This window comes from Cytobacillus depressus (genome assembly GCF_008923245.1).
GTDB lineage: Bacteria > Bacillota > Bacilli > Bacillales > Cytobacillaceae > Cytobacillus > Cytobacillus depressus.
This window is the reverse complement of sequence record NZ_WBOS01000003.1, coordinates 288,358-346,028: the sequence shown is the minus strand read 5'-3', so window position 1 is coordinate 346,028 and position 57,671 is coordinate 288,358. Positions and strand designations below refer to the sequence as shown.

The 57,671-nt window shown below is 40.5% G+C and carries 39 protein-coding genes, 2 pseudogenes and 1 riboswitch (2 of these 42 only partly in view); of the genes and pseudogenes, 9 read left to right on the top strand and 32 right to left on the bottom strand.

The genetic code is table 11. The annotated features are described in order from the left end of the window. Positions 1–3,358: the 5' portion of a S8 family peptidase gene (locus F7731_RS10375; protein WP_170289678.1), read on the bottom strand. The gene continues 65 nt to the left of window position 1, outside the view; 3,358 of the gene's 3,423 nt are visible here — the first part of the coding sequence; its start codon is at positions 3,356–3,358; the stop codon falls past the left edge of the window. 444 nt (positions 3,359–3,802) lie between these two features. On the opposite strand from F7731_RS10375, the gene F7731_RS10370 reads away from it, so the two are divergent. Then, a complete protein-coding gene (locus F7731_RS10370) occupies positions 3,803–4,807 on the top strand; it encodes an LCP family protein (RefSeq protein ID WP_151534705.1) in 1,005 nt (334 codons plus the stop codon). Positions 4,808–4,903: 96 nt separating this feature from the next. Here F7731_RS10370 and F7731_RS10365 read toward each other — a convergent pair. From F7731_RS10365 to F7731_RS10335, 8 genes and pseudogenes are all read right to left on the bottom strand, one after another. Then, positions 4,904–6,462 (bottom strand): IS3 family transposase gene (locus F7731_RS10365; RefSeq protein ID WP_151534704.1). Its coding sequence is split into 2 segments (ribosomal slippage): positions 4,904–5,820 and positions 5,820–6,462, totalling 1,560 coding nucleotides; the frame shifts between segments, so codons are not numbered across the junction. Between the two features lie 246 nt (positions 6,463–6,708). Further along, a complete protein-coding gene (csaB, locus tag F7731_RS10360; protein ID WP_151534703.1) occupies positions 6,709–7,782 on the bottom strand; it encodes a polysaccharide pyruvyl transferase CsaB in 1,074 nt (357 codons plus the stop codon). Further along, positions 7,779–9,548 (bottom strand): annotated as a pseudogene (locus F7731_RS27275) (DUF5693 family protein); the annotation flags it as partial. The gene csaB and the pseudogene F7731_RS27275, both read right to left, overlap by 4 nt. A gap of 165 nt (positions 9,549–9,713) precedes the next feature. Beyond that, positions 9,714–11,270, bottom strand: a pseudogene (locus F7731_RS27270) (putative polysaccharide biosynthesis protein); the annotation flags it as partial. Next, complete coding sequence (locus F7731_RS10350) at positions 11,267–12,001, bottom strand: WecB/TagA/CpsF family glycosyltransferase (RefSeq protein ID WP_151534701.1); 735 nt, start codon at positions 11,999–12,001, stop codon at positions 11,267–11,269. The gene F7731_RS10350 and the pseudogene F7731_RS27270, both read right to left, overlap by 4 nt. 243 nt (positions 12,002–12,244) lie before the next feature. Beyond that, a complete protein-coding gene (locus F7731_RS10345; protein WP_151534700.1) occupies positions 12,245–14,161 on the bottom strand; it encodes an S-layer homology domain-containing protein in 1,917 nt (638 codons plus the stop codon). A gap of 893 nt (positions 14,162–15,054) precedes the next feature. Then, the gene (locus F7731_RS10340) at positions 15,055–16,962 is read right to left on the bottom strand and encodes a copper amine oxidase N-terminal domain-containing protein (RefSeq protein ID WP_151534699.1); all 1,908 of its coding nucleotides are present in this window, start codon (positions 16,960–16,962) and stop codon (positions 15,055–15,057) included. 325 nt (positions 16,963–17,287) lie between these two features. Then, complete coding sequence (locus tag F7731_RS10335) at positions 17,288–19,243, bottom strand: S-layer homology domain-containing protein (RefSeq protein WP_151534698.1); 1,956 nt, start codon at positions 19,241–19,243, stop codon at positions 17,288–17,290. Positions 19,244–19,515: 272 nt separating this feature from the next. On the opposite strand from F7731_RS10335, the gene F7731_RS10330 reads away from it, so the two are divergent. Further along, the gene (locus tag F7731_RS10330) at positions 19,516–20,220 is read left to right on the top strand and encodes a hypothetical protein (RefSeq protein ID WP_151534697.1); all 705 of its coding nucleotides are present in this window, start codon (positions 19,516–19,518) and stop codon (positions 20,218–20,220) included. A gap of 144 nt (positions 20,221–20,364) precedes the next feature. On the opposite strand, the gene F7731_RS10325 is transcribed toward F7731_RS10330, so the two are convergent. Together F7731_RS10325 and F7731_RS26445 are read right to left on the bottom strand one after the other, a co-directional pair. Next, positions 20,365–20,844 (bottom strand): VanZ family protein, encoded by a 480-nt coding sequence (locus F7731_RS10325; RefSeq protein ID WP_246197187.1) that lies wholly within the window; start codon positions 20,842–20,844, stop codon positions 20,365–20,367. After that, on the bottom strand, positions 20,837–20,998 hold the full coding sequence (locus tag F7731_RS26445; RefSeq protein ID WP_170289677.1) for a hypothetical protein: 162 nt from the start codon (positions 20,996–20,998) through the stop codon (positions 20,837–20,839). The genes F7731_RS10325 and F7731_RS26445 overlap by 8 nt, the downstream gene beginning before the upstream one ends. A 204-nt stretch (positions 20,999–21,202) precedes the next feature. Here F7731_RS26445 and F7731_RS10320 point away from each other — a divergent pair, with 204 nt between their 5' ends. Further along, positions 21,203–22,228 (top strand): C40 family peptidase, encoded by a 1,026-nt coding sequence (locus F7731_RS10320; RefSeq protein ID WP_151534695.1) that lies wholly within the window; start codon positions 21,203–21,205, stop codon positions 22,226–22,228. 155 nt (positions 22,229–22,383) lie between these two features. On the opposite strand, the gene F7731_RS10315 is transcribed toward F7731_RS10320, so the two are convergent. The 15 genes from F7731_RS10315 to F7731_RS10245 all read right to left on the bottom strand — a co-directional run bounded on the left by F7731_RS10315 (position 22,384) and on the right by F7731_RS10245 (position 41,212). Next, positions 22,384–23,655 carry a M20/M25/M40 family metallo-hydrolase gene (locus F7731_RS10315; RefSeq protein ID WP_151534694.1) on the bottom strand — a complete coding sequence of 424 codons (1,272 nt, stop codon included), beginning with the start codon at positions 23,653–23,655 and terminating at the stop codon, positions 22,384–22,386. A 26-nt stretch (positions 23,656–23,681) separates the two neighbouring features. Next, positions 23,682–24,980 carry a hypothetical protein gene (locus F7731_RS10310; RefSeq protein ID WP_151534693.1) on the bottom strand — a complete coding sequence of 433 codons (1,299 nt, stop codon included), beginning with the start codon at positions 24,978–24,980 and terminating at the stop codon, positions 23,682–23,684. Beyond that, entirely contained in the window at positions 24,977–26,032 is a 1,056-nt protein-coding gene (locus F7731_RS10305; RefSeq protein WP_151534692.1) for an ABC transporter ATP-binding protein, read from the bottom strand. The genes F7731_RS10310 and F7731_RS10305 overlap by 4 nt, the downstream gene beginning before the upstream one ends. A 12-nt stretch (positions 26,033–26,044) precedes the next feature. Continuing rightward, entirely contained in the window at positions 26,045–27,007 is a 963-nt protein-coding gene (locus tag F7731_RS10300) for an ABC transporter ATP-binding protein (RefSeq protein WP_151534691.1), read from the bottom strand. A 15-nt stretch (positions 27,008–27,022) separates the two neighbouring features. After that, positions 27,023–27,928, bottom strand: a complete 906-nt coding sequence (locus F7731_RS10295) for an ABC transporter permease (protein ID WP_151534690.1) — start codon at positions 27,926–27,928, stop codon at positions 27,023–27,025. A gap of 12 nt (positions 27,929–27,940) precedes the next feature. After that, positions 27,941–28,855 (bottom strand): ABC transporter permease, encoded by a 915-nt coding sequence (locus F7731_RS10290; protein ID WP_151534689.1) that lies wholly within the window; start codon positions 28,853–28,855, stop codon positions 27,941–27,943. Between the two features lie 48 nt (positions 28,856–28,903). Continuing rightward, positions 28,904–30,451, bottom strand: coding sequence for an ABC transporter substrate-binding protein (locus tag F7731_RS10285; RefSeq protein ID WP_151534688.1), 1,548 nt, complete (start codon positions 30,449–30,451; stop codon positions 28,904–28,906). A 4-nt stretch (positions 30,452–30,455) separates the two neighbouring features. Further along, a complete protein-coding gene (locus F7731_RS10280) occupies positions 30,456–31,688 on the bottom strand; it encodes a M20 metallopeptidase family protein (protein WP_151534687.1) in 1,233 nt (410 codons plus the stop codon). Beyond that, positions 31,666–33,063, bottom strand: a complete 1,398-nt coding sequence (locus tag F7731_RS10275) for a M20/M25/M40 family metallo-hydrolase (RefSeq protein WP_151534686.1) — start codon at positions 33,061–33,063, stop codon at positions 31,666–31,668. The genes F7731_RS10280 and F7731_RS10275 overlap by 23 nt, the downstream gene beginning before the upstream one ends. A 228-nt stretch (positions 33,064–33,291) precedes the next feature. Beyond that, on the bottom strand, positions 33,292–34,830 hold the full coding sequence (locus F7731_RS10270; protein WP_151534685.1) for an ABC transporter substrate-binding protein: 1,539 nt from the start codon (positions 34,828–34,830) through the stop codon (positions 33,292–33,294). Positions 34,831–35,076: 246 nt separating this feature from the next. Next, positions 35,077–36,987, bottom strand: a complete 1,911-nt coding sequence (locus F7731_RS10265; protein WP_246197178.1) for an N-acetylmuramoyl-L-alanine amidase — start codon at positions 36,985–36,987, stop codon at positions 35,077–35,079. Between the two features lie 376 nt (positions 36,988–37,363). Beyond that, positions 37,364–37,666, bottom strand: a complete 303-nt coding sequence (locus F7731_RS10260; RefSeq protein ID WP_151534684.1) for a hypothetical protein — start codon at positions 37,664–37,666, stop codon at positions 37,364–37,366. Positions 37,667–37,950: 284 nt separating this feature from the next. Then, positions 37,951–38,868: a polysaccharide deacetylase family protein gene (locus F7731_RS10255; RefSeq protein WP_151534683.1), complete on the bottom strand. Its 918-nt coding sequence runs from the start codon at positions 38,866–38,868 to the stop codon at positions 37,951–37,953. A 4-nt stretch (positions 38,869–38,872) separates the two neighbouring features. Then, complete coding sequence (locus F7731_RS10250) at positions 38,873–40,237, bottom strand: glycosyltransferase family 2 protein (protein WP_151534682.1); 1,365 nt, start codon at positions 40,235–40,237, stop codon at positions 38,873–38,875. Between the two features lie 123 nt (positions 40,238–40,360). Then, positions 40,361–41,212, bottom strand: coding sequence for a glycoside hydrolase family 16 protein (locus F7731_RS10245; protein ID WP_151534681.1), 852 nt, complete (start codon positions 41,210–41,212; stop codon positions 40,361–40,363). A gap of 252 nt (positions 41,213–41,464) precedes the next feature. On the opposite strand from F7731_RS10245, the gene F7731_RS10240 reads away from it, so the two are divergent. Beyond that, positions 41,465–42,721, top strand: coding sequence for an erythromycin esterase family protein (locus F7731_RS10240; protein ID WP_151534680.1), 1,257 nt, complete (start codon positions 41,465–41,467; stop codon positions 42,719–42,721). A 99-nt stretch (positions 42,722–42,820) separates the two neighbouring features. Here F7731_RS10240 and F7731_RS10235 read toward each other — a convergent pair whose 3' ends face one another. Both F7731_RS10235 and F7731_RS26440 read right to left on the bottom strand, forming a co-directional pair. After that, positions 42,821–44,521, bottom strand: coding sequence for a stalk domain-containing protein (locus F7731_RS10235; protein ID WP_170289676.1), 1,701 nt, complete (start codon positions 44,519–44,521; stop codon positions 42,821–42,823). A gap of 287 nt (positions 44,522–44,808) precedes the next feature. Further along, the gene (locus F7731_RS26440; protein ID WP_170289675.1) at positions 44,809–44,952 is read right to left on the bottom strand and encodes a hypothetical protein; all 144 of its coding nucleotides are present in this window, start codon (positions 44,950–44,952) and stop codon (positions 44,809–44,811) included. Positions 44,953–45,185: 233 nt separating this feature from the next. Beyond that, positions 45,186–45,292: riboswitch (SAM riboswitch) on the top strand. Between the two features lie 135 nt (positions 45,293–45,427). Between F7731_RS26440 and F7731_RS10230 the strand changes: the two genes are divergently transcribed. Further along, entirely contained in the window at positions 45,428–46,633 is a 1,206-nt protein-coding gene (locus F7731_RS10230) for a homoserine dehydrogenase (protein WP_151534678.1), read from the top strand. 78 nt (positions 46,634–46,711) lie between these two features. Here the strand turns inward: F7731_RS10230 and F7731_RS10225 are convergent, their stop codons facing one another. Continuing rightward, positions 46,712–47,857, bottom strand: a complete 1,146-nt coding sequence (locus F7731_RS10225; RefSeq protein ID WP_151534677.1) for a M20 family metallopeptidase — start codon at positions 47,855–47,857, stop codon at positions 46,712–46,714. 357 nt (positions 47,858–48,214) lie between these two features. Between F7731_RS10225 and F7731_RS10220 the strand changes: the two genes are divergently transcribed. Further along, positions 48,215–49,669, top strand: a complete 1,455-nt coding sequence (locus F7731_RS10220) for a M14 family zinc carboxypeptidase (RefSeq protein ID WP_151534676.1) — start codon at positions 48,215–48,217, stop codon at positions 49,667–49,669. 261 nt (positions 49,670–49,930) lie between these two features. On the opposite strand, the gene F7731_RS10215 is transcribed toward F7731_RS10220, so the two are convergent. Beyond that, positions 49,931–51,763, bottom strand: coding sequence for a helix-turn-helix domain-containing protein (locus F7731_RS10215; RefSeq protein WP_151534675.1), 1,833 nt, complete (start codon positions 51,761–51,763; stop codon positions 49,931–49,933). Positions 51,764–52,024: 261 nt separating this feature from the next. Between F7731_RS10215 and F7731_RS10210 the strand changes: the two genes are divergently transcribed. The 3 genes from F7731_RS10210 (at position 52,025) to F7731_RS10200 (ending at position 55,063) form a co-directional block, all read left to right on the top strand. Continuing rightward, entirely contained in the window at positions 52,025–53,203 is a 1,179-nt protein-coding gene (locus F7731_RS10210) for a M20 family metallopeptidase (RefSeq protein ID WP_151534674.1), read from the top strand. A gap of 181 nt (positions 53,204–53,384) precedes the next feature. Then, a complete protein-coding gene (locus F7731_RS10205) occupies positions 53,385–53,585 on the top strand; it encodes a DUF3311 domain-containing protein (protein ID WP_151534673.1) in 201 nt (66 codons plus the stop codon). Further along, positions 53,582–55,063 (top strand): sodium:solute symporter family protein, encoded by a 1,482-nt coding sequence (locus F7731_RS10200; protein ID WP_151534672.1) that lies wholly within the window; start codon positions 53,582–53,584, stop codon positions 55,061–55,063. Before F7731_RS10205 ends, F7731_RS10200 begins: the two co-directional genes overlap by 4 nt. Positions 55,064–55,282: 219 nt before the next feature. Here F7731_RS10200 and F7731_RS10195 read toward each other — a convergent pair whose 3' ends face one another. Continuing rightward, entirely contained in the window at positions 55,283–56,719 is a 1,437-nt protein-coding gene (locus F7731_RS10195) for an NAD-dependent succinate-semialdehyde dehydrogenase (protein ID WP_151534671.1), read from the bottom strand. After that, positions 56,716–57,671, bottom strand: partial view of a hypothetical protein gene (locus F7731_RS10190; RefSeq protein ID WP_151534670.1) — the 3' portion only. Its footprint extends 442 nt past the window's final position; only the last 956 of its 1,398 coding nucleotides appear in the window; its start codon lies beyond the right edge, outside the window; it ends in the stop codon at positions 56,716–56,718. The genes F7731_RS10195 and F7731_RS10190 overlap by 4 nt, the downstream gene beginning before the upstream one ends.

Below are 57,671 nucleotides of genomic sequence, written 5' to 3'. Positions count from 1 at the left end.
TAATCCAATATTCGCCTTTGTTGAGGTTCATATGAAGGACTTCGGCATCTCCTTCCGGATAGTAATCTGCTTTCTTTAGGAGCTTGCCATTTTGATAGATTTCAATTTGCCCGTCAATTTCTTTCGGAACTTCTAGTGTAATTGAAGCCTTGCCGTTCTTCGGCATCGTGAATGCATACCAATCTTCATCTCCGTAGTCGACAGGATTGAAATATCCTTTTACTGCAAATTTCGTATTCGACTCCTTGGTCATTTTCATCGGCTTAATCTTATTCAGACTGACACCTGTATTATACGGATCTTCATCCTTAGATACGATCGGCTGAACTGTGAGTTCATATGGTCGTAGTGAAAAATTCGTATTACTTTGGAAGAAGCCTGAGACAGCTATGAAGTAATGCGCATCTTTCTTCGCTTTAAAGGAACCAAATGTTTTGCCTAAATAAATCCCTTTTTGAAAGTATTGAGCAGTTTCCATTTCTTCCTCATCTAGTTTGCGGTTTTTATTTTTATCCTCGTAGATGACAGCGAAACTATTAAATGGCTGCAGCACACTTTCAGGGTATTGGTCTTTTAGCTGTTTTGTCACTTCAAGCGGATTCACCGACAATCCGTAGACAGCTGATTCCTTCGCTTTAAAATAATAAATATCTGTATCATTGGCCTTGCCGAAATTAGCAGTGATTCTCGTAGTATTAATATCCTTCGCTTCTTCATAAGTATCATTTGGCTCATAGGAGTCTTTCTTAATATCAGCTATTTTCTTTAGCTCAAATTGATATGGGTCCACGCTAATTCCGCTATTATTCCAATAATCTGCTTCTATTCTAATATAATAGGTCTTTCCCTTTTCCAGTGATAAATAGATTTCATCCTTTACCTTCCAAGTCCACCAGTCATGATTATTACCGATATAGGAGAAATATTCATATTCCTCATCCTTCACTTTTTCGGTCATGATTTGCGAAACTTCAACAGCAGGCTTTAAAGCGCCTTTCGATAGATCAAGCTTATATAGTCCATCTGCTTCCGCCACTACTTGATACCAATCCTGATCTCCCTCTACTTGCAAGTAACCGCTAGTAATTCCAGAAGAAACCGGAATGGCGATGGATTTAATCATCTCTGTATAGTTTCGTTCCATTTCCAAATAAGATTGGACCGGATCCATCATTTTTTGCTCGATCGCAAGGCCTGATTGCTCCCCGCCAAGGAAAGCTCCCATCGAGAATTGGTCCTCATCCTCTGGTAAAACAAAGCCCTCTACTCGTAATTCATATGGATCTAGCGATGACTTTGGTTTTTGCTGATTATCTATTAAGCTCGGATCCATAAAAAATTCATAGTAGCCGAAAACAAAGTCTGGCTGATTGGAGATCTGTACGACGTATTCAACATTTGGCTCGGCTGCAAATAATAATGTTTCCCCTTCACTTTTTCCTTTCCGATTCTCATATTTGATCGGAACTAAAGAGTCGGATGGTTGCATGTCAGCCGGGAGCTCGGTAGCGCTCATTTTTTGGTACACCTTGATAGAAGAATCCACACCAGGTAAACCGCCAATGGAAATCTTTACTGTTTGGGGTTCTGTTACCTTCAATGAGTAATAATCTTCATCCTTTTCACCATTTGGAGCAAATAACGTATGGTCTGTTATTTTTGCCGGCAGGGTCGAGATAACGGTCGGATTTGTTATACTTGATTCCTCTTGCGGCACTTTATCTGTTAAAGTGATGCTTAATCCGTAAGTAGATTTCTTGTTTCCAGTGTCATCGTATTGGCCATGAACATCCATCACTCCCAGCGCTAAAACACCGTCTTCCTCAATATGAAGTACCGATCCTTCTGGCAGGCCGTGCCTAACTTCATTTAACTCAAAGCCTTCCTTTTTACTATTCAGCCATTTTCCGACGAGCTTATAATCAAATTGGTCCCCGCCAGATAATTGCAGCTGCAATGTTTGGCCAGCCTTCACTTGAATCTTCACCCAATTTTCCTGCTGTGGCTTCGTCAATTCAGAAGTGATAGTTTTTTTACTCTGAACATCAATGAGCTCTGCTTTCTCGATTGCTTTATCACGGGCAAAATTCCCATTTCTAATGTAATCGGGGATTTTTTTCGGATCAAATTGCAGTGCCTTCACTGGATTCACCAATCCGTAGCCGTACTCGATATCGTATCCCTTCGGACCTAGATCATCTGCCGAATGCTTTAATATATATTCTATCTCCGCCGGCTTTAAAGAAGGATTTTTGGATAATAGTAAGGAAGCAGTTCCTGCGACAATTGGAGAGGCCATCGATGTGCCGCTCATCTTCCTAAAGCTCGATTTCTTTTCAAACTCATAGATTGCGTTATAAATATTTTCACCCGGCGCCACTAAATCAATGGCTGGTCCGTAAGATGAATCGAACGCTCTCTTTTTCTTCTCATCAATATTTCCGACACTTATAACGCCTTCAAAGGAAGCTGGGTAGCTTAGCGTTTCGTCACCGGTATTTCCCGCCGCAGCGACAACGACAATTCCTTGATCGACCGCTTTTTTCACAGCGTCCTTAATTAATTGCGACGGATAAGGGCCGCCTAAGCTTAAATTAATAACCTTCGCTTTCTTTTCAATCGCATGAAGAATTCCTTGGGCGAGGGCATAATCGGATGCCCAGTAGCTGCGATCAAATACATCGATTGGCAAAATTTCCGCATTCGGATTGATCCCGTAACCGCCAATTCCGTTCCCTTTTTCTGAGGCGATGATTCCGGCTACGTGTGTCCCATGAAAGTCTGCCATTCCCGCACTCATCGGGTTCACTGCATTATAGCTCGGCAAAAGCTTCCCCTTTAATTCTGGATGATCCATATCAATTCCTTGGTCGATGACAGCAATTCTCACCTTGTTTTTACCAGCTAAAGAGTGAGCCTTGTCCATATTAAGCATTTGCAAGTAATATTGCTCCGCTGCCTTCGGATCTCCGGAGCCAAGCGTCTTGTAGCGAGCACTTGGATGAATGCTCACAACATGGTCCTGCTTACTTAACGAACGAATAACCGTATCCATTTTCTTCTTGTCCTTCAGCTTCACAACAGCGGTTTTCAAAGAAGGAAAATGATTCATGAGCACAAGGCCCGATCTTTGCAATTCTGACTGACTTAATGGTGTTTTGTACTTGACGACTAAAACCTCATCACTTAATAAAGGCACCTGCTCTTTTTCAGTTTGCCGTTCTAACTGCTTGTTCACAGGGGCAACGACGCTGCCGCTTTTCGTAAATGCTTGTCCCATTGCGGGCTGAGACACACCCATTCCTAAAATAAATGCTGAGCTCAATACGGAAACGACTTTGAAAAATGGTTTTTTCATAGGATATACCTCGTCTTCCATTTTTATCTAACTATCTTATATAAAGATTAAGACTTCCTTTTCTATTAATCAAACAATTTCGAAATACATTTTGTATGGAGTTTTGACAATTTAATGAAGATATTTTGACAAATTAATATGATCCTTAGTCGAATTCATTCGTTTGTATTCATTCTAGCGATTTTGATGTATCGTTCCACTTTCCTTCAAATTAAAAAAATAGTAGAATAGGAATGATCAAATTTTGAGGCAAATTGTCGAAACTGATAGAATGATATAAAGTGAAACTTCAATCAGTATGGTTTTCACTGATTGTTAGTTGAACCGATCGGGCTTTTACGGGCTGTTGACCCACTATTTTTGATTTTTTATTGCTAAATATTCCTGCAGTTAGGGTCTTATAGCCCGTTAATCTGCGAGAAATTATATTTGAGGAGCTAAAATATGCATAATAGACTGCAGAAGATAAAGGTTGAAAGAAAGAAAAAGCGCCGGAAACGCATTGCCCTGTTTATCGTTTTGCCGATTATTGTGCTCGGCTTTGCGACAGCAGCATTTGGCACACATTTATATAGCCAATTCAAAAAATCCGTTGCCGGTTCCTATGAAGAAATTGAAGGAAGAGAAAAATCACCGATAAGAAATGACGCTGTCAAAATTGAAAAGGATCACTTCTCTATGCTCGTGATCGGGGTGGATGACAGCGAAAAAAGAGGATTCGGGGATACGTCACGCTCTGATGCTCTTTTGCTCGTCACGGTGAATCAAAATGATCATACCGCAAAGCTCCTTAGTATTCCGAGGGATTCTTACGTTTATATCCCTGAGGTTGGGTACAATACGAGAATTAATCACGCCCATGCGTTTGGCGGTCCGAAAGCGACAATTGAAACGGTGGAGGAATTATTAGATATTCCGGTTGACTATTATGTACGCGTCAACTTCCATGCTTTCTTAGAAGTGATTGATGCATTAGGCGGCATTGAAGTGGATGTTCCTTTTACCATTACTGAGCAGGATTCCCAAGACCGGGCCGGAGCGATTACTCTTCAACCAGGACTTCAAACATTAAATGGTGAAGAGGCACTAGCCTTTGCCCGAACACGACATATTGACAATGATATTGAACGCGGCAAACGCCAACAGCAAGTCATAAAAGCAGTAATCCAAAAAGCTGCCTCTTTGAAATCCCTATCAAAATTGGATGATCTATTCGAAGCGGTCGGCTCCAATATGAAAACAAATTTAACCTTTAACGAAATCAAGTATTTAGCTGAATTCGGGATTAAAAATCGGATTTCCATTGATAGTTTAACATTAGAAGGAAGCGATTCTTATATGAATGGCGGCGCTTATTATTATCAGTTGGATCAAAAAGCGCTTGAAGAATTAAAAACGGAAATGCAAAATCATTTGGAAGTGAATGATAGTAGGCAGGAAATTGAATAGTACTAATAATTAGCCGTGATGTTAGGATATTGAAAAATGCTCAGAGCTTTTGAACTGCACCCTGTCAAGTAGACAGCGGAAATAATAAAAAAGAATCTAAGCGGCCTTTGTTCTATATTCAATAGGACTAAGGCCGTTTAGTCGTTTTTGATATCTATTATGGTTATAAAAATGTATATATTCATCTATCGCAAAAGATAGTTCCTCGAATGTTTCATACTTACTCAAATAATATTTCTCACATTTGAGCGTACTCCAGAACGATTCCATGGGACTATTGTCTATACATCTACCTACCCGCGACATACTCTGTGTCATCTTTGCGGCATCAATCCTTCGTTTAAATCCATGTGAAGTGTACTGGAAGCCACGGTCACTATGAATAATTGGACGTTCCACAGTCAAAATTGATATCGCTTGTTCAAGTGTTTTGAAGACGAGCTGATTATTATTTGAATGCCCAAGAACATAACTAACAATCGATCCATCATATAAATCCCGAATAGCACTTAAATATGCCTTTTTTGACCGACCATATTTAAATTCTGTAACATCTGTAACCCATTTATTATTCGGCTTTTCAGCTGTGAATTGGCGATTTAACACATTTTCTGCTACATGTTGAGGGGGTGAATGTTTATATTGTTTCTTCTTTACTCGAATGACGGACCGTAGTTTTGAGATTTTCATTAATCGGTATATCCTCTTATGATTGATTTTCTCCTTAAACTTTCGATTCATATGTAATGTCATTTGACGGTAACCAAAGGAACTATCTACTTTTTCATGGAGTGCCTTCATTTCTTTTATAATTTCTTCATTCTGAAGTTCCTTAGTAGATGGTGCACGATTAAGCCACTTATAGTAAGCAGCTCGAGAAATACCAGCGATTTCACAAAGTAAGATAATACTTAGATTTTCTCCCTTATGAAGCTCCTGGATCGCTATATACTTATCTTCGAAACGAATTTGGCTTACTTTCGCCTCCTTTCGATTTCCTCTAACTTTTTTAAGAATAGATTCTCTGCACGTAACCGTTCGTTCTCCCGTTCAAGTCGTTTCATTTTAAGATTGAACTTTTCTTCTGGTGTTAACTCTTGTTCTTCTTTGGTTCTGCCACGTTGATCCTTTAAAGCTCCTTCTCCACCAACTTCATATTTTTTAACCCATTGATAAACCTGATGATAAGAAACCTCATAAGTTTCTGCAGCCAATTGATAGTTTTTATTTTGTTCTAGGCAGTACAATACAATTTCAATTCGTTCGTTTAATGTTGTGTTTCTTCCCTTAGTCATAGAGCCACTTTTACCTTTCCCCGTATCCTTTAATTCTCTATGACTATTATACTCTTTTATCCACTTTCTCAAGGAAGAATCACTAGCTATATCGTATTTTCTTATAATCTCTCTTAATGAGTACTCCCCAGATATGTAGTCATGTACAGCCGCTATTTTTAATTCTTTAGAATAAGATTTCCATTTTTCGGATTCCCTCAGACCATCTACACCAAAAGTTTCATACTTATGTTGCCAGGACCTAATAGTTGACCAATCAACGTTATACATTGAGGCTAGATGATTGACTGAATAATTATCTTCATTAAGAAGTTTTAAAATAGCTATTTTTTCATCTTTGGAAAATGAACTCCTAGACACAAAAAATCCCCCTAAGATAAACATGTTATATTTTTTAACCTGTCTACCTTAAGGGGAGCATATCATTTTGTGCTCTGAGCATTTTTTTGGCTTGATTTACTTTTAAGGAATAGAATTGGGGTACATACCGCGGGCAGCTTCCTTTTTTAACCTTAGTAAGACTTTTACTCCAAAAAAAGTGTCCGTCATTACAACAATGACGGACACTTCGACTACTAATTTTCAGATTTTAGACCTTACGCATTTTCACGAGCGAAAATACTCAATAGACCGCTCCGCCGTTTCCATTGCGCTTCTTTGCAGTGGTTCGACTTTTTCCTTCAGCTTCTCAACAGCTAATGGCTCATCACGGAGGACTTGCTGAATGCAGTCATAAAGAAAGGCGGCATTCCAAGTATCCTCGTTGACATGCCCAGCCACCTGCTGGCTGCAAATATCCGCAAATGCGTCGATTTTCGGATCATAAGAGAGCGCCACAAAAGGTGTGTGCATAATCGATGAGAAGATTAGAGCATGAAGCCTCATGCCAACGAGCAAATTCGATTGGCCGATGATCGCAATTTTCTCCTCGATTGAATGGTCAAAAGGTGAGATATAGGCTTTACCCGACATGAGGGAAGCGACTTCTCCTGATGTCTTGTCATCATGCTCCCCATGCATCGGTACAAAGACAACATCCATCCCGTCTTCTATTGCCCTATCTAGAGTTTCTGCGATTTTCTTTTTAAAATCAACAGAGCTTGGCCAATCACGAACTGAAACCGTCAGAACTCGTCCTTGAAAATTTTGCTCTTCCCACCATTTGTTCGCACGACTAGAAATGCGCAAACCAAGAACAGGATCAGGAACGATATCCATCGAATTCTTCAAACCTATCTCTTCAAGAAGCTTTTTTGATGCTTCATCCCGAATTGTTATCTGTGTTTTTTTCAAAACATGCTTCACAATTTTTTTATTATAAGATTTGTGAATTGGGCCCATTCCTTGCGCATAGATGAACACTTTTTTTCCAACCATTTGGGCCAGCTTCATGATCCCCGTATAGTATGGGATTGACTTAAATCCAGTCTCATCCTGCAAAAGGCTTCCGCCGCCGCTAATGAGGCCGTCGGAATTTTTCAGAGCGGCAAGCACTTCTCCCAACTTCCAGCGATTCACCGCTTGAACTCCGTATGTGGCTTTTGTCTGTTCCGGGTTATTCGAAAGAACAGTGATTTCGACCCCCGGTTCAGCAGCCTTCAATGCTTGGATGATCGAAAACAATATCGCTTCATCGCCGACATTATCAAAACCGTAATAGCCTGACATGACAATTCTCACGCGAACCACCTCGGCTTAATTTTATTCATAAAGAGCGCGTGGCCTTTTTTGTATACAAGAATGAATATCCAGCCAATGATTAGACCAAGGATTAAACTATACACCGTTCGCAAAATCGAAACATATAACGGAATATGCAAATGTGTAAACGTATTGACGATCGATAAATAGCCGATAACTCCAGGAATTAGTAAATAGAAGCCAAGCTTTTTATAGTATGGGATGACATACAGGGCAAGGACGAAAAATGGCAAGCCAATGAGAAATTCCTTCGTTCTTGGTCGTACGTACATAGCTTCCTCGAGCTTTTGTCTTAGAACTAATTCAATATCTGAGACAGAACCTGCATTGCCTGTTCGGCTAATATAATAGAGGCCAATGACCCCAATGACAGCAATAAAGGCTAAATGCCAATACTCAACTCTTGTTGTTAACAGCCCCTTTATTTGCGTACGAATCGCATATAGGAACATGAACAGAATCGGGAATACGTAAATGAGCTTCACACCTCTGAATGCTTCTACTTTCACGAGGTATTCATTGCCATTTAATAGCGCCACGACAATGGCTATGCCCATCGCACTTATGAGCGCTGCCCTTATATAAGCGACAATAATATGCTTCATGCCCTTATTTTCCGAAACTGGTAAAATCGCAAAAACAGGGGCAATAATCGCTACTAAAAGAGCCGTTCCTTGAACGAGCAGCGTTTTATGCAATACGGCATATCCGAGAGCAAGTGCGAGCATGCCGACAAAGGCCAGCAGGAATAGTATGCGGTTGCCAAAAACACTTAGTGCTGCTAATGAAACGAAGAAAATCGCGGCAGCGAATGCTGCGACATAACTCCATGCTGGAATCGTAATTTTATTAAACATTTCAGCTTTCCCAGGATGGAAGATGGATGGCATGTCATGATGAACATCCGTGATAAAGCCCTCCATATTAATAAGCGAATTTTCTCCGCCAATATTATGTTCCATTCTTAGGAAGATTGCGCGAATATTTCTTTCCTTCACAGCGCGGATGGCACGATCAATTCCCTCTTGAGGGCTGTCCACCCGATTCAAATCTAAGCTATGCAAACGGATCACATTCATGTCCATTTGATTAGCCAATGTGAAAAAGCCTTTTTGATCGGCAAACTCAATGCCATAAACAGCAATATTTTTCTCTTTAAACTGGTTAGCATAAGCCTTGATTTCCTGAGGATTTGGGGATCCCGCCACCTCTTGTCCAAGGAATAAAACGCGGTTACTCTCCTCATCCGTCAATTCAGCTAATTGTTTAAAAATAAGATCATCTTTTAGTTCACCCATGTTCGGCATTCTAAAGATTACGGAAAGACCGGCTTGTTTAATTTGGCTAACGGTTTCAGGCAAATAGCCTAAAGGATTTTCCTCAGTTTTCTTCGCGATTCCTGGAATAAAGAGGAACTCCTTGTTTTGAATGTGAACCGCCTTCACATCCGTATCAGGAAAATGATCGGCAAGCTCCTTTGTCAATTCATTTTCTTTATTAATAAAGACATAAAGTCCCTCTGTTGCATCAAAATGATCAAGGTTATTATCAAATACAGCAATTTCCTTCATTCTTTCGGATGTGATGGCTGTCACATAGCCGCTTTTCTCTAAGCTGTTTAAAGTTTCAGGTTCAATACTTACGGCCTGCAAACCTGCTTGCTTTAGACGCTTGAGAATCTTCTCAACAGGAAGATCTGTGCCGTGTAAAGACGTGTCTTCAATATCTCCGTATGGGATAATCATTTCATAGGCATTATTTTTCCATTCCGCCTGATAGCGCTGGGCGATCCCCGGAATAGCCAATAATAGCGAGGCAATTAAAAGTCCCCATAAAAACTTTTTCAACTTTTTTCCCCCTTTCCCGAGGTTGTTCTTATTTACTGCATCTGCAGGTTGATTAGTGGATGATCTAAATAACTTTGACACGACCGGCAGCCCTTTAAGCTCCGCTATGCTGAAGCCTTTTGTCAAAATTAACATGATGAAATAAATGGCTGCTCCGATGGCGATGGCCGCCACTGTGTAAAGCAATGCTGTTTTTCTGCCCCATTGGTCGATATGAAAATACATCGTCGGCAAACCGATGGCCAGTCCCATAACAGCCGAGGACAGAACGATGGAAGTGACCTTTCTTCCCCAAAAAGCGAAAGGAATGGTTTTCCAAATAAAATAAGTATTCACGATAAAAATAAGGATATACACAAATAATGTCGAATAAGCTGCGCCAACTAATCCGAAAAATTTAACAAGGACAATATTGGTCACAATTTTGACGAGCACGCCGCCAACGATAATGTAGGCGCCCTGCTTCGCTAAATTCATCCCTTGCAGAACTCCAGTCCCTAAAATGGATAAGGAGGTAAATACGGAGCTAAGTCCAATAATGCCAAGGACATCACTGCCTTTAAGGTCGGTAAAAAGAGCCAAATTAATAGGAAGTGTCAAGGCAAACAGGCCAAACGCAGCCGGCCACGAAACAAGATGTGTCAGAAAATGTGTGCGCTCAACAATATCTCTTGCTTTCTTCTGTTTTTGCTCAGCAAGAGTCTTTGTAATTAACGGAATTAATGGCAAAACAATCGATGAAGAAAACACCGTCGCAATTTGGACGAGCGATAATCCTCTTCCATAAATCCCATATAAATAAGTAATTTCATTCGCCTTTTCCCCGGCATTTTTTAAACTCGATGGGATCGTGACGGAGTCAACGAAATTTAACAGAGCCATCGTAATAGCTCCGATGCAGATCGGTAAAGAAATATATAAAATATCTTTGCTCATCCCTTTGAAGTCGCGGAACGTGTAACGTTCTTTTATCCGTTTTGGCTTCAAAGGTGAGCGGTGAAATAGCCACTGCAAGTAAACAGCTGAAAGGAAAGCCCCAACAAAGGAACCAATCATGATCCCCCCTGCGATGACTTCATTGGAACGATTTTGCTGCACGAGAATATAGGCCGATAGCAAAATGATCCCTACTCTGATCAGCTGTTCAAGCACCTGCGAAACCGCAGTCGGACTCATATTTTGAAATCCTTGGAAATATCCTCTGTAAACAGCCATATAAGGTGCAATCAGCAAGGTGGCTGCCACGACAATTAGAGCTAGCCTCGTACTCTGCCCGCCGAGAACTTCTGCTATTTGGTGAGAGAATCCAAATATTAATGAAAAACTCGTAATCCCAAATAAGATCGCAAGAATCGTAGCAGTACGGTAAATTTTCCAAATCCGATTGTCATCCTTATGAGCGGCAGCCTCAGAAATCAGCTGGGAAATCGCAATCGGAATCCCTGCAACCGATAGAATTAACGCCACCATGTATACAGGATAAACGAGCGTGAAAATTCCAAGGACCTCGTCCCCCGCTATATTTTGAAGCGGAATCCGGAAGATGCTCCCAAGAATTTTCGACGCTAATGTGGCAATGGATAAAATAAGGGTGCTTTTGACAAATGTATTATTCATTATTTTTTCATTGCTTTCTCTTTAAGTATTCTGATCGCAAATCTTGGCAATGCAAGCATGCGTCCGAAACGACTCGGCTGCTTAAGGAGACGGTAGAACCACTCTAAGTTCGCCTTCTGCCAAATTTCTGGTGCTCTTTGAACCGTTCCCGCAATAACATCAAAGCTTCCACCGACACCGATAAAAATCCCTTTATCGAATTGAGGGAGATTTTCCGCAACCCATTTTTCCTGTCGAGGTACACCTAATGCAACGAAAATCAGATCTGGTTTAGTTTCTTGGATTTCCTTTTGGATGTCATTACTTTCCCAATCGAAAAAGCCATTATGTGAGCCGACAATTTGTACCCGTGGATAGGTTTTATGTATGTTGGCCACCGCTTTTTCAAGCGTTTCCTGCTGGGCACCAAGCAAATAGATTTTGAGCTCCTGTTCATTGCCCATCTTAAGCAATTCAATCATTGTATCATAGCCAGTTACTCGCCCAGGCAACGGCTGTCCCAATAGGCCTGCCGCTTTCACAACGCCAATGCCATCAGCAGTAATATAGGTAGCTTTGCGGATTAGCTCCATATAATCTGGCTCCTCCACCGCTTTCATCACAATCTCCGGATTAGCCGTCACGACGAACGTCTTTTCATTCTTTTGGATATGGCTATTCAGCTGCTGTACAAACTGAGATTGATTCATATTTATAAAAGGAACACCTAAAATGTCCACAAACTTTAAAGTCATAATTTTACTCCTATTCACGAAAAAGTTTCTTTTCTAATATACCATAAACCGACATAAAGTTTCACTCTTCAACAAGGGAATAGAGAGGCTTTTTGCTTTGGACGAGAAATGGAAGTAGAGTGCTTTTACCGTGGACTACCTTTTTCACTTTTACGGGTAATGAAACTCTAAAAAACACCTACACAACAAAAAAGAAGTAACACTTTTATATGTGCTACTTCTTTTTTTACAAGGAATCGTTATTTATTTTGCTAGAGGCATTTCCTTCACATACTCGCCAAGGGAGCCGTTTCCGTACACATGGCCCACTCGATTATTGATATCGTCTGAAATGATCTGATACCACATCGCTCCATCCTTTTGGGCCTTTTCTGTGTAGATAAATGGAATGCCGACAGTTTTTAATTCGTAAACCACCGGATTGCTTGTGCCATAGCCAGAGCGAACTTTCAATGATTCAACAGCGTTATTCGCTAACGGATATAGATTATTCTCTTTGCCGCCTAGGAAGCGATCCGCACGGTACATATGCCCAGCAATTCTTTCACCCCAATATGGATCAGAAGCATATTTCACGTTCATGCCGAAACTTTTATTCCCAACAACTGCTCCATTATAATACGCACCCTTTGGTGATTGGTAAGAACTTGAGACATACTTCGCGGCGGCCTCAATGGATTCAGCGAAGGAAGGGTAAGTTGCAGCACTATTATATGGATCAGAATCATAAGCCTTCATACCATATAGATTTTTCTTATCTTGAGCAATCGCGCTCGTTCCCCACGCACTTTCATGAATCGCGTGCGCCATTAAATAAAGTGCGTTCACTTCATATTTGGCTTCCATCTCTTTAAAGACTACGCCCGTTCCAGCTAATGGACTGTCAGGGAAATTCTTTTTGTAAGCGTCTGGATATTGCTCCGTTAAAAAGCGGTCAAGATCCTCTGCTGTATAAGGTGTTTTCGTGTGAAGCGGGAGGTTTATGAAATACGTATAGGCTTCTCCTGCCTTCGTCCCGCTTTCATTGTAATAATTCACGCCATCCCAGCTATAATATTTTGCACCAGCTGTCATGAATGAAGGAGCTTTGCCAATTAATGTTTCTGTAGATGCCTTTGTAAGTGGATTATATACAACATGGACTAATTCTCCACCTACCTGCTTATAATAGGAGCGTCCAGTAACGAGCGAGCTCGGGATTAAATTCACTTCATCAGGGGCAACATAACCTTCCGTATTCGCGATTAATACCTTTACAGACTTCTCAGTTGCATCATAGTACTTTAACTCCGTACCAGTTGCCACATACGTTCTGCTCACTCCTGATAAATCCGGTTTATCATAGATAACTGCCATCTTATTGGCTACTGCCAGTCCACTTTTAATATAAGCAATTGCATTTCCTCTTAAAACAACCTGGTTATCTACTACACTACTTTTCGCTTGGTTAAAATCACTAAATTCTCTAAGAACAACTGGTGTGCCATCAGCGCCGATAACTGCCACCTTATATTCAAGGTTTTTCGGCGGATTCAGCACATTGACCATTCGATTTAAAACAGCTGCCGTCTGGCCACGTGTAGTTTTCGTTTGCGGACCAAAGGTTTGATCAGCGTTCCCTGACATAATATTTAAAAATACTAATCTCTGAATCGCATCTTTGAAAATAGGATTTATTTTATCAACATCTTTGAAATCTAAAGTCGCTGGCATTGAATAGACAGATCTTGTCGAAAGGGCACGCATAATCATTGCAGCCATTTCTTGACGAGTAATTTCCTTATTCGGTAAAAATGTTTGATCAGGATATCCGCCAACAATCCCTGCCTTCACAGCGGCATCAACAGCAGCAAAATACCATTCGCCTGGTTTCACATCTTTAAACAAAGGCTCTGCCGCAGAAGCAATGGAAAATTCAGCTGCTTCGACAGGCTGCAATTCTAGTGTTCTTACGACAAGAGCAGCAAACTCCGCACGAGTCACTGTCTGATTCGGCTTATAAACGCCTGGGCCATACCCGCCTAAAATATTTTTGGCAATCAGAACTCTCATATCTTTCTCAAAATAATGGCCAGTAATGTCATCCGAAGCCGCATATGTACTTGGAACATGGATGAGGAGTAAAAAAACAGAAACAACCGCTAATAATAATCGTTTCATGACGACGCTCCTTTTATAGTTTTCTACTTACTAATCTAGCAAAATTCGACCATTTTAACTAGTTATTTATTGTAATACCTAATATTTCCATCAAAAACACTACTATTTTACTAGATTTAGGCTCGTGTGGAAGGTTGTTTGCGGAGACTGGAAAATGCGTGCTATGAAGTGTTCATGGCGATCGTTTTGAGTAGCGGGCGTGGAAAATGCGTGCTATGAAGCGGTCATGGCGTTCGTTTTGAGTGGCGGGCTCGAAAAATGCACACTATGAAGCTTTCATGGCGACCGTTTTGAGTGATGGCCTCGGAAAACACGTACTATGAAGCGTTCATGGCGTTCGTTTTGAGTGGCGGGCGCGGAAATTGCGTACTATGAAGCGTTCATAGCGATTGTTTTGTGTGGCGGGCTCAGAAAATGCGTACTATGAAGCGTTCATGATGATCATTTTGAGTGGCGGTCTTGGAAAATGCGTACTATGAAGCGTTCATGGCGATTGTTTTAAGTGGTAGGTGCGGAAAATGCGTACTATGAAGCATTCATGGCGATCGTTTTGAGTGATGGCCTCGGAAAACACGTACTATGAAGCGTTCATGGTGTTCGTTTTGAGTGGTGTGCTTGGAAAATGCGTGCTATGAAGCGTTCATGGCGATCGTTTTGAGTGGCGTGCTCGGAAAATGCGTGCTATGAAGCGTTCATGGCGATCGTTTTGAGTGAAGGTCTTAGAAAACACGTGCCATGAATAGGACATGGCGACAATTTTGGCTAACAGCTTCTGAAAACGCGCTCCATGAATCCGTTCATATCCATAACGTACATTCTTTAAGGTAAGAAAATAAAAAAAGCTGTCCAGTAGCCAGATCAACCTGACTAGGACAGCCCACTTAAATTTTTTCTTAATTTAGCGTCAATATATCAATCGCAACAGGAAGTGCCGAACCGCCGCTATGCATCAATTCAAGCTCGATTGTTTCGCTTGTACCATTGATTGTGAAGTCGCCGACATTCGCTACTTCTGATCCTGGATTGATCATCGGAATCATATACACTTTATCGTTATTTACTTTAACCGCACCGTTGTACATTCCGCCGCGTGCACCTAAGCGAACTCTCACTGTTTTCGCTTCTCCTGTATAGTTGGCAATTGGAATTTTCACTTTATAAGTCGCGCCATAATGACCAGGGTTTTTGACAACATCATATTTTCCTTGGCCGAGGGATTGTTCTACAGATAATAAATTATCTGTTGCCCCATTTGAAATGCTATAGGCCACTTCCGCAGATCCAGCCTGATACACAGGAAGCTCTGTCACAATCTGCGAGCTTTTCCAAACGCCGCGCGGATGTGAGTTAATTTTGTCAGTCGGTACTGGAGGAAGCTTAATATCGGTTACATCTTCCCCATACTGTGAAACTACGACTCTCACTTTATAAGAAAGGTTGCCTGAACCAGAGCTTTTCTTGACTGTAAAATCGGTTAAGAAACCGAGTAAGAAATCGTTTTCAACCCACATATCTTTAATAACCACGGTTTCATTTGCTTTTACAATCGGGGATGTCATATTGATTGATGGCAGCTTATTGCTTAGCAACGCTTCCGCAAGTGGTAAACCAACATCAGTATGAGACCAACTGCTCGATCCGGAACGTGCCATCCCTTTTGCATTCAACACTTCTAAATTATTTGTCTGTGATAAATTCTCAATCGTAATGCCTACCTTCACTCTTTTCCCTAGCTGATTCACATGCCAGCCATACACGCGATGATCCATTTGGTTTTCCCATGTATCAACATGATCCTCCCAAATCGTCGCATTTTCAAAGCCGATCGTATTTGAATTTAAATTCTCGGGATTATCGCTCACCATCAGCCTTCTATTGCCGCTAAAGGAAGCAATCGCGACATTCGTCGGTCTGACAATGTCAACGGCTTCTTTTTCAAGAAACGAGCTTCTAAGCTTTGATCGATTGATTGTAATTCGGACTTCCGATGTACCGGGAGTAATATTCACCGAGCCACCGAAGAGGTCTGTAATATAACGAACAGGTGCGTAAATCGTCCCGTTGTGGAAAATTGGATAGTCGTTTGTCGTTACATATTTCCCATTAACCTCAGCATGATTTTGATTGACAAACATGGTGATGCTTGCTCCATCCATCGTGATATAGATTTCGTCATCATATCTAGCCCTCTCAATATCGTTGCCCATCTCGTCTAAGAAAGACTCGAGCGGAACATAGATCCGATTATTTAAGTTAATTGGCGGAGTATCAAGGGATAGCTCCACATTGTTTAAAAAGACAGGAATTACTTTTTCCGGCTTCGAAGGTGGTTCAGGCTTAGGCTGACTGCTGCTATTCGTGCGAATAGTTACTTGCTTAGTTGAGCTATTCCAATCTACTTGACCATTGAAATTCTCCCCAATAAATCTTAATGGCACGAGTGTTCTTCCATTAAGAATAAGTGGCGGAACATCTAGCTTTTGCTCTGTTTCATTTACATAAGCTAATTTTGAGTTGACCTTCAATTCAATCATTTGATCATCTTTTGTAGAGCTGACTACTTTTGTCGATTGATCAAATTGCACATAAGCACCGAATGCTTCGAATATGGCTCGAAACGGAACAAGCACACGGCCATCCTTAATTTCTGGCGGAACATCAAAATTGATTTTCTTTCCGTCTAACGTAACCGTAATCGCCGACTTCTTTTCCGCGGCTTCCGCCTGGTTAAAAGGAATACACAAACTAAACACGAGAACAAGGGCGAGCAAGCTGCTAATGGAACTTCTAGTTTTCTTCAACAGTTAAACCTCCATATTTCTATTAAGATATTCTTGAAGTAAGGGTAAAAAAAATATAAATCTACCAATCATCTGAACTTCTTTATATTACCATTTTTACAGGGAGTTTAACAAACTATTACATTATTGGGATTTGGTAGTTTTTGTTATAGTGAATAACTGCATTCAACCTTGCAGTAAAATGTTATCGGGTTTATTCCACTTCGCTAGTGATTACTTCGTACATGAAGGCTTGTTCAATAAATCCGATGACCAATTAGTTTTACATAGAAAAAAGCTGCCTCTTAGCCGAATAGACGACTTAAGAAACAGCCCTTTTAAAAAATTAGTTCATTAATTTAGCAGATTTTAAGAAATTAGCAAGGATTTTTGCCATTTCATCACGTTGTGTATAGCCTTTAGGATCAAATTCTTTCGTATCGCGGCCAGATACGATATCTGCTTGGTAAACTGCTTCAATTGCTTTTTTGTTCCAATCTTGAAGCTTGCTAGCATCTTTGAAGTCAGCTACAGTTTTCTTGCTATCTAACTGAGAATTATCATAGTTTACAAATGAAAGGTTCATCGCACGCTCAATCATTACAGCTGCTTCAGCTCTTGTAATTTTGTTCTGCGGAGCAAATTGATTGCTGCTCACACCTTTGATGATACCATGCTTCACAGCGGCCATAATTTCGCCATTTTCATTGAACCATTCTGTACCTTTTACATCTTTAAATGTGCCGTCATACTTTTCAGCAGGTAAGCCTAGAGCACGAACAAGTAATACTGTAAATTCAGCACGAGTCATATGATCAGCAGGAGCATATTTGTCAGCCGCTTTACCTTTAACGATTAATTTATTTGCTAGTGTTTCGATATAACCTTTTGCCCAGCTCTTATCTGTAACATCTTTAAAAGATATATTGTTTTCAACAACTGTATATTTAGAGTTTGTAAGAGATTTAACTGTTGCATTTTTGCCATTAAAGATAGTAGGAATAGAAGTAAGCGACCCATCATTATTAATACGAACAGCAACTGAGTTTCCTTTGCTGAAATCTTTAGAGCCCATGATCACACGGTCAACATATGTGCTAAATGCTGTGATTGCTTCTTTCTTATCACCAGCAACAGCGAAAATTTGGAATTCTACTACTTCTGAAACTTTGTTTTTCACGTCTGCAGAAACAACATTAACAGAAATGTCAATTTTCACATCACCAGCAGCAACACCTAATTTTTGAGCTAGAGCTGAAACATTGATCTCTGAAACTGGCAGCTTGTACACTGCTGCATCTGTTTCAATGGAAACAACAGCTTTGCTGTTTTTCTTAGCTGCTTCTGTAAATAGAGATGCAGGAATCTCAGCAACTGCTTTTTTATCACCTGATACTTTTTCAAGCTTAACAGGAATTACGTTGTTTGTTGCTGTAATTAAGTTCACGATTGCTTGAACTTTATCAGCAAGGATTTGTGTTACTACATCGTTTCCACGGTTTTCAATAGTTGTTGAGCCAGGTGGTAGTTCGATTGGTGATTCAACGATAGCGCCACCACCACCGCCACCGCCAGTACCAGAATCCTTACTAGCTTCTTTAATTCCAGCAATAAATGCTTCACGTGCAGTCTTATCTTTATCAACTGCATTAACGATTTGTTGTACTACTGACTTTGCATTGTCTTCATTTATTATTTTAAAAAGGGCTATAGCAACATCAAGACTTTTAATCGCTTCACTTTCCAATGAATTATAAAATTCATCATAATATTTTTCATTAGTTGCGTTGCTTGGTAACTTTTTTACTCTTTTAATATAATCTGATTCTACTTTTACGATGAAATCCGCTAATTGGTTAACAGTAATTTTCTGATTAAATACAGTGGCTACATTGTCACGTTGTGCATCTTTAAAATTAGAAAGAGTAGTTTGGAAGTCTCCTAAACCACCTAGACTAGCATCTGCAAATAGCTTTGCTAATGCAACTAGAAGATCTCTTTCATCACCAGTTGCCTTACCTGACCGCGAAAGTTCGTCGGCAAGTTTGTTCCATGTATCTGTATTAATAGCACTTCCATCATTTAATTTTTGGCTTGCAGTTCTTAACGCACTTTTTTGTTCAGGCTTAAGTTTCTGATAAATAGCATTTAATTCGTTAATTAAATCTGTTTCTGCATCTGTAAGATCAGAAGCCTCAACCTTCACCGGCGCCGAAATCGCGCTTGCTGCAAATGGAGATAGGGCAATAGAAGCAGCTAGCATTGCTTTCATTGCTTTGTTACTAAATGGATACTTTTTCATTGTGTCACCTCATGATTTTATGTACTCTAATTTTGTATGTAAATTACTACCAAGTTTACATTTACCAAAATTTTCTCCGATTCTTCCATCAGAATACCAAATATCTAAAACTTATTCAATATAAACCAGGTTTTTTTACCTATTACTCTTTATCTATAAAGTTCTCAATTATTTCCCACTTTAGTTTATCTTATCTATTACAATTACTATTTGTATGATATATTTTTATAGACAAAATATGCTAACTAGGTAGAAAGGAGCACTTTCTCTCAATGAAAAAGAAATGGAAAATATTTCTATCGATAGTCGTTCTCTTGTTATTAGTTGCGGGAGGGACGATTTATTACTTTTTTGAAATGAAGGAGTATGATGTGGCCGATGAAAATGTAGAAGAAATCATCGACTCGGAATACGATATTGTTTTGCCTGGTGATCAGGAAACAGTAGAAAACGCTGTTGATTCCGAAGGACAGTCTGTTGAAACGAGCACCGGAACGGAAACGGGTGCGGAAACAGGAACGGACTCATCTGGTGAAAACGGATTAAGTTCAGAAAATCCATCAAACTCTCCTGAAAAAGGTAGTGAAAACAAAGGTCCAGCAACGAATAACACGGAAAACTCCGTTACAGTTGCATCCATAAAAAATAAATATAGGCCTTCGTTTGAAAGTCTGCAAAACCAGGCGAACGCAAAGATTGATTCCCTTGTGGACACGGCCTATGGCGAATATAAATCAAAAAAGAATAATGGCGAAAGTATTTCATTTGCTTATTTCTATCAGAAATATACCGGTGCGGGTAAAGCTTTAGAGGAAAAAACGGACGGTGCATTCAAAATTATTTATCAAGCACTGCAGGATGACTTAAAAAAGCATGATTTCAGCACTTCTCATGCTAAAGATTTCTTGCAAGAATACGAGGCAGCTAAATCTGCACGAGAGTCGGCTCTTTTAAATAAAGCGAAAGAAGCGTTATAAAATCATTCATGTTTTTGCGATTTTAACTTAGATGTGAATGTCGTCGGTTTCATTTCATTGCGGCTAGTGATTACTTCGTACATCAAGGACAAGTTCTGCCGAATCCGACGACGATTTAGTTTTACACAGGAAAGGCACCGTTCTCTACTTTTTAATATAGTAAAGAATGGTGCCTATTATTATACCAAACATTCCACCTAAAGAATCGAGCATGACATCCTCAACTAATGGAGTTCTTCCTCCCGTCAAGCTTTGGTGGTACTCATCAAAAGAAGCATAGATTCCTACTAATATAAGTGTAATGATAATCGCGCTCCTCCCTTTCATTATTTTACTAAATGCTCTTAGCGTAAAAAAGCCCAGCAAACAGAAAACAATAAAGTGAGCGCCTTTTCTAATAAAAAATTCAATTAAATGATAGGTTCCTAAAGTCCCGATGCTAATTTCCTTCCCGCTATACCGAAAAGAAATATCCGCAAGGAATGCATTCACTCTATCCTTTTCAATATATTTCTCCAATAATGGTATTAAGCTTTGATTCGAATAAGGCTGGGACGAGAAATAAAAAATAAGGCCCCCTACGGCCAGCATCGGAAACCATATTCGCAGAAATGATTTAAGCATATTCAAAGATAAGACTCTCTAATTTCTCTGTAATTTCTTCTAAATATTGATGAATGGAAATATCGTTATTTGTAATGCCAGATATGTAAAACTCATGTAGCAGCTCCGCAAATTTTTCCATAAGAAGCGCATCAGATCCATTTTTCCCTAACATTTTTCAACACCTACTTATATTCCTTTTCGACGTATTATAGCATGCTTTTTCACTAACAGCCTATAAAATACTTTTTTTGACATCAGTCTGCGATTTTCGACATAGGATAATCATACCATTTTAATATCTTTATGCTACAAAATCTTCCTATATATGATAGAATAGATACAATTATTAGCCATTTAATGGAGGGAGGGACGAGAAATGAAGATAAAAGTCGCTGCTTCTATTGCAACAGCTGTCATTCTATCAACCTCTTTTACGACAAATGCGTTAGCATCTACATACATAGTTAAAAAGGGTGACACGCTTGAAGCGATAGCAAAAAAGCAGAATGTAGCAGTTAAAGAGATTAAAACTTTGAATAACTTAAAGTCTAATGCGTTATTTGTCAATCAAACACTTAATTTAAAGCCGACAACTTCGGCAGCCTCGCAAAATAACGTATCAAATCCAGCGGCCGCACAAAATACATATACAGTCATTAAAGGTGACAACCTGACGAAAATTGCCAACATCTACAAGCTTACGGTGTCTGAACTAAAACAATGGAACAGCCTGCCGAATGATAGTCTGTTTGTTGGTCAGAAATTACTCGTTTCAAAGCCAACTGCCATTGCACCAACCAAGCCGGTAACTGTAACACCAGCTACACCTAAAGAAACAGCCTCCTCAACTAGCCAAGACGAATATATCGTCCAAAGCGGGGACAGCTTGTCAAAAATAGCGTCAATGTTCAATACGACGATTGACCAAGTAAAAGCAAAGAATGGCTTAACTTCAGATTTAATTTTTGTCGGTCAAAAATTAACGATTACTGGCGGTAATGCCGGCCCAAGCGAAAACAAAGCTCAGGATGCACAAACATCTAATAATCTTTTAATAAAAGAGGGAATGGCGCTGCTAGGAACTCCTTATTTATATGCGGGCTCCACTCCAGCTGCCTTTGATTGCAGCGGATTTATTTACTATGTGTTTAATAAAGCGGGGATTTCCGTTAATAGACTTTCATCTGAAGGGTACTATAGCCGTGCTTTTTATGTTGACACGCCTCAGGTTGGGGATTTAGTTTTCTTTGCGGATACATATAAACCAGGGATTTCCCATATGGGGATCTATATCGGGGATCAGCAATTTATTCATGCCGGCCCTACAAATGGCGTTGAAATCGCGAATCTCAATGAAGCATATTATAAGAAGCATTTTGATGGATTTAAGCGGTTTTACTAAGAAAAAGGCGCAAACACCTGCATTATTTTGGTGTTTGCGCCTCTTTTGTTCTATTAAGTGTCCACCCTGGGCGGAGGAAAATGCCATTTGTCTACGAGCGGTGTCTGACACCGTTTTTTGCCATTTGTCCACGAGCGGTGTCTGACACCTTTTCTTTAATAAGATCTTCTCTTTAAAAGAGGCTCTGAAACATTCTCTAATCCGACAAGACCTAATACGGTTAAAAGTATTTTCTGTACTCCTTGATAGGCATCTTTCGGGTCAAAATATTCATTTAATGTGTGGTATCCCCCTGAGGCTCCCCCTCCGCCAAGAGTTACTGCTGGAATTCCTAAATGAATCGGAATATTGGAATCCGTACTAGAAGCTTCTGCTAAAACCGGCTCAAATCCAATAGCTGATGTTGCTGCAGCGGCTGCTTGTACAATTATTGAATTAGGCATTTGAGAGCCTGCTGGTCGATCCCCGACCTGTTCAATATTTACAGTTATGTCATTCGATTTTTCCCAACGGAGATTTTCTTCATCTGCAGCAAGTTTAATAATATTTAATACTTTTTCTTCTAATTTTAATAACTCTTCTTGAGAATTTGAACGGATATCAACAAGCATTTCACTCTTTTCAGCAATAGTGTTAATAGATGTTCCACCACTAATAACGCCAACATTAAATGTTGTTTTAGGATTTGAAGGAGTCTCGATATTTGCTAGTTTACTAATGGCTCTTCCCATTGCATGAATGGGACTTGGCGTTCCGAAGTTTCCAAAACTATGACCACCAGGGCCATGATAAATGACCTTATACCTTTTACTGCCTGTACCAAGGTAAGTAATTCGATCTGGCTCTCCAGGCTCTATCGAAATAAACCCATCAATATCGTCTCTATTTTTGAATAAAGCCTTTACACCTCGTAAGTCCCCCAGACCTTCTTCCCCAACAGTTGCACCAATAATCAAATCTCCTACTGTTTGAATATTTGCCTCATTTAATGCTCTAGTTAGGGAAAGAACAACCGCTAATCCTCTACCGTCATCCGCAATTCCGGGAGCATGTACTTTCCCATCAATGATCTTTGCTTTTGTATCTGTTCCTTCAGGGAATACAGTATCAAGGTGGGCACATACGACTAATCTTGGACCAGCTCCGCTTCCGGGACGAATCCCAAATACATTTCCAACCTCATCTACTTCGATATCGCGAATTCCAAGGGCCTTCAGCTTCTCTTTATAATAATTCCCTCTTTTTTCTTCCAAAAAGGTAGGTGCTTCAATAGCAGTAAGTTCAATTTGCTCTTCAGTTGTATGATCATTATCAGCCTTCAAAAAAGAAAGGCATTTCTCCACTTGTGAATTGGAAATCAGCATTTTATATACATGTTCAACACTTTCAGTAATGATTGGTTTTTTCACAACTGTTTCATTAAACATTAGTATCCTCCTCTTCATAAATAACTCTATAACATGAGTGTATAAACCTTTTTCGGTCTGCCCGGTTTTCCCGTAGATTCTTCTTTACATACTTGAAGCAAGCCCATCTGCTCTAGTTCGTTTAAAATTCTCCGTGAGTTTCTATCAGTATTTTTTAAAAGACTTGTAATCAAATCACTATCGAAATGCTCAATACGTTTCAATTTAATAAAATGATAGATTTTTGCCGGGATGGTCGGGGTATAATTGTTTTCTTTCATTACTTTTTTCCATGAATCAGGCAGATTTTCCACTGTAAAATAGGTTGTATTTTCTTTAGATAAATCGATAACCTTTTTCTCCTGATTGACGAAGGGAATGCTATGATTACTTAAACTGTCAAGGCTTTCAAACGCAAGCCCTACATGTTCCATCGCACTGTCAATCGTATAGCCGGAACCGATACCCACCTTCAAGTTTAACGATGTCTTCAATTCGAATTCCTTCACTAAATCATTTAACGACTGACTCGAATTAAATAACTCGACATCCCCATATGTAGTGTAAATATGAAAGCGGTCATCCTTGGCTTCGGATAAAACACCATTCAGTTTTTCAGCAACGCTCACTAACTCTAGTTCCGCTATCAATTTATTTTTACGAGATTCATATACATTTCGAGAGTCTAACGCGGTAGGATCCGCAAGTTCAAATCCCATAATAGCAACCTTGGATTTTTGATAAATTTGGCTTTTCGCTCTCGAGACAAGCAAGTTAAATACATTTTGAATAGCCAAATGGGATGGAACAATCCGGTAGCAAGGAATTCCCCTTTTTTTCAACTCGTCATAAACAGTTAATAAACAAGTTACCGCAACTTCTGTTTTCTTCTTAATATAGCTCTGCATATGGAAATCAATTATTTCCTCATAAGTTCTAAATTGGTTATAAGGCAATAGCTCAAAGTGGAGTGAATTCAGATTATATTCCCTTGATACGAGCTGGACTGTATGTTCATTAACACTATCTAAGCTCAACGCTGTTGTTACTTCTCCGCGTTCCAAGAAAATTTTCAAGATCGTGCCTAGAAGCCCCATGCCATGTAACTGAGGGTAATATCCTTCCTCTTCCGTAATCCATCCGTTGTGAAGAGCATAATAATACGGCGTTTGTCCCGAGAAAATCCACTGTGTTACATCATACCGATTATTTTGTATTAAATGCTCAAGCTCATCACTATGAAAATATTCAAATTCGACTAACTCAATACGTGAATCCTCTATCGCCACTTCCTTTATCTTATCCAAAGAATCCCTTGGACCGATTGCACCTATTCTTATTCTCAATGATCTTCAGCCTTTTCAGGAAATATCGTCGGGAGGACATTCGTATCTTCATTAAGTAAAGGGTAGTGACATGCTACAAAATGCTTCGGCAGGACTTCTCGGTAAACGGGACCTTCTGTTTTACATAAATCAGTTGTATACAGGCATCTCGGGTGGAAGTGGCAGCCTGTCGGCGGATTGCTCGGATTTGGAATCTCCCCTTCGATCAGCTGATGTTCCTTTCTAAGCCTTGGATCTGGAACTGGAACCGAGTCAAGGAGTGCGCGAGTATAAGGATGAAGCGGCCTTTCAAATATTTCATCCCTATCTGCAAGCTCGACCATTCTGCCGAGATACATGACCCCGATCCGATCGCTAATATGGCGGACTACTGGTAAGCCGTGCGCGATGAAAATATAAGTAAGATCCAGCTCCTTTTGCAGCTTTTTTAAGAGATTCAATATTTGCGCCTGAATCGATACATCAAGTGCTGAAACTGCTTCATCACACACAATCACCTTAGGTCTCAATGCTAGCGCTCTAGCAATTCCGATCCGCTGTCGCTGTCCTCCGCTGAACTCGTGAGGATATCTTTTCAGCTGATGTTCGCCAAGCCCAACTAACCCCATTAATTCGATTACCTTTTCCTTTAATTCCCTTCCTGATGCAATCTTATGAACGACTAGCGGTTCACCGATAATTTCTTCTACTGTCATTCTTGGATTCAGAGAAGAATAAGGGTCTTGAAAGATGACTTGTAAGTCCCTTCTTGCCCTTCTTAACTCCTCCTGACTTAGTGCCGCGATGTCTTTATTATTAAAATAAATATGGCCATCCGTTGCATCCAGCAAGCCAAGCATGAGTTGACCCGTTGTCGACTTTCCACAGCCCGACTCACCGACAATCCCAAGCGTTTCCCCCTCATACACTTCAAAGCTGAGGTTATCGACCGCTCGAATTAAGGAGGTATTTTTCTTTATAAAGCCTTTCGTTATTTCAAAATGTTTCTTTAGATTTCTGACTTCCATAATGATTTTCTTTTCTATTTCGTTTCTCTCTTTCACTGATTCCATCCAATTCGCCTCCTATACTTTGATACAGCGTTTCGCATGGAATTCACTAACAAATTCCAGCTCGGGATGAATTCTCAAACATTCCGCGTCCGCAAATGGACATCGCGGATGAAATTTACAGCCAGATGGCATTTGAGCCGGATTCGGCACTGTTCCTTCTATAGAATAAAGCTCATCGACAACGTCATGAATTTTCGGAATCGAAGCCATCAGTCCGCGCGTATATGGATGTATAGGGTTTTCAAACAGCTCATAGACTGGAGCTTGCTCAACCACTTCCCCGGCATACATAACAATGACCCGATCAGCCACTTCCGCCACAACTCCTAGATCATGCGTAATCATTAAAATACTTGTTTTTCCTTTTTCTTTTAAATTGCGCATTAGCGTTAGAATTTGTGCCTGAATGGTTACATCGAGGGCAGTTGTAGGTTCATCCGCTATCAATAATTTCGGGTTACAAGATAATGCCATCGCGATCATAACCCTTTGACGCATGCCACCAGATAGCTGATGAGGAAAACGGCCCATCACCTTTTCCGCATCAGGAATTCCGACAAGCTCGAGCATTTCGATCCCTTTTTTCTGTGCATCGACCTTCGTCATTTTATTGTGAAGGATTAACGTTTCCCTTAACTGATACCCAATTGTAAAAACCGGATTTAATGCCGTCATCGGCTCTTGGAAGATCATCGACATTTCATTGCCGCGGAGAGATCGGTACTCTTTTTTGCTTATCTTGCGTAAGTTTTTATCTTTGAACGTCAATTCACCTTCATACACTTCACCGTTAGGTGGGAGTATCCCCATCAAAGCAAGTGAAGTGACACTTTTCCCGCTTCCCGACTCACCTACGATAGCCAAAGTTTCGCCCTCTTGCATATCGAAAGTAACCCCATTAACTGTCGAAACGTATCCATCCTCGGTTTTGAAACGGACTTTGAGATCTTCTATTTGTAAAAGTGTGTTGCTCATATTCCCACCTCACAGTTAGTCTTTAATTTTAGGATCGAGTACGTCTCTTAACCAGTCACCAAGGAATATTACTCCTAGAACGGTAATGGTAATGGCGATACCCGGAAATGTAGCTACCCACCAGCTCGTTGCCACATATTCCCGCCCATCACTCAGCATAAGGCCCCATGAAACGTCCGGTGACTGGATTCCAAGACCGAGAAAACTAAGGCTTGCTTCCAAAATGATCGTCGATGCTACATTCAAAGTTGCAATTACGATAAATGAAGAAACGACATTTGGTAAAATGTACTTCATAATAATTCTATAATCTTTTGCACCAATCGCCCTGCCAGAACGGACAAAATCTCTTTCTTTTACACTTAGAGTCTCACTTCGCACCATCCTTGCATAAACAACCCAAGACGTTCCTCCAAGGACAAGAATTAACGTCGTCACACTTGGTCCAAGAACAGCAAGAATGATTAGCATAAACAAAATATTAGGAATCGCAAGGAATGAATCAACCGTCCTCATGATAATAAAATCCCATACTTTACCGTAAAATCCTGCGACCAATCCGAAAAACATGCCAATAATGCCTGCCAATATTACAGAACTAATTCCAACCAATAAAGAGACTCTAGATCCGAAGATGATCCTGCTCAGCACGTCACGACCCAAGTTGTCCGTACCTAACGGATAATCCATCGTTCCGCCTTCCATCCAAAAAGGAGGGATTAAACGATGGACGATATCTGTTTTTGCGGGGTCATACATCGCTAGGAATGGAGCAAAGATCGCCATAGCTGTCACAAATATGACAATGAATAATCCGACGATGCCAGTTTTACTATTGATTAGTCTTCTCATGATATAATTCATTTGCCCATTCTTCTTCCGACTAAGTTTAGGCTCAATTTTCTCAGTTACTACATTCATATAGGTCCCTCCTTACTCGTACTTGATTCTTGGATCTAGTAGTCTATACACAAGGTCCGCGATTAAATTACTTAGGATCACAAAAATGGCAATGAGAAATGTTGCCGCCTGGACAACAGCCATATCGCGTAAATTGACCGCCTGCACTAGAAGCTGCCCCAAACCCGGCCATGCAAAAACCGTTTCTGTAATTAATGTTCCGCCTATTAATGTCGATGTTTGCAATGCCATAATGGTTACTACCGGTATTAACGCGTTACGAAACGCATGTTTATTGACGACGACGGCCTCCATCAATCCTTTACTTCGTGCTGTTCGGATAAAATCCTGTCCTAGTATTTCCAACATGCTTGAACGGATCAATCTTGTCATTTCTGCGGCTATCCCCGTACCTAACGTTAGGGCGGGAAGGACAAGATGCAGGAAACCACCCCTGCCGGAAACCGGAAAAAAATGTGCGTTGACCGCAAATAACAAAATAAGCATAATTCCCAGCCAAAAACTTGGCATTGCTCTTCCGAGTACGGCACCGCCCGTAATGAACAGATCCATAAAACTGTTACGTTTAACGGCGGAAAGTATACCTAAGGGAATCGAGATTAGAATGGCGACAATCATAGAAGCAATAGCTAGTTCGAATGTCGCGGGAAGCCTTTCTAATACGAGGGCCAGCGCATCCGTTTGATAGCGAAATGAGTTACCGAAATCCCCTTGCACCAAATCACCTAAATAAGATATGTATTGAACAGGTAACGGCTTATTAAATCCAAGAGCTTCCTTCAGCGACTCCCGCTCTTCATCCGTAGCTGTTTCAGGCAGCATCAAGGATACAGGATCACCTGTTACTCGGACTAGGACAAAAACTATGATTGTAATGAGGAGAAGAACTGGAATCGTCTTTAATAGATTTTGAAATAAATACTTCATGCAAATATGCCTCCTCTTATGAAAAAAAGAGGGAAAAAGCTCCCTCTTTTATTTCAATGTTATGTCATCCACATAGAACATTTCATCTAGTCGTGGCTGGAAGTCAATTCGGTCATTCATACCGGTAATGGCCTCCAATTGATATAAGTAAACCTGAGGGCGATCCTCCGCAATTAACTCTTGAGCTTTTTGGTATTGCTTCACACGCTCTTCCGGATTCATATTGGACTCCGCTGCATTCAATAGCGTTTCTGTTTCAGGATTGTTATAATCTGTTTCTTTAGCAGCATTTTCAAATTTCAAGCGGTCCAATGCAAGGGATCCGTCAAACATTGAGTTTCCGTATCCGATGAAGAACATATCACCAAATGATCTTTCTTGATACTTCGTATTGAAGGCACTCCACTCTAGAAGCTCAAGTTCAATTTTGATTCCAACTTCAGAAAGCATGGCAGCCATCAATTCCGCAGTTTCTTTATCTTTTAAATAACGTCCGTTAGGGGAACTTAGTGTTAGTGTAAGTCCATCCGCATAACCCGCTTTTGCCAAAAGTTCCTTGGCTTTCTCTGGATCATACAACGTAGTTCCGTAAAGATCTTCGTTGGCGCCGACATTTCCAGGAGTTACACGTGTACGAGTAACTTTACCTGCACCGCCAATTAATGAGTCGACAATTGCCTGCTTATCGATCGCTAGGTCAATGGCTTCCCGGACAAGAGGATCAGCAGTAACATTACCGCTTGCCGTGCGGAGTACAAGCATCATGACTCGCTGAGTAGGTGATGTCTTATAAGAAACACCGTCTGTCGATTCAATCCGCTGCAAATCAGTCGGCGGGATATTTACTGCTATGTCAACGCCTCCTGCTAGCAATTCAGAAACACGTGTCGAATCTTCCGGAATACTTCTGAATACGACCTCTTCCCATTTTGCCGCTTCACCAAAGTAATCTTCAAATGCAACTAAAGTAAGCCGATCATCTTTTTTCCATTCCTTTAATTTATATGGTCCTGTACCGACAGGGTTGTTCAAAAATACATCCCAACCCTCTTTTTCAATGTAACTTTTAGGTAGAATGCCGGAACCGATTCGTGATAACCGGTTTAATAACGCTGGTTCCGGATTTTCAGTAATAATCTCAAACTCATACTTGCCTTTCACAGCAACTTCTTTAATTTGTTTATATGCTCCGTATTCTAGGAGCGTATTGTCTTTTGCAACACGTTCAAGAGTGAATTTGACATCATCTGCAGTTAGTTCATCCCCGTTATGGAATTTGACACCCTCTTTAAGCTTGAATGACCAGGTCGTATCATTAATGTTTTCCCAGCTTTCAGCCAAGTCGGGTTTGAAGCCGTCCTTCCCTGCATTTTTCACAAGGTAATTGAACATGTTGACATGTACGGCTTCAGTGCTCGTCGTATTGTGATTATGAATATCGAATGATGTGACATCCGTTCCATTTGCAATGACAAGTCTCTTCGAATCACTTTGTTCCACTGGTTTCCCTTCAACAGCTTTTTCCCCTTTATTATTCGAGCAACCTGCAATAACGAAGATTAAAATGAAAATGTATATCAGTAAACTCTTCTTCATTCCATTACCACTCCTCTTTTTGTAAGTATGATTGAACTAAACAACTCATGATCGCGACTCCATATAACATCGCTTTTTCGTCTCCATTAAATTTTGTATTATGGATGCTGTACGATGTGGCTTCCCCCGAGCTCGTCCCTAATCTGAAAAAGACAGCTGGCACCTCTTGGGAGAAATAAGAAAAGTCTTCACCGCCCATGGATGGGTTGGAATATTGAATCGCCTCATGTCCGAAAATATCAGTAACCGTTTCGATGAAAAACTGCTTAGCCGCATCGTCATTTTTAACTGACGGGCATGAATAGTCGTAAGTCAATTTGCAAGACCCTCCAAATGCAGCAGCAATATTATCAGCAATTTGTCTAATCCGTTCCTCCATTTCTTTTCTTGTCTCCGGCTTCAAAGTCCTCACCGTCCCATTTACAGTGACAGTATCAGGGAGGATGGTTCCTTTCGTTCCTCCATTGATTTGACCGATGCTTAATACAACAGAATCAAGTGGGTCAATTTGCCTACTTACGATTTGTTGGAGGGCGACAAGAATTTGTGCTGTAATCATGACTGAATCGATTGCTAGGTGGGGATGGGCAGCATGACCGCCTTTTCCTGATACCTCGAGTTTAAAGATGTCGACCGCCGCGCCGCTATATTCCGCATTAGAAACTGAAAATTCCCCTACACGCAGCGAAGGCGCCACGTGTAACCCTGCCATCATATCCATTCGGGGATTTTCAAGTGCACCATCCTCAATCATCGCTTTTGCACCATCACCGATTTCCTCCGCGGGTTGGAAAATAAGTTTTAAAGTGCCTTTTTTTACCCCAATGAGCGAAAAAACTTTTGCCACTCCAAGTAGATTTGTCGTATGTATGTCATGGCCACATGTATGTGCAACTCCTTCATGAATACTCTTGTATTCCTCTTCGATTTCATCCGGCATTGGCAGGGCATCCATATCAGCCCTTAGCCCAATGACCTTGCCTTCTTCCTGGCCTCTTAAAATCCCGATGACACCGGTTTTACCGACTCCTTCTTGCACTTCATAACCCCAGCTTTTCAAATACTTTGCGACGATGGAAGACGTACGATTTTCTTGAAATGCTAACTCCGGATGTTTCCTTAAATCTCTTCGTATTTGTACAAGCTCGTCAAATAGAGATGTTACCGTTTTAAATAATACCGGATTCACTTCTTTCAGCTTCTTGAATTGCTTATTATTCATTAGTCCCGTCACCATGCGAACTCTCCTTTACTTTTTGCATTTTCTCACCGAATTTGAGAACAAGTGCCGCCATCATCTTTATGCCATCAATAAAATCTTCTACTCGAATATTTTCATTCGGGGCATGTGTGTAGGAAGCAAAGTGCCCGACTCCAAAAGATACAGAAGGAATCCCGAACTTTTGACACAATTCATACATCGGGCCTGTCCCTGGAGTATTCGGAATAGTATTTGGTTTCTGCTTCGTATATGACTCAATTGTTTCGATAGCCGCTTCAACAATCTTTTCAGATGGGTGTGTTCGAGCGGCATCTTCTTTCCCGAACACACGGATTCCGATATCATCAAAACCGTTGTCATCGAGGTAACTCCGCAACGATTCCAATATTTTTTGCGGGCTTTGGCCCGGCACTAACCGAAAATCTATTTTTGCAAACGCTTCGGATGGCAGAACCGTCTTCGAGCCTTCTCCCGTATACCCGCCATGGATTCCGCATATGTTGCAAGTAGGTTCGAAAATATGTTTATTTTTCAGCTTGTCACCTGTCAATCCGTTCACAAAAGCATCGATTTCCAAATGCTTTTTCAAATTATCCTCTTCCAATCGATAATGCTGGATCAGTTGTTTATCTTCTTCTGTCAACGGGGCAATATCATCGTAAAAACCTGGTATCAATACTTGCTCGTTTTTATCCTTTAATAGATTCAAAGCCCAGACCAATCGCCAAACGGGACTTTCAACAATCGAAGCTTGAGCAGAATGGAGATCGGTTTTAGCCCCTTTAGTGAACAGTTCTACATAAAGCATTCCTTTAACCCCAAGCGAAACTTGAAGCCGCTCATCCGCATCACGATAGCCAAACTCCCATACACAACCATCGGATTGGATTTTTCCCTGATTTTTCTCAGCAAAAGCTCCGAGATTGATACTCCCAATCTCTTCTTCACCCTCAAAGATGAATTTAATATCAATTGGTAATCTGCCTGCGACTTCTTTAATGGCATGGACAGCTGCCATTCTTGCAATTAAATTCCCCTTGTTATCTGCAATTCCCCTGGCATAAATCTTATCGTCCACAATAGTTGGTTCAAAAGGCGGTGTTTTCCATAACTCGATCGGTTCCTCTGGCTGCACATCATAATGATTATAGAAGCTTAGTATCGTGTCAGCGTCTCCTTTCAAATGAGAGAATACAACCGGGTATCCGCCTGTATCCAAAACTTCCGGAGATTGTTCGAACGCTGATTCGAAAAGATTTCCGAGATACTGAACACTCTCTTTCATCCCCCTATTTTGAGCGGCAACACTAGGAATCTTACAAAATTCAGTTAACCAACCTAAATAATCATCTCTTCTTTGTTCGATATACTCATAGATTTCATTTAACATTTTCCAATTATCACCCTTTTCGGAAAATAACCAAAATTATTTTTTCTTTAATTTACCTGTATTTTATTTTTCTGTCAATTATTATTTTGATTTTTTAATATATTTCAATTATTCTGTTTAAGTATAGTTATAAAGAACTATTAAAGGAAATTATCCATAAACATCAAAAAGACTGCCTAGCGTGATTGAGTTCAACGCTTAGGTAGCCCATTGTCCAGTTAGTTCTTTTTATTTCAAAGTGATGTTATCCACATAAAACATTTCATCCAATCGGGGTTCGAAATTAAGTCGTTCATTCACAGCATAAATTGACTGCAGTTGATATAAGTAAATCTGAGGTCGATCTTCGGCAATTATCTCCTGTGCTTCTTGATATTGCTTGACACGTTCCTCCAAATTCATGTTTGATTCAGCGGACTTCAATAACGCCTCTGTCTTTGGATTGTCATAATCCGTTTCACCTTTTGCTTGATCAAATTGCAAACGCTGAAGCGCAAGCGATGCATCAAACATAGAATTTCCATATCCAATTAAAAACATTTCCCCAAATGCACGATCATGATATTTAGTTCTAAACGCACTGGCTTCCATAGATTCCAATTTAGCTGTAATACCTACTTCCGCAAGCATCGAAGCCATCAATTCAACAGACTCCTTATCTTTCAAGTAGGCTCCATTATTTGCACTGAATGATATAGTGAGGCCATCTGCATAACCCGCTTCAGCTAATAATTGCTTTGCTCTTTCCGGGTCATACAATGTCACTCCATATAAATCCTCATTGGCACCAACATTACCCGGCGTAACTCTCGTCCGGGTTACTGTTGCCGAGCCTCCGAGCAAGGAATCTACAATCGCTTGTTTATCAATGGCTAAGTCGATGGCTTCCCGGACTCGCGGATCCGAGGTAGCATAACCATCATCCGTACGAAGAACTAGCAGCATAACACGCTGGGATGGCGATTTTTTCGTTGTAACTCCTTCTGTCGATTCGATCCGTTCCAAGTCTGTTGGCGGAATATTAAATGCGATATCGACACCGCCCGTTATTACTTCTGAAACGCGCGTTGAATCTTCAGGGATGCTTCTAAATATTACTTCCTCCCATTTCGGAGCGTCTCCAAAATAGTCTTCAAAAGGCACCAATACGAGACGATCATCCTTTTTCCATTCCTTAAATTTATACGGACCGGAACCGATTGGATGATTGAGGAATACATCCCAGCCTTCCTTTTCTATATAGTCTTTTGGCAGGATTCCCGAACCAATACGTGAAAGTCTGTTTAGTAAAGCGGGTTCGGGATTTTCAGTAACAATATCAAACTCATAATCATTTTTTACAACTACTTCTTTAATTTGTTTATATGCCCCATTCTCAAGTAAGGTTTCATCTCTTGCCACACGTTCAAGAGTGAACTTCACATCGTCTGCAGTTAGGTCTTCTCCGTTATGGAACTTGACCTCTTCTTTAAGCTTGAATGTCCACGTTTTTTCATCTTTGTTTTCCCAACTTTCGGCTAAGTCAGGTAAAAAACCCTTATCACCGCTGTTTTTCACGAGATAGTTGAACATATTTACGTGTACAGATTCCGTACTGGTTGAATTGTGATTATGAATATCGAAAGATGAAACATCTGAACCGTTAGCAATTATGAGTGTCTTCGACCCATTTTTTTCTACAGGCTTTTCCTGTCCGGTTTCTTTTGCATTTGAACAACCAGCCATTACTAAAATAAAAATAGATAGACTCGCCAATAATTTCTTCACCGATTTCTCCCCTTTGTCTCGTATACCCAGATTCTATTAGTTTTATTATTGCTTCGTAATGTACCTCACCCCCTCTCGATAGGTTTCCTATATTCTTGAAAATTTCATTTTAGAATAAATTAGAGTTTTCTGTTAATTTCGTTTTCTCCATTTTTAACGTGAAACCCAATCCAAGAGAGTGTCCATCACCCGCGGAAAAAATGTCCATTTGTCCACGAGCGGTGTCTGACACCCTTGGTGGACACTTTATTTATTCACCACCTCCACATCACTCTTCTTCACAAATCCCAAACGATGATTGAAGAAGATTTGATAATACTCATCCTCCCCTTTTACAACTTGGTTTGTTGAAGGATCATTAAAGTATTTTGCATGGTAGTAATCCGATTGGATCGGTGCAGTTGCGACATAGGTTTGACCATTAGGGATTTGATACAATGGCTCCGCTACTCCCCTTGCCCATTGTTCAATCCCTGTACCTTCATAAGCTGATTGTTCTGGGAATGCTGCACCATAGACAGGGATGGAATCTAGTCCTTTTTTAGGTGTGATAAGAACTCCATTTCCTGGTACTGTATATTTGCTGTTTGGATTATAGAACCAAGCCTTTTTTCCGCCATAATCGATGGCAGTCCAGTCACCTTGTTGATCTACTTGGTAGTAGCTTTGTCCAATCGCAGCTTTGTTGCCCCAGTCATTGAGATTCGCTGTGCCCTTTCCGCCACTTCTGTAAATATGCGGGTCACTTATAAGCGGAGCCTCGAAGCTCGGTTCCGTATACAAATGAATGAGACTGGAAGATTGAGGTTCCAGGAACTGATTTCCATAGGTAAAGGACGGTTTGTTTGTGTTGAAATTCGGCTTAATGGTCACAATGCCGCTTTTCTTATCCCCTTTACTCGGGTTAATTGGCTCGCCAAGAAGATTAAAGAAATGTGACCAATCCCAATATGCGCCTGGATCCCAATGCATTGCTGCCTGTCTAGCAGGTGTCAATCCAGGAATTTCATCATGGCCAATGATATGCTGCCTGTCGATAGGAATATTAAATCTTTCAGCTAAGTATTTTACTAGTTTTGCAGAGGAACGATACATTTGCTCACTGTACCAATCAGTCCCCTTTGCGGCGAATCCCTCATGCTCAAAGCCAATGGAATGCATATTAAAATACCAATTTCCTGCATGCCACGGAACATCTTCCGGTCTAACCATCTGTGTAATTTTTCCCGTATCGGAATCTAGGATGTAATGGGCGCTTACGAATGATCTGTTTCTAAAATGGTTAATTGCAGATTGTGCACTGCCTTCAATGTCGTGAATGATAATATAGCGGATGTCGAGACCGTCATGCGGACGATTGGCAATGTCATAGTTGCCGTAATTGGTAGTGCTGCTGGAGAATTGTTCGTATAAAGCTGGGATGTAAGAGCACTCAAGTCCATTCGGACAGTCTGTACCAGTGAATTTTGCATTGCGAAGAGGGATGGAGTCTGCTGTAGATATATTTGGTGTTACTGCTTCAGCCTTCAAGGTTACTCTTTGACCATCAATGGTCATTCTGTCCGCTCCTTCTAGGATGGTAGCATATACTTCATCGGCAAAATCTTTTGCAACGGCATCGAATTCCGAACCGCTGTATTTAACGACTGCTCCATACCAATCAGAAGGATTTGTTGGAATCTCACCAAATGTTTCGAGAGCATATTCTGCTAGCAAGACTGCACCGCCGCGGACGTTTTGTTCTTGGTCATTTTTTAAAACTTCAGGGTTAACACCTAATAGGCTTGCGGCCTTGTCTAGTGTGTTGATGGCCGAATTGTCCGCACCATGTGCTTCCATATTCTCTCCCTTTCCGTGTAACTGCTCGTCTCCATCAACTTGAACGAGATTCATTACCCCATACCCGCCGACCTCACTATGACCTTTGTGATTGTCCCAACGAGATTGATTGTAAGCGACCGCCATCAAAACGCTTTGCGGTACTTCAAATTCTTCCGCTGCTCTTTCAAACGCCAGCTGCAAAACATTTGAATTCATGGTACTTTCCGCGGCTGCATGTTCTTTGCTTGTCGAAATGAATCCTGCAGGAACGGCCAAGCTAGTTGCTAAAGCTACTGTTAAAAGTGATGCTGAAAATTTGCGCATTTTTAACCCCATACTTTTCTCCTCCTTTTAAAAGAATATAAGGAAGGATTCCATCTCTAGAGATATTTCCCTGCACGGAATAGGAAAATGATCTAAAGGGCATAAGGGGGTGTACTTTGTCTAGGTAAAAGGTGGGGGGAAATAGGTTTACTCTAGTGGCTCGAGTGTTCTTAGGAGGGCCGGTGGGTCCTGTTGGGGGCCGGTCGCTTTTTGAAGTTCACTTCTAGGACAGAAGTATTGGTTTTCTAGATTTCTTGTCCAAAAAAGGCGGTTTATTGGACAGTTTTTACGGATTTCCCTGTTTCTTGTCCTTTAAAACCAATTTAGCGGACAACTTTCACCGATTTCCCCGTTTCTTGTCCTTTAAAATCACTTTATTGGACAACTTTCACCGATTTCCCTGTTTCTTGTCCTTTAAAACCACTTTATCGGACAGCTCTCGCGGATTTCCCCGTTTCTTGTCCTTTAAAACCATTTTATCGGACAGCTTTCGCGGATTTCCCCGTTTCTTGTCCTTTAAAACCACTTTATCGGACAAATTTCGCGGATTTCCCCGTTTCTTGTCCTTTAAAACCACTTTATCGGACAAATTTCGCGGATTTCCCCGTTTCTTGTCCTTTAAAACCACTTTATCGGACAAATTTCGCGGGATTCCCTGTTTCTTGTCCTTTAAAATCACTTTATCGGACAACTTTCGACGATTTCCCCGTTTCTTGTCCTTTAACCAATTTTTCGGACAGCTTTCGCCGATTCTCCGAGTAACTATTCAATAAAAAAGGGTTAAATCAAATGGAATTAATCATTCAACCTGAAAAAGAAATTTCATTTTAAAAAGGAAATATTACCATCCAAACAACCGCTAAATCCACCATTCGAGATGAGGCATCCAATACATTGAAGGCTGGTACGGTTATCGAAGTAAGCCGGTAAAACAATAGGGACAGTTCTTCTGCCTCTGAAGCAAAAGGACCGTCCCTATTTCCCCAAAATATACATAAATTCACTCAAAGTAAACTTAGGGGACACTTGCCACCTCGGGATTTCCAGTGGAGACCCGGATGGTTCTGCATATCCCGGTTGAACCGTGAAAGCCATTTTCGTATATAGTTCCCTTAACATTATTATGGTATCTTCATTGTATTCTCCATACGGGGCAGCAAAAGCGGTTGATTGACCTAACCATTCATTTGCTTGAATAATGTCGTTCTTCACTTCTCCCCTGTCGAATGCGACGACGAATGATACATCTTGAACATCTTTTTGGTGGAACAGGTTTGTGTGGTTCCCATAATCGAATACATCCGAGCTTTTTCTTATTTCCTTAATACTGGCATATTGATGAAGAGCCGGTTTGTATGAGACCATTTCCTGTGTAATTAATCCAGTAATCAGAAAGTGTACCGCATAAAACCCGTGACCCTTTAATACCGGATAGGCAAATTCAAAAACATTTTTAAAGCCGTCATCAAAGGTAATTAACACACTTTTGGCGGGGACTTTCTTGCCCTCAAGCAGAAAAAGCTCAAATTCCTTTAATGATAATACGGTGTAGTTCTGCTCTTTTAAATAATCCATCTGTAATGTAAAGTTTTCAAGCGTAACGATCGTTTCTTCTAAATCTCCATTTTCTTGATAGTGTTGCTTTTTCAAATTTCCCTCTGGAATGACCTGGTGGTACATGAGAACCGGAACCTGGCTAGCATATTCCTCCAATCCAGTGAAATCTCGAATCTCAGAATTGTAAATCGTCTCCGATACATTTAGTGGTTCCTTTGCAACGGCAGGCGCTACTCCATAATGAATGATATAGTCATATAATAAATAACAAAGAGGGAAAATAATTATTAAAAAAAGTGTTGTAAATACAATATTGGATACAACATATTTTTTCACTCCATTATCCTCCCATATTTTCGGTCACATTGCCTTCGTTATTAAAAACAACCTGCTTTCCAATCCGCTCCGATCGACTCCATCCCTCTTTGTCAAAAAAGTATAAAATTGTCCCTATGGATACAAATAATAATCCAGTAAAACGGTAAAACATGACCTCAAAAGGAATAAAAAATAATAGAGAGATTAAATCTTTTCTCGCATACTTGTGACCATATCTCCCAGAAACGATTAATGTAGCGATATTCTGTAAGATTGCGAGTGAGATTGATATACACAGCAGAAGAAAGGCTAATTTCAAGTGACTCATCGTCATTAAGACAACTATAGGAACGAGAAGAGTCGAGTAAGCACTTAAAGTTCCCAATAAAAGAGAGTCAAATATAAGGTAAGTTGAGGCTCCAAAGTTCATTTTTCGATAAAAGGATTTACGGTGCGTAATCACACAATCAACAAAGGCTTTCTGCCATCTTATTCGTTGCCTAAATAGATTTCTGAAGCTTTCGGGACATTCTGTAAAACAAACCGCTTCTGGTACGAAAACGATACGCTTTCCTTTCATTTTTGTTCCAATCAATTCTTGAATTCTCAATGTGATATCCATATCTTCCCCAACCGTTTTCCGATAGCCATTTGCCATAAGCAGCACATTTTTTCGAAAAGCTCCAAAAGCGCCAGCTATAACAGTAATGGCTCGCAATTTAGCCTGGGTCGTTTTATGCAAATAAAAGGCGGTTAAATATTGAAGAATTTGAAAGCGAATTAGTCCCGACATGCGAAAGGACGGAAGAAGGGTTTTCCTTTCATTTTTATAACCTTGAATAATATTCACCAATCCGCCGGCAGCGACAACCTTTGGATTTGAGAATGCTTTGTTCATTTCATTTAAAGAGTTTGGTTCCAATATGCTGTCAGCGTCCAGCGTAATGATAATTTCCTTTTTGGCAAATTCAATGCCCGCGTTTAGCGCATCTGCCTTTCCTCCATTTTCTTTATCAATAACAAATATGTTGGGGAATTTTTCCGAGTAATAAATACCGTTTACTTTTTTATATTTTAATAAACCAATCTTTGTTCTGGAAGTTTTCTTAAGTATAAGGAGTTCATTTAAAATGCCAAATGTATTGTCAGTAGAACCATCATTAATGAATAAAACTTCTAAGTTTGAGTAATTCACATGATGAATGCCCATCAGACAATTTTTTATGACAAGGCTTTCGTTATAAGCTGGAATAAGCAAACTCATGCCTGCTTCCTGAATGTGTTCAGTTCGCTTTTGCGTTTTGTTAGTATATAGAGGGATAAAGATATAAATGGTATGAAACAAACCAAATACACAAAAAAGGACGATCGTAATCTTTAATATCATTTCGGTCTCCTCCATATTTCTTGTATCAGACAGTCGATAGTCCTAAATGGGAATCCTTATCGTTCTTTTTAAGATTAGAAATTATGTTATTTTATCGATATATAGAACAATGAGTGAAAAAAATTATTCTTCTGTTTTCTGATAAACCCTTACATAATCAACTTGAAAAATGGCGGGAAATGGCGTTGTATGATCGGGACTTCCTGGCCAATTTCCACCAACTGCTGTATTTAGGTATAAATACATCTCTTCCTGTGGAATAAACTGATCGATTTTAAATCTTTCTATCCCATCGATAAACCACGTAATATTGTTTGGAGTCCATTCAATCCCAAAAACATGGAAATCCTTAGTATAATCTATACCTTTATACACGCTTGATACACTCTTTAATTTCTTGTCTTCCCCTAAACGATGCATCACCATCCAAATTTCGTCGGGTTTTTGCCCAAGCATTTCCATAATATCGATTTCCGGCAGCCATATATGATCCTTGTTTGTCATCATCCAGAAGGCGGGAAAAATCCCTTGGCCCCCTGGCAGCTTCGCCCTCATTTCAACTTTTCCATATAAAAAACTAAATTTATCCTTTGAATGGATCGCCCCGGAAGTATACTTTCTCCCTCCCTTATTTTCTTTTTTGCTGATAATTTTTAAATAGCCTTTTTCCACATCTACATTTTTCGAACCGTAGTATTGTAATTCATTATTTTTCACAGCAGCCCATTCCTCGATATTCCACTTCTTTAGGTCTAGCCTCTTCCCGTCAAAGTTATCTTCCCACACCAGATACCAACCGTCCTGGGTCTTATTTGCTTGTTCCTCCAACAGGGTTGAATTTATATTTTCCATGTTTGTATCCTCCGTTAAAAGGCTAAAACCCTTCTCTGTTTCATGCTGATTTTTAAACATAACCAAATACATAACGAACAAAATTACAGCAATCACGATTATTCCGAATAAGAATTTTTTCATAACTGCACAGACACTCCCTGATTGGAATTAGCCAATTTGAATCATTATTGAATTATATATACAATTTATTGGTAGTATATTACTTTTTTATCAATTGCAGGGCGGAATTCCTACTTACGAAGCACGAGGATGGTTCTTCTGCCCTAGAACCACGAGAGCATCTCCCATGTCCTTGTATAGTACCAATTTGAAAGGACACAATATCCTCGAATATTAATTTATCGAAGCTGCAATAGAATTTGAGGGATGCAAATGGACGAGAAGCTCATTCAGGCGATTCAGGAATATGCGAAGCCATTCGATGACCTACGGGATTTGAATGTGTTAATAAAGAGAATTCATAAAGAAAAGTACGTTTTACTTGGAGAATCATCACACGGAACTTCTGAGTATTATCAAATTAGGGCGGAGCTGACAAAGCGGCTGATTGTTGATAAGGGGTTTACTTTTATAGCTGTTGAAGGTGACTGGCCAGCCTGTCAGAGGGTTAACGAGTACATTAAAGGATGGGACCGAAAAAGCGCCAATGCCCGGGAGGTCCTCAAAGCTTTCAATCGTTGGCCAACATGGATGTGGGCAAATGAGGAAATCATAGATTTGATCGAATGGCTGAAGGAGTATAATCAAAATCAGCCTCGGGAAAAAAAGGTTGGTTTTTACGGAATCGATATTTATAGTCTCTGGGAATCATTAGATGAAATAATTAAATATTTAGAGGAAACGAACTCTCCCGATATCGAGGCGGCAAGAGAAGCAATTGCCTGCTTCGAGCCCTTCCATCGCCAAGCCGAAAAATATGGCGTATCTGCTGCCTTTTACGGAGAAGACTGTCATGATGAAGTCGTTAAGCTGTTAACGGACGTTTCTTTAAAAAGAAACATCTACCTGGATAATGAAGAAAGCGGCTTAAATCTGGAAGTGAATGCGCTTATAGCAGCCAATGCGGAAAATTATTACCGAACGATGATCGTCAATGATGCCGAGTCATGGAATATTCGCGACCGTCATATGGTTGAGGTGCTAAATCGCATCATGTCCTTTTTCAGCAATCAGGCAAAGGGAATTATTTGGGAACATAATACTCATGTTGGCGATGCCCGGGCGACAGACATGGCGAATGAAGGAATCGTAAACGTTGGGCAGCTATTAAGAGAACAAGAAGGGAACGAAAACCTCACTATTATTGGCTTTGGCACACATCGGGGATCCGTCATAGCCGCGGATAGCTGGGGGAATAATTTTAAACAAATGATGACCCCTCCCGCTCAAGCTGGCAGTTGGGAAGACCTGATGCATAAAGCCGGGTCAAAAGATAAAATCTTAATTTTTACTGATGAAAATAGAGTAATGTTTAATGAAACCATTGGCCATCGCGCCATCGGGGTCGTTTACAGCCCGATGTATGAACATGGGAACTATGTACCGTCCCGGATATCGGAGCGGTATGATGCTTTTGTTTATATTAACAATACGAATGCTCTTAATCCGCTGAAGGTAGTGAAAATATAAATAGAGGCATCAATAGTGTCCACCCTAGATAGAAAAAAAGTTGATTTGTCCACGAACGGTGTCTGACACCATACGTATGACACCATTCGTGGAAACCCTCTACATTTCTATGAATACAGTTCTTTTTCCTGTATCCCATTTAACTTCAGCTCCTAATAAGGTAGCAGCTGCCCTTAGCGGTACGTAGGTGACACCTTCATGTATGAAAGGCATTTTCTCCATAGTTACTTCTTGATTATTAAGAAGTGCTTTTGTTTCATTAGGAGTTAAGACGATCGTGCTTTTAGCAGTTGTCGCTGTTATCTTTTTTGTTTGCGCATTGTAATCGACTTTAGCTTGTAATAGTTCAAACAACTCACGGAACGGCAGGTACATTTTATTCTCTACAAAGACTGGTTTTGTTTTTAAATCATATAATTTTCCATTAATCGAGATTTTCGCATCTGCTTTTGTGAAGCCTGGTAATAGAGGCTGTTTTTGGTCGATAGCTTTACTTGCTTCTTTCGGCACCGGGAAGGCTTTTACTTGATTTTCGGTTTCGACAATAATTGAATTCCCTACCACAGTTGTCCCTTTTATTTGTTCGTTCATCTTTGATTTAAAAAACGCTTTTCCCGTTTCTACATTTAAAGCGACAAATTGATGATCTGTCATTCCGACATAAAGGCCATTGTCGTATGCATCGATCGTCGTAATTGGATTCGAGATTCCTTCGTAACCTACCCCTACAAAATCTTTTCCGAGCACTGTTCCTACTAATCCCTCGCCACTTAAATAAAAGGCCTTTCCATTATACGGTCCTAAAACAAATTCATATCTGCCACTGTAAGCTCCATCGTCTACATTATAGCCATATATAAAAGGTGCGGATGAGCTTGGATTCTTTGTGAGATCATATTGGTATAATTTGGGTCCTTTACCTAAATACAAATAATTTTCCTTAACAACGGCGCGGTCTACCGCCGGATATGAGATCCTTCCATTTTTGGATAGGTAGTTTGGATCTTTATAACGATAGGTTTCCACTATCTTCCCTGTCTTCTTGTCAACTACGTTTATAACGAACATATCATCTTCTAAATAACCCATAAAACCCGAATACTCAAAATAATAGTTTTGATCCGTTTCATAAATAAGATCATTTGTACCACTATGAGCCCAAAGTGCTTTTCCAGTTTGTAAATCGAGAGCATATAAATACCCTTGTGTTATTGCGCCGGATTCAACCGTGTGTACGAGTAGATGATTATTACGTACTTCAATCTTTTGATAGCGCGATTCATCCCTTTGATACTCCCATTTTTTCTGCCCGCTTTTTAAATCAAAGGCCAAAATCGACTTTTTTGGATACTCTCCAGCAATCAGATACACAAGACTCTTATCTGCATCAATCCCTGAAACTATATTCTTGCCTGTTTTAATCGTTGATATCAGCTTGCCTGTCGTAGCTTGCAAAATCGATAGATTACCAGATTTCTGATGAATAAAAAGCTGCTGATTAATAATTTCTACATAATCAATAGCCCCTTTAGAAAAACGCCATTTTTCTTTTCCACTAGTTGGATCCAACGCCAGAAGCACATCATTCTGTTGAATAAAAACGGTTTGCTCTCCTGTGAGTACGGTCCCCTTCTTATCTTTCGTCCAAAGAGGCGATTGATTCTTAATTTGCTCACCTTGGTCATAATAATGCGTTTCACGATATTGATTTGGTTTTGACATAGCAGCCTCAGCAGTACTTGTAAAACTTAACGTCACGAGCCCAATCGTACTTACTAGCGATAATAGCTTATTTGTCATAATAGTTCCCCCTCTCGTCATGTATGATCAATCACAACCTATATTTTACCATGTTTTCCTTCTAGGGACATGGGAAGCATGGCACGATAAAAACAGAGAGACAGTTTTTCAATTTAATAATTTTATAGGTCATTCACAACTTTGTTTACTGAATTTAGCAGAAATAAAATAACTGCCCTGATCCATCTAGCGGGCAGTTGTTTTTGGAGGAAAATGTTTATTCCCAAGCAGTCTTTGCTAATTAAATTTCCTGCTAAGAGCCACTCATCAAATATCCAATCCGATACCTATTGTCTAGAATGCGAATTTTCCTTTTGAATTTTTACTTTTTTCGGGCGTCTTGGGAACGAAGCCTTGTCTTCGTCTGGACCTGTTATTGTGTTTCGCTCGTCGAGTTGGTCCCCTGTAATTTCGATCGGTCTTTCATCCATGAAGGTCACCTCCATTGTTGTGTTCATGCGTTATTAGTATGCCAATTGCAGCTGTATTTACTAAGGAAAATTCCATAGGCTGTAAGGCAATTAAAAATAGGCCCTTATAGTAAAAACTTAAGAGTCAAGCAAACTAGCACGAAGCTTTTACGATTGCCAAACAAAACCAACTATTGTATTGACGTAGCCCTTCAAAATAGTTATGATTATAAATAATTTCATAATTGCTAATCTTCTTATCAAGAGAGGTGGAGGGACTGACCCTGCGAAGCCTCGGCAACCAGCATTCAAATGCACGGTGCCAATTTCAGAGGAATAATCACAATTCCGAAGATGAGAAGGTGGAACGGATAATGTTATGTTTTTCTTGCTCCCCTTCTGTCTTATATGCAGAGGGGGTTTTTTATTTTTTCACCTGTGGCCATAGCCTTGTTCAAAACAAATTGACTAACAAAATAACAGGAGGAATGAAAACATGTCAGCCATTCATATTGCATTATTGGGATACGGTACGGTTGGGAAGGGTGTGTATCAGACCGTTCAATCACATCAGAAGAAGCTTCAGGCTCTTCTTGGAAAAGAAGTGAAAATCGTTGGGATTCTTGTGAAAAATATAAATAAGCACACCAAGCCGGATGAAGATGTTCTTTTAACAGATGATTTCGAAAAAATAATTACTCTTGACCAATTGGATGTTGTGATTGATGCCATCGTTGGAACAGACCCATGCTTTACCTACTTGCAGCAGGCGATTAAACGGGGCTGCCATGTTATTACGGCTAACAAGGAAATGTTTGCCCATCATGGGGGACAATTAAAACAGTTAGCAAGTGAAAATGGTGTTTCGCTTGGCTTTGAAGCAACGGTCGCTGGCGGAATTCCTGTTATTCAAACAATAAAACAATTGCTAAATGTCAACAACGTAGACAAAGTCCAGGGCATTCTTAACGGAACTTCTAATTTTATTTTGACAAAAATGAGAGAAGAAAACTTACCATTTGCGTCAGCATTGAAGCTTGCTCAGGAAAAGGGCTATGCCGAAGCCGATCCGACTAATGATGTGGACGGCTATGATGCCTTCTACAAAGCAGTGATCTTAAGTGAGCTTGCATTTGGCGAGGCACCGAATTGGGATGAATCAATCAGAGAAGGCATTCGTGGTATCACCCCGGAACAAGTCGAAATCTTTTCATCATTAGGTTTTCGATTTAAGCATGTCGCTTCGATTGAACGAACTGTTAGTGGTATTCAATGCACCGTAAAGCCTGTGCTTGTGAATGTACAGCATCCCTTTTACCATGTGGAGGGTGTCCAAAATGCTGTTTCCATTGACGGGGATATTGTTGGGAATATCAGTCTTCAAGGTCCAGGTGCAGGCATGCTTCCGACTGCAAGCGCGGTGATCGAGGACTTAGCACATATTAATAGAAAGAACTTACCTGAGGCATTTCCCAAACAAAAGCCAGAAGGAAATGATGCTTCCACTCTTTCCTTTTGGGCGATCGGCGGTGACGTGAATGCCTCGATTCTGCCTACCCCTATTGAAGTGATTGATAGAATTCATCCGAATGTGTTAATCGTTCGAGCACCGGAAGAGACTAAATATGCGATTCATTTGCCAAATGTTCATGCCTATCAAATTCTTGGGGATGTGGCGTTTAGAGGAGCGGTTTTAAATTAAGAAAAGCACGGGGACGGTTCTCGTGCTTCTCTATAAATTAGATGAAGCACGAAGCAAAAGAACCGCCCCCCCCTTGTTTTATAGCTTTTTCCCTAATCCCAAAATCAATAAAGCCACCAACGCACTCCGAACAGGCATTTGAGAAATTAGTAAATGTTCATGCCCTGCATGGGCACCATCCCCGACAGGACCTAAGCCATCAAGAGTTGGGGCAAACTGTGAGGCAAAGCTTCCGTCACTGCCTCCACCGCTCATTTCTTCTTCTAAATCGAAATCTAAATAAGTTTTAGAAAACTCCTTGGCTAACTGAAACATCTTTTTGATTTCTGCTGTTTTTTCAAGAGGAGGTCTGTTTATGCCCCCTGTCACATCAATCGTAAGCCCCTCTTTAGATGGCTGTAGGTTTGAAATGAAAGGAAGAATCGCATCAAACTGTGACTGATTCGTTACACGTAAATCTACCTCTGCTTCAGCTTCGGCTGCTATGACATTGGATGCGCTTCCGCCATTTATGACTCCTACATTTAAGGTAATGCCCTTATTTACATCTGATAAACTATGTAAATATAGGATAATCCGCGCAAGCTCTTCAATGGCGCTAATCCCCTTCTCAGGTTCTATTCCGGAATGCGCGGCACGGCCAGTTAGCTTAATATGAAACATGCCAACGCCTTTTCGTGATGTTTTTAATTTTCCTGATGTAGAGCTGGCTGATTCTAGAACTAAAACGTACTTACTCTTTTTCGCTTCCTCTTCGATTAAAGATCTCGAAGTTTCACTGCCGCTCTCTTCATCGGACGTGATAAGCACGACGACTTTCGTATTCAAGGATACCCCCATCTCACGTAAGGCATGTAGAGCGAAGATCCCCTGAACAATGCCCCCTTTCATATCAAAAGTCCCTGGTCCGAACACTTTGTCCCCATCGATGCAAAATGGCATCGTGTCAACGGTTCCCTTTGGCCAAACCGTATCCATATGCATTAATAAAAGAATTTGTTCATCACCTTCACCAAACTCTGCGCGAAGATGATTCCCTGCATGCGCATTTTCAATAATCGCAATCTTGCCCCCTACATATCGGATAAAAGTTTCCCTAATCTTTTCACCGAGCCTGTCTACCATTTCCTTTTCCTGTGAGGGTGATTCCATTTCAACGAATTGCTTTAATAAATCTACCATCTCTGATTCTTTTTCTTTTAAAAACTTCACGATCTTTTCCATACGGCTACACCTCGTTTCAGTGACTACATATCTAATACTATACAAAAATCTCTTTCTCCTCCCTAAGAAGGTGATTTTTGCTTTCACCTTTATTCTTATGCAGCGAATGCATAAGTGATAATACTACTTAGCTCCTAAGTAATCCGGACAAAAGGTGTCTGAACCCTATTGGTATGCCTTCCTTCTCTCCACCTACTTCAAGATTGTCCATTCCCGGCGGAAAAACCCCTCATTTGTCCACGGCGGGTGTCTGACACCCCTCTATACTTTTCTCGTAAATTATGGGAATATAGGAAAGGGTTTTTTGCTTTAAAAATATTATTAGACTACTAGATTCATTTATTAAGGAGTGATGAAGTGAAGTTTCAGAAACTGTTAATTTCTTTTGCTATTATTATCGTTATTTTTATCGTCAATCCCTCTGAAAGCCAGGCTGCAAATATTGTCAATCCAAAACAAATCTATACATACGAGGTCATGGTTCGGGATATTGAAGCTTTAGCCGCTCGATACCCTCATTTGATTAGTTATAAAACAATTGGAAGCAGCGAATACGGAAGACCAATCTATGCCGTTTCACTAGGAACTGGAGATGCGAACCTTTTCATTAACGGCTCCCATCATGCTCGCGAATGGATTTCTACAAACTTAAATATGTATATGCTGGAGCAATATGTAAAAATGTATGAAGGAAATCAAACCTATGGGGGTTACAATGTAAAAGATTTATTGGGGAATACTACGATTTGGTTTGTTCCGATGGTGAATCCAGATGGGGTGACATTGCAGCAATCTGGACTGAGCAAATTTCCAAAGGATGTCCATAGCTCATTAATAAAAATGAATATGGGCAGTACCAATTTTAAAAGATGGAAAGCGAATGGAAAGGGTATTGATCTAAACCGCCAATATAATGTGGATTGGGCCAATATCAAAAACAATGCAAGCTCTCCAAGCTGGAAAAACTATAAGGGAAGTGCCCCGGAGCAAGCTTCTGAGGTAAAAGCTCTCGTAAAATTCACAAAAGAAATAGATCCTGAAATGACCATATCCTATCACACAAGTGGTGAAATTCTTTATTGGAATTACCACCACAAACGGGTTTACGAAAGAAATTATGCACAAGCAAAGAAGATTAGCCAGCTTACTGGTTATAGTCTTGTTAAGCCTGGCCCTTATCCGGCAGGCGGAGGTTATGCTGACTGGTTTGTTGCTAAATATAAAAGGCCGGGTGTTACTCCTGAATTAGGTCGATATGCAGGAGACACGAATGTCCCATTATCGGAATTTGACCGAATTTGGAATCAGAATAAATATATGGGATTATACGCAGCGAGCGAGAGCAACAAGCTGTATCTTGCAAGAGGCGGAAAACCAAAACCTAAAGAAGTCAGTGTGAACATCGACTCTCAGTTAATCAAATTTGACCAATCCGCTTTGTTAATGGATGGAAGTACTCTCGTACCTATTAGAGGAGTGTTTGAACATCTTGGCGCCACAGTTGAATGGATACAAGCAACAAATACAATTCGTGCAAAAAGTGGCTCAACCAATATTGAGTTAAAAGTTGGTTCTAAATTAATGTTGGTTGATGGTAAATCAATTACCCTTGGTGTTGCTCCACAAGTAATCAACAATCGAACATTAATTCCACTGCGTGCGGTGTCCGAAGCCCTCGGTGCCTATGTAAGTTGGGATGGGGCAACAAGCACAGTTTATATCATCTCACCGCCTATCAAAGAGGTTGAGCCGCCACCAGCTAAAGACGAAGATACCTTGCCAGCTGATGAACAAACACAACCCGATGTATGATGGGATATCCTCTGATAAGTAACATGACTTGATATTTTTTGGATATAACGGAATCGAAGGCTCTATGGAGAGAAGAAGCTCTCTGTAGAGCTTTTCTATTTTTAAAAAGTGACCATTCCATTCCAGTATGACAAACTCTAAAAAAGCACTCACAATCTCACATTTATTGGTTTTTACCCCATTAAATTCACTTCGGCCCCCTAACAATGTACACCCTCAGTAGATTAAATACTTATTTGTCCACGGACGGTGTCTGACACCCTATTTCTTACCCTTCAAAAACGGATACAAACTCACAGCCAAATGAATATTTAGAAACTGCTGGCTATCAGATAGGCTGATTGAAAGAATTTCTTCGATTCTCTTTAAGCGATAGGTTAATGTGTTGGTGTGAACATGGATTGCTTCGGCCGCTTCTTTGGCATTTTGATTGTGTTCGAGATAGGCGAAAAGCGACGGGAGCAGTTCGCCTTTTCGGGTTTGGTCATAAGCGATCAGCGGACCAATGGCATCGTCGAGGAAATCCAGGAGATCCTCTTCGGAATTTTGGAAAAGGAGCCTTTGGACACCGAGGTCTTTAAAGCTGATGACTTCCCCTTTTTTCCCATAACTATGAAGGAATTGCAGACATTTTGACGCTTCCTCTATCGATTTCGTTGCCTTCAATAAGGTCGAATGAATTCGTCCAATTCCAATGGAAATGGTCGTTCCCCAATTTTTTAAATGAATTTCCTGTTGAAAGTTTGAAACGAGCTGTTTAACTTGATGGAACGCATAAGTATTGGATACCTTTTGCTGAAAGGTTAAAAGAAGCACAATTTGATCATGACCGCCGACCGTAATGCCATTTAACTGATTATTTACAAACAGCCGATTCGATAATTGAACGAGATGGCGAATAATGCTGTTCCGCTTATGCTTTTGATCCAATTCGTCCATTCTTATGATAAGCGTCAAATAGTCAGCCATCGGGTCAAAATTCATCTGTTTTGCCTTTTGCAAAATGGAATTATTCATTTTCCCCGATAATAAAACATCAATAAATTCCCCATTTATCCTTTCCTGTGCATCAAAAATCGCCTGCTCCTTCACCATTTCAAGCGAAATAACTGTACATGCGTGCTCTAATGCCGCCACATCCACATCGCGAATTTCTTCAGGGGCAGCAATAATAAGTGTGCCAAAAAGCGTTGGCTTTGCCCCAATCGGCAAGATCGTTAAAAATGGATTCTCCCGCAAATCCGCTTCTATTAAAGTGTGAACCGTTTTCAGTGAATGCATCGATTCCTGCGCCTTTTTCCGAATCAATAACAAATCCTCTTTGTCAATATGATGGGAGTAGGCATAGGAAATCATTTCTCCAAGATCATCAAATAACAAAACGGTATGGCCTGTCTTCTCATGTAAGTAGGCGATAATTGAATCGAGCCCTTCTCCGTGAAGCACAAGATTGGCAAGTCTTTTATGAATATCAACCGAACGGGAGAGCATATGATTCTGTTTAGAGATCATGTCATTCAAATATTCAAGCTGCTTTACAGCTTCTTCCTGCTCATGATAAAGCTTTGCCTTCTCAATCGCTACTGCCGCTTGATGAGCAATCGCTGTTAAAAGATGGATATCTTCTAAAGTAAATTCGAGCGAAGGTTCAAATGAATCCAGTGTAATAACACCGATGCAATTCCCTTTTAGAAAAATTGGAGCAGCAATCGAAGAATACGGCAAGTTTGGAATGGCCTCTAGCATATAATGAAGGTTTTCTTCGGATAGATCCGCAGTCGCTTTTTCCACTTCTGCTCTATTGCGGAAAATTAAACATTTCCCCGCTGAAAAAGCTTTGCCAGACATAGATTCACCAGGCTTCAGCCGCACTTGACTAATCATTTCCCCATTGACATTGCTCTCTGTTTTCGGAATTAAGCGCCCTTGTTTTTCATCATAGAGCAATAAAACCCCACCGTTGGCCGCATCAATGACGGAAACGGTTTGGACCATGATTGAATGAATAATCGTATCAATGTCGAGGGACGAATTCAACACATTGGAAACATGTATTAATGATTGAAGCTGCCGATGAGTTAACGTTTCTTTCAATGCTCACCTCTCCCTTTTTGTCGAAGTTTTTGTTATTTTAACAAATTATATTGAAAAAATGTGTATTTTGCTAAGGATTTAGATAGAAACGAGTCTTTTTTTGTAGTTTTTCACAAGTTGTTTGGTGAAATTTTTGTTGAAAAGGACATATTATATTTTCCGATAAGTTTTATAATTGCAAATACAAGGAATTTATTTAGCAAAACGGTTAAATAGGAAGCAGAAGAAACGTCCCTTTGCTTCAAATAGGAGTTGTAATGAATGAGTGTAAATACAAATTTAAATCAATTAGCAGGTGACTTAAAGGAACAGGTAATTTCTTGGAGAAGACATTTGCATCAACATCCAGAGCTTTCTTTTCACGAAGAAAAAACAGCTCAATATGTATATGAAACGTTAGAGTCGTTCGGCAATTTGGAGCTTTCTCGTCCGACGAAAACAAGTGTAATGGCACGCCTGATCGGTGCTCAGCCGGGAAAAACATTGGCAATTCGCGCAGACATGGATGCTTTGCCGATTCAAGAGGAAAATACATTTGAATTTGCTTCAAAAAATCCAGGTGTTATGCATGCTTGCGGTCATGATGGACATACGGCGATGCTGCTCGGAACAGCTAAGATTCTTTCTGGATTGCAAGACCAAATAAAAGGAGAAGTCCGTTTCCTTTTCCAGCATGCAGAGGAGCTTTTCCCAGGCGGGGCTGACGAAATGGTGGAAGCTGGAGTGATGGATGGCGTTGATCTTGTTATCGGCACTCATCTTTGGTCTCCACTCGAATTCGGGAAAGTCGGCATTGTGTATGGGCCAATGATGGCTGCACCTGACACGTTCTGGATCACGGTGAACGGCAGAGGCGGACATGCCGCATTGCCCCATCAAACGATTGATTCGATCGCAATCGCCGCTCAAGTGGTAACGAATCTTCAGCATATCGTCTCTCGAAATACTGACCCGCTTGATAACCTAGTTATTTCGGTCACACAATTTATCGGCGGAACGACACATAACGTCATTCCTGGATCCGTTCAGATTTGCGGAACAGTCCGCAGCTTTGATCCAAATCTTCGTGAATCCATTCCTGGAAAAATGGAACGCATTGTGAAAGGAATCACGGAAGCGCATGAAGCTTCTTATGACTTCAAATATCAATTTGGCTATCGTCCAGTTATTAATCATGAAGAAGTAACAAGTGTCGTTGAAGAAACCGTTCGTGAAGTATTCGGCGAGGTAGCGATTGATATGATGAGACCAAATATGGGGGGAGAAGATTTCTCTGCCTTCATGGAAAAAGCACCTGGCTGCTATTTCTACGTTGGAGCTGGCAATGAGGAAAAAGGCATTACGTATCCTCACCATCACGCCCGCTTTACGATTGATGAAGACGCATTGGAAATCGGTGTTAAAACTTTCCTCCATGCGACATTTAAATTTTTAGGGTAAGAAATGACAGGAGATTGGACAGGTTTTGGGATTTTACCAATAACTTGTCCAAATTACTTGGCTTACTGGACAGGTTTCAGGCTTTTTCTAATAGCCTGTCCAAATTACTTGGTTTATTGGACAACTTTCAACGTTTTACCAATAACCCATCTAAATCATCTTAAGAATTGGAGGTTCAACTATGAAACTGCATCACTTCGTTGCTTTAATCCCCTTTATCGGAATATTCGGCGGAATTGCTTTCGCCAATAAAGTAACACCTTATGTGTTAGGGATGCCTTTCATCCTCTTTTATCTTGTTCTGTGGGTCTTTCTTACATCAGGAATTATGGCTATCGTTTATAAACTTGACCCCAAGAATAAGGGAGGAGAAGAAACATGAATATCGCATTAATTATTATATTCGGCTTTTTACTATTATCTATTTTTCTAGGAATCCAAGCGCAAAAAGGAAAAGATATGACGCTTGAACAATGGTCTGTCGGCGGACGCGGCTTTGGTACGCTTCTCGTATTCCTTTTAATGGCTGGGGAAATTTACACAACCTTTACATTTCTAGGCGGCAGCGGCTGGGCTTACGGCAAAGGCGGCCCTGCATTTTATATCCTCTCTTACGGGTGTTTAGCGTATGTTATGTCGTACTTTTTACTTCCTAAAGTTTGGAAATATGCAAAAGATCATAACTTAATGTCACAATCAGATTTTTTTGTTAGCAAATATAAAAGCCCATACCTCGGTGTGTTTGTTTCCATCGTTGGGGTTGTGGCCCTCATTCCATACCTCGTTCTGCAAATTAAAGGACTTGGCATAATCGTTTCCGAAGCATCTTACGGGACCATTTCTTCGACGGCAGCCATCTGGATCGGGGTTTTATCTGTAACGGTTTACGTCATGATTTCAGGGATTCACGGATCAGCGTGGACAGCGATTATAAAAGATATTTTGGTTCTTGGTGTCGTTGTATTTCTAGGACTTTATTTGCCATTCCATTATTATGGTGGGCTTCAGCCAATGTTCGAAGCAGTAGAACTTGCAAAACCGGGACATTCAGTCCTTCCGGAAAGTGGATTAAGTGTTTCTTGGTTCATCTCTACGGTTCTATTAACGGCACTTGGCTACTATATGTGGCCGCATAACTTCGGTGCAGTGTATTCTGCGGAAAACCAAAAAGTGTTCCGCAAAAACGCCATTGTCATGCCGCTTTACCAGCTCATTTTATTGTTTGTTTTCTTTGTTGGATTTGCTGCTATTTTACAAGTGAAAGGTTTAGATGGAGCAGAAGGTGACCTTGCACTTTTAAGACTTTCTATCCAAACGTTTGATCCATGGGTAGTCGGCTTAATTGGCGCTGCTGGATTATTAACGGCCATTGTTCCGGGATCGATGATCTTAATGGCATCTGCTACGCTAATTTCCAAAAACATATACAAGGTTTTCGTTCCGAATGCAACCGATCAGCAGGTTGCCAAATTAGCAAAGAGCTTAGTTCCAGTCGTCGCCATGATCGCTCTATATTTCACATTCCAAGGCGGAGATACACTCGTTACTATACTATTGATGGGATACAGCTTAGTGACACAATTATTCCTGCCATTAGTCTTTAGTTTAAGCAAAAGGAATTTCGTAACAAAGCAAGGAGCATTCGCAGGAATCGCCGTTGGTGTTGCGACAGTAGCCTACATTTCGATCAGCCACACAACCATCGGTACCCTATTCCCTTCACTACCACAATTTATTAAGGATTTAAACGTTGGGGTTATTGCATTAGTTATGAACTTGATTGTTATGATTGTGGTTAGTCTTGTGACGGGAAAAATGAAGCAAGAAGTGGAGCATGGGGACGGTTCTATTGCTTCTTAAAATCTAGGAAACATGGGGACGATTCTTCTGCTTCCTGCATGAAGCGAGGGGGACATTGAGAAAGACTCATCGTCCCAGTTATTAAGATTACGTACAACCAGCTCCAAACATTTTGAAAAAGAGGATGAGCCATTAACGCTCATCCTCTTTTTCATAGCTTTAAAGAAACAAAGGGACAGTTCCCGCGCCCTACTGAAGCAAAAGAACCGTCCCCCTGCCCTAAACCTTCATCGAAACATACTTAATTTCCAAGAATTCATCCAATCCGTAGTGCCCGCCTTCTCGGCCAAGTCCACTTTCTTTCATGCCTCCAAAAGGAGCTTGGGCAACGGAAGGAGCTCCATCATTCACACCGACGATGCCGTATTCCAAGTTTTCGGAGAACCAAAATGCCTTTTTTAGTGACTGTGTATACACATAGGCAGCTAAACCAAATGGTGTAGCGTTTGCCCTTTCGACCGCCTCAAGGTCGGTGCGATAAGTGCTTATAGGTGCGAGGGGACCAAAAGTCTCTTCCTGCATGCATTGCATATCATCCGTCACATTTGAAAGAACAACAGGTTTCATGAAGTATCCCTTGTCCGTGTGAATGGTGGAATCTTCATGCAAAACGGCACCTTTTGCTACGGCATCATCTATTTGTTTTTGGACTTTGGCCACTGCTCTTTCATCGATGAGCGGACCAATGCTGACATTTTCGTCAAGTCCATTTCCAACTTTCAACCCTTTAACCGCTGCAATGAATGAAGACAAAAATTCATCTTTAATCGATTCATGGACGTAAATTCGGTTTGCACAAATACAAGTTTGTCCCGCATTTCTGAATTTCGACTGAATGACGCCGTTTACTGCTTCTTCTATATCTGCATCCTCGGCAATAATAAACGGAGCCAGACCGCCAAGTTCAAGCGACACTTTTTTTACCGTATCAGCAGCTTTTCTCATTAAAAGCTTTCCAACCGGTGTTGACCCAGTAAATGTGACTTTTTTGACTCGAGGGTCTTCCATCCATACGTCAACCATTTCACCCGGGTTTTTCGTTGTTACCACATTGATCACCCCGGCAGGAATACCTGCCTCATGCGCACAATCAGCAAGTAGATACGCCGTAAGCGGGGTAAGTTCTGCCGGCTTAATAACAACTGTACATCCAGCAGCAAGTGCAGGAGCAACCTTTCTTGTAATCATCGCAGCAGGAAAATTCCATGGAGTAATGACAGCAACAACCCCAACTGGCTGTTTTTGCACAAGTATTCTCTTATTTCCTGATAAGGCAGGAATCGTTTCTCCATAAATTCTTTTTGCTTCTTCGGCATACCATTTCAAGAAGCTATTCGCATAGTTCATTTCGCCTTTTGCTTCGGATAAAGGCTTTCCTTGTTCTTTTGTTAAAACAGCCGCGATTTCATCTGTTCGCTTTTCAATCACCGCAAACCATTTTTCCAATAATTCAGCTCTTTCATATGCGGTTGTCTTGGACCAGCTGCTAAATGCTGAATAGGCTGCATCAACTGCCAGCTTTGCTTCCTTTTGTGTAGCATTTGGAACAGATCCGACAGTCTCAAAAGTTGCTGGATTTTGCACAAGAATTTGGTCGGCTGTATCAATAGACTCTCTATTTATATATAAACCGAAATCCAACGTGTTTTTTGTCATGATACTTTTTTCTCCTTTTTGTCTTTTTCACTTGAATGCTGTGTAAAGAGTTTATCATCTTCCCCTCTTAAGAAGTCTTTTCCGTAGAGAAGGAAACATAGTAATATTCCTGCTGCAAATGCCATAGTTGCACCTTTAATTACAAGAATAGCAGCGACAACACCTGCGATTCCTAAATCACGTTGACTTGTTGCCTGCATAACACCAATTCGAACGCTAACATAACCTTGGACAAGCAATGTCAGAGCTAAAGCTACCCCTAGGATCGGTTGAACTAAGCTGACAATTGGTAATAATAATAGTCCGGTATTCGTACCCCAGCGGAAAGATCCTGCGCCTCCAAAAAAGGAATTCATCGCTTTTTTTCCTTCTTTAAAGCGTTCAACAATTACAACCTGCATAGCCGCCCACATCGGACCTGCCATTGTAATATCTGGGCCAATTATACTCATCAGCATATTTCTCCCACCGAAAATTAAATGAGCCCGGTTTGGATTGTAATCCACTTTTTCATCTTTTCTTACAACATCTGATTCAGAAAGCAATGCTTTTGTTTTAAGAACATCACCGAAAACCACCAAATAGGTAGCTAACACAGCAGGTACTGCTTTTACAAAAAAGAGGAGTGCAGGAAAGCCTAATCCGAAAACGGTATATTCTGCCCATAGTGTGGCAAAATCCGGTTGACTGAATCCCCATTGAATTACGGGCCATTTAGCTTCTCCAGCTAGCGGAGCAACAATAACTGCGAGCAAAATAGCTGGGAGAATTCCAAGGTTCCCCAATAGAGCCAATGCTTTGTTCCTTTTTTTGATTTGTTCAAAATGCTTTGAAAAAGTAAGGTAGAAGGCAAAACCGATACAAATCGTAACAGTGAGCGGGAATAATTCGAATTTCCCCCCTACTTCAAAGATGGAAACGATCGCTCCAATCCCAGCACCAAGAATGATTC

Coding starts and splice junctions, on each gene's coding strand:
- F7731_RS10225 (WP_151534677.1), bottom strand. CDS start 47,857: ATGGAAAAGATCGTGAAGTTTTTAAAAGAAAAAGAATCAGAGATGGTA.
- F7731_RS10305 (WP_151534692.1), bottom strand. CDS start 26,032: ATGGAATCAGTGAAAGAGAGAAACGAAATAGAAAAGAAAATCATTATG.
- F7731_RS10250 (WP_151534682.1), bottom strand. CDS start 40,237: ATGATATTAAAGATTACGATCGTCCTTTTTTGTGTATTTGGTTTGTTT.
- F7731_RS10285 (WP_151534688.1), bottom strand. CDS start 30,451: ATGAAGAAGAGTTTACTGATATACATTTTCATTTTAATCTTCGTTATT.
- F7731_RS10345 (WP_151534700.1), bottom strand. CDS start 14,161: ATGAAACGATTATTATTAGCGGTTGTTTCTGTTTTTTTACTCCTCATC.
- F7731_RS10200 (WP_151534672.1), top strand. CDS start 53,582: ATGAATATCGCATTAATTATTATATTCGGCTTTTTACTATTATCTATT.
- F7731_RS26440 (WP_170289675.1), bottom strand. CDS start 44,952: ATGGATGAAAGACCGATCGAAATTACAGGGGACCAACTCGACGAGCGA.
- F7731_RS10320 (WP_151534695.1), top strand. CDS start 21,203: ATGAAGATAAAAGTCGCTGCTTCTATTGCAACAGCTGTCATTCTATCA.
- F7731_RS10265 (WP_246197178.1), bottom strand. CDS start 36,987: ATGGGGTTAAAAATGCGCAAATTTTCAGCATCACTTTTAACAGTAGCT.
- F7731_RS10335 (WP_151534698.1), bottom strand. CDS start 19,243: ATGAAAAAGTATCCATTTAGTAACAAAGCAATGAAAGCAATGCTAGCT.
- F7731_RS10275 (WP_151534686.1), bottom strand. CDS start 33,063: ATGTTAAATGAAATCTATGAGTATATCGAACAAAGAAGAGATGATTAT.
- F7731_RS10230 (WP_151534678.1), top strand. CDS start 45,428: ATGTCAGCCATTCATATTGCATTATTGGGATACGGTACGGTTGGGAAG.
- F7731_RS10300 (WP_151534691.1), bottom strand. CDS start 27,007: ATGAGCAACACACTTTTACAAATAGAAGATCTCAAAGTCCGTTTCAAA.
- F7731_RS10290 (WP_151534689.1), bottom strand. CDS start 28,855: ATGAAGTATTTATTTCAAAATCTATTAAAGACGATTCCAGTTCTTCTC.
- F7731_RS10315 (WP_151534694.1), bottom strand. CDS start 23,655: ATGTTTAATGAAACAGTTGTGAAAAAACCAATCATTACTGAAAGTGTT.
- F7731_RS10205 (WP_151534673.1), top strand. CDS start 53,385: ATGAAACTGCATCACTTCGTTGCTTTAATCCCCTTTATCGGAATATTC.
- F7731_RS10210 (WP_151534674.1), top strand. CDS start 52,025: ATGAGTGTAAATACAAATTTAAATCAATTAGCAGGTGACTTAAAGGAA.
- F7731_RS10330 (WP_151534697.1), top strand. CDS start 19,516: ATGAAAAAGAAATGGAAAATATTTCTATCGATAGTCGTTCTCTTGTTA.
- F7731_RS10235 (WP_170289676.1), bottom strand. CDS start 44,521: ATGACAAATAAGCTATTATCGCTAGTAAGTACGATTGGGCTCGTGACG.
- F7731_RS10240 (WP_151534680.1), top strand. CDS start 41,465: ATGGACGAGAAGCTCATTCAGGCGATTCAGGAATATGCGAAGCCATTC.
- F7731_RS10295 (WP_151534690.1), bottom strand. CDS start 27,928: ATGAATGTAGTAACTGAGAAAATTGAGCCTAAACTTAGTCGGAAGAAG.
- F7731_RS10370 (WP_151534705.1), top strand. CDS start 3,803: ATGCATAATAGACTGCAGAAGATAAAGGTTGAAAGAAAGAAAAAGCGC.
- F7731_RS10245 (WP_151534681.1), bottom strand. CDS start 41,212: ATGAAAAAATTCTTATTCGGAATAATCGTGATTGCTGTAATTTTGTTC.
- F7731_RS26445 (WP_170289677.1), bottom strand. CDS start 20,998: ATGTTAGGGAAAAATGGATCTGATGCGCTTCTTATGGAAAAATTTGCG.
- F7731_RS10325 (WP_246197187.1), bottom strand. CDS start 20,844: ATGCTTAAATCATTTCTGCGAATATGGTTTCCGATGCTGGCCGTAGGG.
- F7731_RS10280 (WP_151534687.1), bottom strand. CDS start 31,688: ATGGTGACGGGACTAATGAATAATAAGCAATTCAAGAAGCTGAAAGAA.
- F7731_RS10350 (WP_151534701.1), bottom strand. CDS start 12,001: ATGACTTTAAAGTTTGTGGACATTTTAGGTGTTCCTTTTATAAATATG.
- F7731_RS10195 (WP_151534671.1), bottom strand. CDS start 56,719: ATGACAAAAAACACGTTGGATTTCGGTTTATATATAAATAGAGAGTCT.